This window comes from Tardiphaga robiniae (genome assembly GCF_001618955.1).
Taxonomy (GTDB): Bacteria; Pseudomonadota; Alphaproteobacteria; order Rhizobiales; family Xanthobacteraceae; genus Tardiphaga; species Tardiphaga robiniae_A.
On sequence record NZ_LVYV01000001.1, the window covers coordinates 317501 to 374095 of the forward strand.

At 62.5% G+C, this 56595-nt stretch carries 56 protein-coding genes, 1 rRNA gene and 1 riboswitch (2 of these 58 only partly in view); of the genes, 25 read left to right on the forward strand and 32 right to left on the reverse strand.

Annotated elements, in window-relative coordinates:
• A 16S ribosomal RNA gene (locus tag A4A58_RS01520) occupies positions 1-1318 on the reverse strand; it reaches 169 nt to the left of the window's first position.
• Positions 1319-2157: 839 nt separating this feature from the next.
• Here A4A58_RS01520 and A4A58_RS01530 point away from each other — a divergent pair.
• Complete coding sequence (locus A4A58_RS01530) at positions 2158-4221, forward strand: M23 family metallopeptidase (protein WP_068729153.1); 2064 nt, start codon at positions 2158-2160, stop codon at positions 4219-4221.
• A gap of 94 nt (positions 4222-4315) precedes the next feature.
• On the opposite strand, the gene A4A58_RS01535 is transcribed toward A4A58_RS01530, so the two are convergent.
• Positions 4316-4954: an NAD(P)H-binding protein gene (locus A4A58_RS01535; protein WP_068729155.1), complete on the reverse strand. Its 639-nt coding sequence runs from the start codon at positions 4952-4954 to the stop codon at positions 4316-4318.
• Positions 4955-5026: 72 nt separating this feature from the next.
• On the reverse strand, positions 5027-7663 hold the full coding sequence (gene clpB, locus A4A58_RS01540; protein WP_068729157.1) for an ATP-dependent chaperone ClpB: 2637 nt from the start codon (positions 7661-7663) through the stop codon (positions 5027-5029).
• Between the two features lie 231 nt (positions 7664-7894).
• On the opposite strand from clpB, the gene A4A58_RS01545 reads away from it, so the two are divergent.
• Complete coding sequence (locus A4A58_RS01545) at positions 7895-8668, forward strand: MOSC domain-containing protein (RefSeq protein WP_068729159.1); 774 nt, start codon at positions 7895-7897, stop codon at positions 8666-8668.
• 6 nt (positions 8669-8674) lie between these two features.
• Here A4A58_RS01545 and A4A58_RS01550 read toward each other — a convergent pair whose 3' ends face one another.
• The 3 genes from A4A58_RS01550 to metX form a co-directional block, all read right to left on the reverse strand.
• The gene (locus A4A58_RS01550) at positions 8675-9319 is read right to left on the reverse strand and encodes a TIGR02594 family protein (RefSeq protein WP_068729161.1); all 645 of its coding nucleotides are present in this window, start codon (positions 9317-9319) and stop codon (positions 8675-8677) included.
• 341 nt (positions 9320-9660) lie between these two features.
• Positions 9661-10347: a methionine biosynthesis protein MetW gene (metW, locus tag A4A58_RS01555; RefSeq protein WP_244499621.1), complete on the reverse strand. Its 687-nt coding sequence runs from the start codon at positions 10345-10347 to the stop codon at positions 9661-9663.
• A 2-nt stretch (positions 10348-10349) separates the two neighbouring features.
• The gene (gene metX, locus A4A58_RS01560) at positions 10350-11552 is read right to left on the reverse strand and encodes a homoserine O-acetyltransferase MetX (protein ID WP_068729163.1); all 1203 of its coding nucleotides are present in this window, start codon (positions 11550-11552) and stop codon (positions 10350-10352) included.
• Positions 11553-11639: 87 nt separating this feature from the next.
• Positions 11640-11719: riboswitch (SAM riboswitch) on the reverse strand.
• 214 nt (positions 11720-11933) lie between these two features.
• Here metX and A4A58_RS01565 point away from each other — a divergent pair.
• Genes A4A58_RS01565 through A4A58_RS01575 form a run of 3 tightly spaced genes read left to right on the forward strand, consistent with a single transcriptional unit; the run spans position 11934 to position 14858 of the window.
• Complete coding sequence (locus A4A58_RS01565) at positions 11934-12785, forward strand: chorismate mutase (RefSeq protein WP_068729165.1); 852 nt, start codon at positions 11934-11936, stop codon at positions 12783-12785.
• Positions 12786-12811: 26 nt separating this feature from the next.
• On the forward strand, positions 12812-13915 hold the full coding sequence (hisC, locus tag A4A58_RS01570) for a histidinol-phosphate transaminase (protein WP_068730371.1): 1104 nt from the start codon (positions 12812-12814) through the stop codon (positions 13913-13915).
• 1 nt (position 13916) lies between these two features.
• The gene (locus A4A58_RS01575; RefSeq protein WP_068729167.1) at positions 13917-14858 is read left to right on the forward strand and encodes a prephenate/arogenate dehydrogenase family protein; all 942 of its coding nucleotides are present in this window, start codon (positions 13917-13919) and stop codon (positions 14856-14858) included.
• Between the two features lie 65 nt (positions 14859-14923).
• Here A4A58_RS01575 and A4A58_RS01580 read toward each other — a convergent pair whose 3' ends face one another.
• Positions 14924-16114, reverse strand: coding sequence for a DUF2125 domain-containing protein (locus A4A58_RS01580; RefSeq protein ID WP_068729169.1), 1191 nt, complete (start codon positions 16112-16114; stop codon positions 14924-14926).
• A 127-nt stretch (positions 16115-16241) separates the two neighbouring features.
• Here A4A58_RS01580 and A4A58_RS01585 point away from each other — a divergent pair, with 127 nt between their 5' ends.
• Positions 16242-16799 (forward strand): gamma-glutamylcyclotransferase, encoded by a 558-nt coding sequence (locus A4A58_RS01585; protein WP_068729171.1) that lies wholly within the window; start codon positions 16242-16244, stop codon positions 16797-16799.
• A 7-nt stretch (positions 16800-16806) separates the two neighbouring features.
• Here the strand turns inward: A4A58_RS01585 and A4A58_RS01590 are convergent, their stop codons facing one another.
• The 4 genes from A4A58_RS01590 to ftsE form a co-directional block, all read right to left on the reverse strand.
• On the reverse strand, positions 16807-17580 hold the full coding sequence (locus A4A58_RS01590; protein WP_068729173.1) for a lysophospholipid acyltransferase family protein: 774 nt from the start codon (positions 17578-17580) through the stop codon (positions 16807-16809).
• A 28-nt stretch (positions 17581-17608) separates the two neighbouring features.
• A complete protein-coding gene (locus tag A4A58_RS01595; protein ID WP_068729175.1) occupies positions 17609-18334 on the reverse strand; it encodes a YdcF family protein in 726 nt (241 codons plus the stop codon).
• An 80-nt stretch (positions 18335-18414) separates the two neighbouring features.
• Entirely contained in the window at positions 18415-19386 is a 972-nt protein-coding gene (locus tag A4A58_RS01600; protein WP_068729178.1) for a cell division protein FtsX, read from the reverse strand.
• Positions 19379-20038, reverse strand: coding sequence for a cell division ATP-binding protein FtsE (gene ftsE, locus A4A58_RS01605; protein WP_068729180.1), 660 nt, complete (start codon positions 20036-20038; stop codon positions 19379-19381). Before ftsE ends, A4A58_RS01600 begins: the two co-directional genes overlap by 8 nt.
• 128 nt (positions 20039-20166) lie before the next feature.
• Here ftsE and A4A58_RS01610 point away from each other — a divergent pair, with 128 nt between their 5' ends.
• Together A4A58_RS01610 and A4A58_RS01615 are read left to right on the forward strand one after the other, a co-directional pair.
• A complete protein-coding gene (locus tag A4A58_RS01610) occupies positions 20167-21030 on the forward strand; it encodes an MJ0042-type zinc finger domain-containing protein (protein ID WP_068730372.1) in 864 nt (287 codons plus the stop codon).
• 15 nt (positions 21031-21045) lie between these two features.
• Positions 21046-21423, forward strand: coding sequence for a response regulator (locus tag A4A58_RS01615; protein ID WP_068729183.1), 378 nt, complete (start codon positions 21046-21048; stop codon positions 21421-21423).
• 57 nt (positions 21424-21480) lie between these two features.
• Here A4A58_RS01615 and A4A58_RS01620 read toward each other — a convergent pair whose 3' ends face one another.
• From A4A58_RS01620 to argH, 4 genes are all read right to left on the reverse strand, one after another.
• The gene (locus A4A58_RS01620; protein WP_068729185.1) at positions 21481-24102 is read right to left on the reverse strand and encodes a TIGR02302 family protein; all 2622 of its coding nucleotides are present in this window, start codon (positions 24100-24102) and stop codon (positions 21481-21483) included.
• Positions 24103-24417: 315 nt separating this feature from the next.
• A complete protein-coding gene (lysA, locus tag A4A58_RS01625; RefSeq protein WP_068729188.1) occupies positions 24418-25683 on the reverse strand; it encodes a diaminopimelate decarboxylase in 1266 nt (421 codons plus the stop codon).
• Positions 25684-25689: 6 nt separating this feature from the next.
• The gene (gene lptM, locus A4A58_RS01630; RefSeq protein ID WP_068730373.1) at positions 25690-25974 is read right to left on the reverse strand and encodes an LPS translocon maturation chaperone LptM; all 285 of its coding nucleotides are present in this window, start codon (positions 25972-25974) and stop codon (positions 25690-25692) included.
• 91 nt (positions 25975-26065) lie between these two features.
• Positions 26066-27463: an argininosuccinate lyase gene (gene argH / locus A4A58_RS01635; RefSeq protein WP_068730374.1), complete on the reverse strand. Its 1398-nt coding sequence runs from the start codon at positions 27461-27463 to the stop codon at positions 26066-26068.
• Positions 27464-27622: 159 nt separating this feature from the next.
• On the opposite strand from argH, the gene tlpA reads away from it, so the two are divergent.
• The 3 genes from tlpA (at position 27623) to A4A58_RS01650 (ending at position 29206) form a co-directional block, all read left to right on the forward strand.
• Positions 27623-28297 (forward strand): thiol:disulfide interchange protein TlpA, encoded by a 675-nt coding sequence (tlpA, locus tag A4A58_RS01640; RefSeq protein ID WP_244499623.1) that lies wholly within the window; start codon positions 27623-27625, stop codon positions 28295-28297.
• Between the two features lie 152 nt (positions 28298-28449).
• On the forward strand, positions 28450-28809 hold the full coding sequence (locus A4A58_RS01645; RefSeq protein ID WP_068729192.1) for a DUF1428 domain-containing protein: 360 nt from the start codon (positions 28450-28452) through the stop codon (positions 28807-28809).
• Between the two features lie 19 nt (positions 28810-28828).
• Positions 28829-29206 (forward strand): VOC family protein, encoded by a 378-nt coding sequence (locus A4A58_RS01650; RefSeq protein WP_068729194.1) that lies wholly within the window; start codon positions 28829-28831, stop codon positions 29204-29206.
• Between the two features lie 40 nt (positions 29207-29246).
• Here the strand turns inward: A4A58_RS01650 and A4A58_RS01655 are convergent, their stop codons facing one another.
• Complete coding sequence (locus A4A58_RS01655) at positions 29247-30461, reverse strand: MFS transporter (RefSeq protein ID WP_068729196.1); 1215 nt, start codon at positions 30459-30461, stop codon at positions 29247-29249.
• A 68-nt stretch (positions 30462-30529) separates the two neighbouring features.
• On the opposite strand from A4A58_RS01655, the gene A4A58_RS01660 reads away from it, so the two are divergent.
• Complete coding sequence (locus tag A4A58_RS01660; RefSeq protein WP_068729198.1) at positions 30530-31519, forward strand: AraC family transcriptional regulator; 990 nt, start codon at positions 30530-30532, stop codon at positions 31517-31519.
• Here the strand turns inward: A4A58_RS01660 and A4A58_RS01665 are convergent.
• Positions 31516-31710 (reverse strand): putative motility protein, encoded by a 195-nt coding sequence (locus A4A58_RS01665; protein ID WP_068729200.1) that lies wholly within the window; start codon positions 31708-31710, stop codon positions 31516-31518. The genes A4A58_RS01660 and A4A58_RS01665 overlap by 4 nt on opposite strands.
• Before the next feature lie 70 nt (positions 31711-31780).
• The gene (locus A4A58_RS01670; RefSeq protein ID WP_068729202.1) at positions 31781-32632 is read right to left on the reverse strand and encodes a LysR family transcriptional regulator; all 852 of its coding nucleotides are present in this window, start codon (positions 32630-32632) and stop codon (positions 31781-31783) included.
• 109 nt (positions 32633-32741) lie between these two features.
• Between A4A58_RS01670 and A4A58_RS01675 the strand changes: the two genes are divergently transcribed.
• The gene (locus tag A4A58_RS01675; protein WP_068729204.1) at positions 32742-33125 is read left to right on the forward strand and encodes a tautomerase family protein; all 384 of its coding nucleotides are present in this window, start codon (positions 32742-32744) and stop codon (positions 33123-33125) included.
• A gap of 280 nt (positions 33126-33405) precedes the next feature.
• Here A4A58_RS01675 and A4A58_RS01680 read toward each other — a convergent pair whose 3' ends face one another.
• The 5 genes from A4A58_RS01680 to A4A58_RS01700 all read right to left on the reverse strand — a co-directional run bounded on the left by A4A58_RS01680 (position 33406) and on the right by A4A58_RS01700 (position 37078).
• Positions 33406-34287, reverse strand: coding sequence for a 3-hydroxybutyryl-CoA dehydrogenase (locus tag A4A58_RS01680; RefSeq protein WP_068730375.1), 882 nt, complete (start codon positions 34285-34287; stop codon positions 33406-33408).
• Positions 34288-34454: 167 nt separating this feature from the next.
• Positions 34455-35390 carry an electron transfer flavoprotein subunit alpha/FixB family protein gene (locus tag A4A58_RS01685; RefSeq protein ID WP_068729206.1) on the reverse strand — a complete coding sequence of 312 codons (936 nt, stop codon included), beginning with the start codon at positions 35388-35390 and terminating at the stop codon, positions 34455-34457.
• Positions 35390-36139: an electron transfer flavoprotein subunit beta/FixA family protein gene (locus A4A58_RS01690; protein ID WP_068729208.1), complete on the reverse strand. Its 750-nt coding sequence runs from the start codon at positions 36137-36139 to the stop codon at positions 35390-35392. Before A4A58_RS01690 ends, A4A58_RS01685 begins: the two co-directional genes overlap by 1 nt.
• A 138-nt stretch (positions 36140-36277) precedes the next feature.
• Entirely contained in the window at positions 36278-36850 is a 573-nt protein-coding gene (locus A4A58_RS01695; protein ID WP_068729209.1) for a cob(I)yrinic acid a,c-diamide adenosyltransferase, read from the reverse strand.
• A 33-nt stretch (positions 36851-36883) separates the two neighbouring features.
• On the reverse strand, positions 36884-37078 hold the full coding sequence (locus A4A58_RS01700; protein WP_068730376.1) for a twin transmembrane helix small protein: 195 nt from the start codon (positions 37076-37078) through the stop codon (positions 36884-36886).
• Between the two features lie 199 nt (positions 37079-37277).
• Between A4A58_RS01700 and A4A58_RS01705 the strand changes: the two genes are divergently transcribed.
• Complete coding sequence (locus A4A58_RS01705) at positions 37278-38138, forward strand: YihY/virulence factor BrkB family protein (protein ID WP_433993608.1); 861 nt, start codon at positions 37278-37280, stop codon at positions 38136-38138.
• On the opposite strand, the gene A4A58_RS01710 is transcribed toward A4A58_RS01705, so the two are convergent.
• The 3 genes from A4A58_RS01710 to A4A58_RS01720 all read right to left on the reverse strand — a co-directional run bounded on the left by A4A58_RS01710 (position 38065) and on the right by A4A58_RS01720 (position 41221).
• The gene (locus A4A58_RS01710) at positions 38065-39327 is read right to left on the reverse strand and encodes an ATP-binding protein (RefSeq protein WP_068729213.1); all 1263 of its coding nucleotides are present in this window, start codon (positions 39325-39327) and stop codon (positions 38065-38067) included. The genes A4A58_RS01705 and A4A58_RS01710 overlap by 74 nt on opposite strands.
• A 101-nt stretch (positions 39328-39428) precedes the next feature.
• Positions 39429-40316 (reverse strand): tRNA glutamyl-Q(34) synthetase GluQRS, encoded by an 888-nt coding sequence (gene gluQRS, locus A4A58_RS01715; protein WP_068729215.1) that lies wholly within the window; start codon positions 40314-40316, stop codon positions 39429-39431.
• 11 nt (positions 40317-40327) lie between these two features.
• Positions 40328-41221: a LysR family transcriptional regulator gene (locus tag A4A58_RS01720; RefSeq protein WP_068729216.1), complete on the reverse strand. Its 894-nt coding sequence runs from the start codon at positions 41219-41221 to the stop codon at positions 40328-40330.
• Positions 41222-41346: 125 nt separating this feature from the next.
• Here A4A58_RS01720 and A4A58_RS01725 point away from each other — a divergent pair, with 125 nt between their 5' ends.
• The gene (locus A4A58_RS01725; protein ID WP_068729218.1) at positions 41347-42087 is read left to right on the forward strand and encodes an SDR family oxidoreductase; all 741 of its coding nucleotides are present in this window, start codon (positions 41347-41349) and stop codon (positions 42085-42087) included.
• Between the two features lie 21 nt (positions 42088-42108).
• Here the strand turns inward: A4A58_RS01725 and A4A58_RS01730 are convergent, their stop codons facing one another.
• Together A4A58_RS01730 and A4A58_RS01735 are read right to left on the reverse strand one after the other, a co-directional pair.
• On the reverse strand, positions 42109-43170 hold the full coding sequence (locus tag A4A58_RS01730) for a DUF2252 family protein (protein WP_068729220.1): 1062 nt from the start codon (positions 43168-43170) through the stop codon (positions 42109-42111).
• 165 nt (positions 43171-43335) lie between these two features.
• On the reverse strand, positions 43336-43920 hold the full coding sequence (locus tag A4A58_RS01735) for a L,D-transpeptidase (protein ID WP_244499624.1): 585 nt from the start codon (positions 43918-43920) through the stop codon (positions 43336-43338).
• Between the two features lie 314 nt (positions 43921-44234).
• Here A4A58_RS01735 and A4A58_RS01740 point away from each other — a divergent pair, with 314 nt between their 5' ends.
• The 5 genes from A4A58_RS01740 (at position 44235) to A4A58_RS01760 (ending at position 49227) form a co-directional block, all read left to right on the forward strand.
• Positions 44235-44513, forward strand: coding sequence for a hypothetical protein (locus A4A58_RS01740; protein WP_139069768.1), 279 nt, complete (start codon positions 44235-44237; stop codon positions 44511-44513).
• Between the two features lie 59 nt (positions 44514-44572).
• Complete coding sequence (locus A4A58_RS01745) at positions 44573-45460, forward strand: cation diffusion facilitator family transporter (protein ID WP_068729224.1); 888 nt, start codon at positions 44573-44575, stop codon at positions 45458-45460.
• A 107-nt stretch (positions 45461-45567) separates the two neighbouring features.
• The gene (locus A4A58_RS01750; protein WP_158005634.1) at positions 45568-45951 is read left to right on the forward strand and encodes a DUF2946 family protein; all 384 of its coding nucleotides are present in this window, start codon (positions 45568-45570) and stop codon (positions 45949-45951) included.
• Between the two features lie 70 nt (positions 45952-46021).
• Positions 46022-48220 (forward strand): TonB-dependent receptor family protein, encoded by a 2199-nt coding sequence (locus A4A58_RS01755; protein ID WP_068729228.1) that lies wholly within the window; start codon positions 46022-46024, stop codon positions 48218-48220.
• 44 nt (positions 48221-48264) lie between these two features.
• Positions 48265-49227, forward strand: a complete 963-nt coding sequence (locus tag A4A58_RS01760; RefSeq protein WP_244499625.1) for a DUF1775 domain-containing protein — start codon at positions 48265-48267, stop codon at positions 49225-49227.
• A gap of 47 nt (positions 49228-49274) precedes the next feature.
• Here A4A58_RS01760 and A4A58_RS01765 read toward each other — a convergent pair whose 3' ends face one another.
• The 3 genes from A4A58_RS01765 to A4A58_RS01775 all read right to left on the reverse strand — a co-directional run bounded on the left by A4A58_RS01765 (position 49275) and on the right by A4A58_RS01775 (position 51869).
• Positions 49275-49475 (reverse strand): hypothetical protein, encoded by a 201-nt coding sequence (locus tag A4A58_RS01765; protein WP_139069769.1) that lies wholly within the window; start codon positions 49473-49475, stop codon positions 49275-49277.
• 244 nt (positions 49476-49719) lie between these two features.
• On the reverse strand, positions 49720-50691 hold the full coding sequence (locus A4A58_RS01770; RefSeq protein ID WP_068729232.1) for a S1C family serine protease: 972 nt from the start codon (positions 50689-50691) through the stop codon (positions 49720-49722).
• A 101-nt stretch (positions 50692-50792) separates the two neighbouring features.
• Positions 50793-51869: a phospholipase gene (locus A4A58_RS01775; RefSeq protein ID WP_068729234.1), complete on the reverse strand. Its 1077-nt coding sequence runs from the start codon at positions 51867-51869 to the stop codon at positions 50793-50795.
• A gap of 218 nt (positions 51870-52087) precedes the next feature.
• Here A4A58_RS01775 and A4A58_RS01780 point away from each other — a divergent pair, with 218 nt between their 5' ends.
• Genes A4A58_RS01780 through A4A58_RS01795 form a run of 4 tightly spaced genes read left to right on the forward strand, consistent with a single transcriptional unit; the run spans position 52088 to position 55647 of the window.
• The gene (locus A4A58_RS01780) at positions 52088-52783 is read left to right on the forward strand and encodes a GntR family transcriptional regulator (RefSeq protein ID WP_081421656.1); all 696 of its coding nucleotides are present in this window, start codon (positions 52088-52090) and stop codon (positions 52781-52783) included.
• The gene (locus A4A58_RS01785) at positions 52780-53679 is read left to right on the forward strand and encodes a fumarylacetoacetate hydrolase family protein (protein WP_068729238.1); all 900 of its coding nucleotides are present in this window, start codon (positions 52780-52782) and stop codon (positions 53677-53679) included. Before A4A58_RS01780 ends, A4A58_RS01785 begins: the two co-directional genes overlap by 4 nt.
• A gap of 36 nt (positions 53680-53715) precedes the next feature.
• Positions 53716-54612, forward strand: a complete 897-nt coding sequence (locus A4A58_RS01790) for a polysaccharide deacetylase family protein (RefSeq protein WP_081421657.1) — start codon at positions 53716-53718, stop codon at positions 54610-54612.
• Between the two features lie 57 nt (positions 54613-54669).
• On the forward strand, positions 54670-55647 hold the full coding sequence (locus tag A4A58_RS01795) for a Bug family tripartite tricarboxylate transporter substrate binding protein (RefSeq protein ID WP_068729241.1): 978 nt from the start codon (positions 54670-54672) through the stop codon (positions 55645-55647).
• A 26-nt stretch (positions 55648-55673) separates the two neighbouring features.
• On the opposite strand, the gene A4A58_RS01800 is transcribed toward A4A58_RS01795, so the two are convergent.
• Positions 55674-56231 (reverse strand): HNH endonuclease, encoded by a 558-nt coding sequence (locus tag A4A58_RS01800; protein ID WP_068729244.1) that lies wholly within the window; start codon positions 56229-56231, stop codon positions 55674-55676.
• A 221-nt stretch (positions 56232-56452) separates the two neighbouring features.
• On the opposite strand from A4A58_RS01800, the gene A4A58_RS01805 reads away from it, so the two are divergent.
• Positions 56453-56595 carry the start of a chloride channel protein gene (locus A4A58_RS01805; protein WP_068729247.1) on the forward strand. It continues 1612 nt past the right edge of the window, so the window shows 143 of its 1755 coding nt (coding positions 1-143); the start codon lies at positions 56453-56455; its stop codon lies beyond the right edge, outside the window.

Below are 56595 nucleotides of genomic sequence, written 5' to 3' on the forward strand. Positions count from 1 at the left end.
CACCGTGGCATGCTGATCCACGATTACTAGCGATTCCAACTTCATGGGCTCGAGTTGCAGAGCCCAATCCGAACTGAGACGGCTTTTTGAGATTTGCGAGGGGTCGCCCCTTTGCCTCCCATTGTCACCGCCATTGTAGCACGTGTGTAGCCCAGCCCGTAAGGGCCATGAGGACTTGACGTCATCCCCACCTTCCTCGCGGCTTATCACCGGCAGTCTCCTTAGAGTGCTCAACTAAATGGTAGCAACTAAGGACGGGGGTTGCGCTCGTTGCGGGACTTAACCCAACATCTCACGACACGAGCTGACGACAGCCATGCAGCACCTGTGCTCTATGCCCCGAAGGGAAGGTTCCATCTCTGGTACCGGTCATAGACATGTCAAGGGCTGGTAAGGTTCTGCGCGTTGCGTCGAATTAAACCACATGCTCCACCGCTTGTGCGGGCCCCCGTCAATTCCTTTGAGTTTTAATCTTGCGACCGTACTCCCCAGGCGGAATGCTTAAAGCGTTAGCTGCGCCACTAGTGAGTAAACCCACTAACGGCTGGCATTCATCGTTTACGGCGTGGACTACCAGGGTATCTAATCCTGTTTGCTCCCCACGCTTTCGTGCCTCAGCGTCAGTTATGGGCCAGTGAGCCGCCTTCGCCACTGGTGTTCTTGCGAATATCTACGAATTTCACCTCTACACTCGCAGTTCCACTCACCTCTCCCATACTCAAGACTTTCAGTATCAAAGGCAGTTCTGGAGTTGAGCTCCAGGATTTCACCTCTGACTTAAAAACCCGCCTACGCACCCTTTACGCCCAGTGATTCCGAGCAACGCTAGCCCCCTTCGTATTACCGCGGCTGCTGGCACGAAGTTAGCCGGGGCTTATTCTTACGGTACCGTCATTATCTTCCCGTACAAAAGAGCTTTACAACCCTAGGGCCTTCATCACTCACGCGGCATGGCTGGATCAGGCTTGCGCCCATTGTCCAATATTCCCCACTGCTGCCTCCCGTAGGAGTTTGGGCCGTGTCTCAGTCCCAATGTGGCTGATCATCCTCTCAGACCAGCTACTGATCGTCGCCTTGGTAGGCCATTACCCTACCAACTAGCTAATCAGACGCGGGCCAATCTCTCGGCGATAAATCTTTCCCCGTAAGGGCTTATCCGGTATTAGCACAAGTTTCCCTGTGTTGTTCCGAACCAAGAGGTATGTTCCCACGCGTTACTCACCCGTCTGCCACTGACGTATTGCTACGCCCGTTCGACTTGCATGTGTTAAGCCTGCCGCCAGCGTTCGCTCTGAGCCAGGATCAAACTCTCAAGTTGGACTTGAAACTTTAAACCGGCTGATCACAACGTATTGACGAGGTCCCACCATACTAAGTCGTTCAAAACCTTGCGGCTTTGGCGACCTGCTGTCCGCGCTTCACAGCGCTAACAACGATGGTGTTAACCTTTGTTCAAAACGTGTACCGCCGAAGTCTTTCGTCCGGCCCCGCCTCAGGAAGCCGAAGCTCCCATCGAACGAGACCCGCAAGGACTCCGCCGTCCACGTTTCTCTTTCTTCATTTTAACTTGTCAAACAGCCCAACGCCGAAGCGTCACTCCCCCCGAGAGGGAGAAAATCTTGCTACTCAATCACCCGACAACAGATCAGCAGCCGACACCTATCGGCTACTAAAACACTCTTCGCGGTGATGAGCTTCCGAGACACGAACAACCGCCCGGGCTGGTAGGCCCCGGCGCCGCTGCGCTCAGTGGCCGGGTTATAGGCCCCCTCACCCGAAACTGTCAACGCCATTCGTCAGAAAATCGTCACGTACTGTGGAGGAGGCCCCAGGGCCCAAAAAGCGTAGGTTTTACAGGGGTGACGCCGTACAAGAGCCACATTCCTCCGACGTTCTGAGCATGCCTTGTGCAAAGATTCTGCGTCGCCCCTGAAACTTTTTGGGGGCGGTCGAACCGGATCTGGGCCCAACGGTCTCTCGAAAGAACGAGCTGCGTCATCGCAGTGCGCTTTTGGGCCAAAGAGAACACAGCGAAAGAGTTTGCAGCATTGACGTTCGTCCATTCGGCCAGCATTTTGGCGCGCACTGTTCGACCGTCGATGCGATGTGCTTGGGGAAGACTCTTCGCATGATGCTGGGAATTCGGGGGATGTCGGCTTGAATCACGGACTGTCACGCGGTGGCGCCTATAATCGTGAGACCGGGATGATTGATCTCGGCCACGAGCCGCCGCTATCCGTTGATGGCTCCGAAGCCGCAGTCATCGATCGTCGCCGCGTTTCGGTACAGTGGTTCAGTGGTACTATCCTCACAGGTCTCTGCGGCGCGGCTCTGATCGGCGGCGCCGTTTTTGCGTCGCTTGACGGCGAGATGACCTTTGCCAAGGTACCCGAACGCGTCGAAGGCGCGCTACGCGGCGCCTTCAGTGCCACCGACAAACAAGCCAGCCTGCATAAGTCCGACCGCCTGCCGCCGCCGAGCGACTCTTCCGCCGCGCGCCAGGTACTCAAAGTCTCCACCGTCACCCGCGTCGGCAATCGCGACGTCATGCGCGTGCGGCCCTTCATCCGGATTTCCGGCAATCTGGCCATGGCGACCAGCGATCTCAGCGCCAAGATCCCGCCCTTCAATGCCCAGCGCCTGCTGACCGATGTCGGCAGCCCCGCTCCGAACAGCGACGACGCCGCGGTCAATCCGAATGCCGTCGAGCCCGATGCCGAAGTCTCCTTCGTCACCCGCGATCTCGGTCAGGTACTGCCGAAAGCCAAGATCGGCGCCAGCGTTGCTATCGATGAAGTCTTGATGCGCGTGCGCGACGCCTCCAACTGGCGCGGCAATACTGGCGTTCGCTACACGACAGTCGCCAGCGCCACCGGCGATATCGGCGGACAGCCCGACATGAAGATGGCCTATGCCGCCGAAGGCACCACGGCCGATCCTTATGCCGGCTTCGAAACCCGTATCGTGCCGGAAAACGTCACGCTGCTGGCCAAGACCAAGGATCAGGCGACCGGCGGCAACCCGAATGGCGAGCGTATCCATATCGTCAAGAAGGGCGACACCATCCTGAACATCCTGCGCGACCAGGGCGCTATGCCCGAGGAAGCCAAGGCCATCGCCTATACGCTGGGTGCCCGCGGCCGCGACGGCGGACTGAAGGAAGGCCAGAAAGTTCGAATCCTCATGTCGCCGGCCGGACCGGGCCAGCGTTTGCAGCCCTACCGCGTCATCGTCGCCAACGATTCCACCATCGAGGCGGTCGCCGCCCTCTCCGATCTCGGCAAATACGTCGCCGTCGATGTCTCCAGCATGAATACCGTCGCCGAAGCGCCAAGCGCATCGGATGATGACGAGGAGGATGACGGCACCGGCGTGCGGCTCTATCAGAGCATTTACGAGACGGCGCTGCGCAACAAGGTCCCTGCCACCGTCATCGAGGACATGATCCGGATCTACTCCTACGACGTGGATTTCCAGCGCAAAGTACAGCCCGGCGACTCGTTCGACGTGTTCTTCGCCGGCGAAGACGAAGGCGCCACCATCACCGAAAAGACCGAAGTGCTGTTCGCTTCGCTTACAGTGGGCGGCGAAACCAAGAAATACTATCGCTTCCTGACCACCGACGACTCGGTCGTCGACTACTATGACGAGACCGGCAAGAGCGCGAAGAAGTTCCTGGTCCGCAAACCCGTCAATAACGCCATCATGCGTTCGGGCTTCGGCGGACGCCGCCACCCGATCCTCGGCTACACCAAGATGCATACCGGCGTGGACTGGTCGACGCCCTACGGCACCCCGATTTTCGCATCCGGCAACGGCGTGATTGAAAAAGCCGCCTGGGAAGGCGGCTACGGCAAATATATCCGCATCAAGCACAATAACGGCTACGAGACCGCCTACGGCCATATGTCGGCCTTCGCCAAGGGCATGGAGCCCGGCAAGCGCGTGCGGCAGGGCCAGGTCATCGGCTTCGTCGGCTCGACCGGCATGTCCACCGGCGCCCACGTTCACTACGAAATTCTGGTCAACGGCCGCTTCGTCGATCCTATGCGCGTGAAACTGCCACGCGGCCGCTCGCTCGAAGGGCCGATCATGGCCGGCTTCGAGAAGGAACGTGACCGGATCGACGCCCAGATGACCATGCGTGGCCCCGGCGCCCGCGTGTCCGATGCCGGCGTGACCGGCGCGGTGCCACCAGCACGGCCGACGACCAGCCGCTAAATTCGTATTTTTCGCCTTGTTCTGCGCATCAGACCGACGCCGCGTGGGCTAGGGGACGCTCGGGACAGTAGCAAAAAACGCTGAGGTCCGGCGATCAATCCGCAGCGAGCTCGCTTGATTCAATCAGGCAAACGCCAGGCGCGTCGGTCACGGCGGCCTCGATCAATGCGTCGGCGATCTTGTCTGCCGGACTGATCCGGTAGCTGCGCGGCAGAACCGGACCCAGCACACCGAGCACCGCCGCCGCGACGTGCTCGCCTAGCCGGAATTCGTCGCGATCACCACCGATCAGGCCCGGCCGCACAATCGTCAAAGACGGAAAGCCCATCGCCTTCAGCGCTTCCTCCACTTCGCCTTTGGTACGCGGATAGAGCAACTTTGAGCGCGCATTGGCACCCACCGACGAATTGAGCGCGAAACGGCTAGCGCCGTGCTTGCGCGCCAGCCGGGCGACTTCAAGCGGGTAATCATGATCCACAACGCGAAACGCCTGATCCGAGCCGGCCTTGGCGCGCGTCGTGCCGAGTGCACAGATCACACCATCGACGTCCCACCAGTCGGCCTCGGCTGGTAACCGGTCGAAATCGACCAGCGGGTTGTCGAGCTTCGCATGCGCCTCAAGCGGCCGCCGCGTCGGCGCAACGATGCGCGTAATCCGACTGTCGGCGAGCGCTTTGGCGATGACATGGCGGCCGACAAGGCCGGTGGCGCCGACCACGAGAATGCGGGTCATGATCTTTCTCCGACATGGAAACGGCCTGAACCGCGAGATTCAGGCCGTTTCGTTGCGTTTAAACCCGTGCCGTCAATTCAGCTGCCGCTTCGGCACCGGCGCCTCGAACTCGGCGATCTCCGCGGTCCGTGCCGGCTTGCCATTGAAGGTCAGGACGTTGCCGGCGGCGCTTATGTCGACATGGTCGCCGTCCCTGACGTCGCCGGCGAGGATCATCTCGGCCAGCGGATCCTGCACGTTGCGCTGGATCACGCGCTTGAGGGGACGGGCGCCGTAGGCGGGATCCCAGCCCTTGTCGGCGAGCCAGTCGCGGGCTTCGTCCTCGAGCACCAACGTGATCTTGCGATCTTCCAGCAGCTTGGTGAGCCGCGCGAACTGGATCTCGACGATCCGACCCATCTCGCTCTTCTGCAAGCGGTGGAACAGGATGATCTCGTCGACGCGATTCAGGAATTCCGGCCGGAAATGGGCGCGGACATTGCCCATCACCAGGTCGCGCACGGCTGACGTATCCTCGCCCTCGGGCTGATTGACCAGGAATTCGGAACCGAGATTCGACGTCATGATGATCAGCGTGTTGCGGAAATCGACAGTGCGGCCCTGGCCATCGGTCAGCCGGCCATCGTCGAGCACCTGCAGCAGCACGTTGAACACATCCGGATGCGCCTTCTCGACCTCGTCGAACAGCACGACCTGATAGGGCCGCCGCCGCACAGCTTCGGTGAGCGCGCCGCCCTCGTCATAACCGACATAGCCCGGAGGCGCGCCGATCAGACGCGAGACCGAGTGCTTCTCCATATATTCGGACATATCGAGACGAACCATCGCGGTGTCGTCGTCGAACAGATAGGACGCCAGCGCCTTGGTCAGTTCGGTCTTGCCGACACCGGTGGGACCGAGAAACATGAACGAGCCGATCGGCCGGTTCGGATCCTGCAGGCCTGCCCGTGAACGACGGACGGCAGTTGCCACCGCGCGCACGGCTTCGGCCTGGCCGACGACGCGCTCGCCGAGGCTGAGTTCCATGCGCAGCAGCTTGTCCTTCTCACCTTCGAGCATCTTGTCGACCGGCACGCCGGTCCAGCGCGAGACCACCTGCGCGATGTGATTGGCGGTGACCGCCTCTTCCATCATCTCGGAATTCTCGTTGGCTTCGATATCGGCCAGCCGCTTTTCAAGATCGGGAATCCGGCCATAGGCCAGTTCGCCAGCGCGTTGATATTCGCCGCGGCGCTGCGCCTCGGCCAATTCGAGGCGCAAGCCATCGAGCTCGCTCTTGAGCTTCTGCGCATTCGACAACTTGTTCTTCTCGGCCGACCAGCGCTGGGTGAGCGCTGCCGATTTCTCTTCGAGCTCGGCGAGTTCCTTCTTGAGCGTTTCGAGCCTGCTCTTCGAGCCGGCATCGGTTTCCTTGCCAAGCGCCTCCTGCTCGATCTTGAGCCGGATGATTTCGCGGTCCATCGAGTCGAGTTCTTCAGGTTTGGAATCGACCTGCATCTTCAGCCGCGCCGAAGCTTCGTCCATCAGGTCGATGGCCTTGTCCGGCAGGAAGCGATCGGTGATGTAACGGTTCGACAGGGTGACGGCAGCGACCAGCGCGCTATCCGTGATGCGGACGCCGTGATGCTGTTCGTATTTGTCCTTGAGGCCGCGCAGGATCGAGACCGTATCTTCGACGGTCGGTTCCGCCACGAAGATCGGCTGGAAGCGCCGCGCCAGCGCCGCGTCCTTCTCCACATGCTTGCGATATTCGTCGAGCGTGGTGGCGCCGATGCAATGCAATTCGCCGCGGGCGAGCGCAGGCTTCAGCAGGTTGGACGCATCCATTGCGCCATCGCCCTTGCCGGCGCCGATCAGCTGATGCATTTCGTCGATGAACAGGATGATGCCGCCCTCGGCCGAGGTCACCTCGCCGAGCACCGCCTTCAGCCGCTCCTCGAACTCGCCGCGATATTTCGCACCGGCGATCAGCGCACCGAGATCGAGCGACAGCAGGCTTTTGTCCTTCAGGCTCTCCGGCACGTCGCCATTGAGGATGCGCAGCGCGAGACCTTCGACAATGGCAGTCTTGCCGACGCCGGGTTCGCCGATCAGCACGGGATTATTCTTGGTTCGCCGCGACAATACCTGAATCGTGCGGCGGATTTCCTCGTCGCGGCCGATCACCGGGTCGAGCTTGCCGTCACGCGCCGCCTGGGTCAGGTCGCGGGCATATTTCTTCAACGCGTCATAGGCATTTTCGGCCGTGGCGGAATCCGCCGTGCGGCCCTTGCGCAGCGCATTGATCGCGGCGTTGAGATTCTGCGGGGTGACGCCGCCCTTGTTGAGCAGGCTGCCGGCTTCGGAGTCCTTGTCGAGCGCCAGCGCAAGCAGCAGCCGCTCCACGGTGACGAAACTGTCGCCGGCCTTTTCGGCGGCCTTTTCGGCTGCATCGAAAGCGCGCGCGGTCGCTGGCGCCAGATAGACCTGCCCGGCCCCTGCGCCCGAGACCTTGGGCATCTTGCCCAGCTCGGTTTCCGTCGCCTTCAGGATGGCGCGGGAGTTGCCGCCGGCGCGATCGATCAGGCCGCCGGCCAGACCTTCGCTGTCGTCCAGCAGAACTTTCAGAATGTGCAGCGGCGAGAATTGCTGATGGCCCTCGCGCACAGCCAGTGACTGCGCCGACTGGATGAAACCGCGCACCCGTTCGGTGTATTTCTCAATGTTCATCGTGTGTTGTCCCTCGGCCTGCCCTGTCCGCCTCGAAAGCACAGATGGGGCATCTTCATTGGGTTTCCGCAGGCCGCATTGATGGTGGTCAACCGGCTGCGGTCGTCGCTGGCGTCAAAACCAGCTTGATGCAAATGTGGGCAGCCAGTTCCCGAAACGGAAGGGGTCCGCATAAAATTCCAATCGACCAGGCGATGGCGCCGCGGGCCCAAATCTCTTAAGACCGGAACCATGCCAGAACAGTCTTACGCCAGCGTTGCCAGCATCTACCGCTATCCCGTGAAGGGCCTGACGCCCGAGCCTCTGGAACAAGTCACGCTGAAGCCCGGCCAGCCCCTGCCCGCGGACCGGCGCTATGCCATCGAGAACGGCCCGATCGGGTTCGACCCGGCAGCACCGCAATATTTTCCCAAGACCCAGTTTCTGATGCTGATGCGCAACGAGCGCCTGGCGACGCTCCGCAGCCACTACGACGACGCCAGCCATACACTGACGATCCGGCAGGACAATGTGGAGGCAGCGCGAGCCGATCTGCAGACGGCCGAAGGACGTGCGGAGATCGAAGCGTTCTTCGCTGCAAATTTTGCCGATGAATTGCGCGGACCACCCAAGGTGCTGTTCGCGGACGGCCATAGCTTTTCGGACGTGCCGCGCAAGGTGGTGTCGATCATCAACCTTGCCAGCGTCAAAGATCTCGAAAAGGCCGTCGGGCAGACGGTGCATCCGCTGCGCTTTCGCGGCAACTTACATGTAGCGGGCTGGCCGGCCTGGCATGAATTCGAATTGATCGACCGGACGCTCGCCATCGGCAGCACCCGGCTCAAGGTGGTGAAGCGCATCGTCCGCTGTGCAGCGACCAATGTCGATCCGGATACGGCCGCGCGGGATCTGATGATTCCGAAAACGCTGCTGCAGACCTACGGTCATGCCGATTGCGGAATTTACGCTGAGGTCATCACCGGCGGCATGATCACCGCCGGCGATAAGATCGTCGTCGAAGAATAGACGAACTCAGCTCGTCGGCATCACGTAGGCGTAAACGCGGCCACGCGAATACACCGACTCGGCGACGCGGTTGCCGTGATTGCCGGAGACGATGATCGGGTTGCCCTTGGCATCGACGCCCGAGACGACACCGACATGACCGCCGCGACGACCGCGCGACATCACGGCGATGGCGCCGACCTGCGGACCGGAGATGCGCTGGCCATAGCTCGAGAACGAGCGCGCCATGTCCGAGCCCGTGCCCTGATGGCCGGTGCGCTTCAATACGAGGTTCATGAACGCTGCGCACCACAAGCGACCGCGCGCGGTCGGATTGCCGCGGCCGATGAAGCTGCGTGCAGCGTCAACGATACCCGAACCGCCGAAGCCACCGGAGGGCTGGTTCATGCTTGCATTGGCGTTATTGAAATTTGTGGAGTCGCCGAACGAAGGCGCCTGCTGTTCGACTCGGGCACTGCGTCGCGCATACCGCGCGCGATGCCGGACGTGATGACGCGTGCTGTGTGTGTACTTGCCGACGTGGTGCGAATGACGCGAAGCGCCGTGATGAGGACGTGCCGACGCAGGAGAGACTGACGCGAGAACTGCCGCCGAACACACCGCAAGAGCCGAGATGCGAAGTGCACGGCGATACGCAAAGAACTGAACCATACCGAATTTTTCCTCTTAACACCCCCGAACCCCATCGGCCCAAATACGCGGGCCAACAATCGGGACGGGCGTGGTAACGAAGTTGGTATGGCGATAACAAGACCTAGAACGGTTCAAGTGACGATTTTTTAACGGCGACATCGGAGTGAATCGCTTCAACTTCAACGGACGCCATACGTATAGACATACCAGCCACCCATTCGACAGAATGTGCGCTTATATTACCTATTCGAATTAGCTTTTAAGCACATCTTTGGCGTGCATCGCGGACCGACACACGGCGTGAAAAGCCGCATAGAATGCGGTATTTCTGCTTCCATCAGGCAGAAATCTACACGCGATCAGGGTTGCGCCGATTTACTCGCGCGGCTCAGCAGGAAAACGCCCTGCTCCCCGAACATGTTCCAGAACCACCAAGGCGCATTGAGGCGCAGCGGACGGCCATAGAGATCGAGTGCAACGGCACGCTCCATCTTCACGTTGATCTCGTCGCACAAGACAACGAAATCCTTGATGGTACAGAAGTGAATGTTCGGCGTGTCGTACCACGTCGCCGGCAGATTCTCCGTACGTGGCATGCGACCGCCGACAAGCAACTGCACGCGCATTTTCCAGAAGCCAAAATTCGGAAACGACACGATGGCGCTGCGACCGATGCGCAGTAGATTTTCCAGCACCACCCGCGGCTGCCGTGTCGCCTGCAGCGTCTGCGACAGGATCACGTAGTCGAACGCATCGTCGGGATAGTTGATCAAGTCCGTATCGGCGTCGCCCTGCACCACTGCGAGGCCTTTGCCGACGCAGCGGTTGACGCCCTCGCGCGACAGTTCGATGCCGCGGCCGTCGATACCGCGGCTTTCCAGCAATTGCAGCAGATCGCCGTCACCACAGCCGACGTCGAGCACCTTCGAGCCCGGCTTGATCATCTCCGCAACCAGGAGGTGATCGCCGCGATAGTCCTGCGTGCCGCGCGGCGCCGGCGTCGCCACCGCAGAATTCAGCGGCAAGGTCTGTTGTTGAAACGCCATCTCTATGCCCCCGTAACCGGCAGGCCGCGTACGGAGGCTGCGGAATTCAGGAACGCACCGGCGATATCGAGAAACTCGGGCACGTCGAGCAGGAAGGCATCATGGCCCTTGTCGGTCTCGATCTCCGCAAAGGACACGCGGACGCCGCCGGCATTCAGCGCATGCACGACGTCGCGTGATTCCGCCGTCGGAAACAGCCAGTCTGATGTGAACGACATCAGACAGAAGCGCGTCTGCGTATCGCGAAACGCTTCCGCAAGCTTGCCGTTGTGGTCGGCCGCAATATCGAAATAGTCCATGGCGCGCGTCAGATAGAGATAGGAGTTCGCGTCGAAGCGCTCGACAAAGGACGAACCCTGGTAGCGCAGATAGCTCTCGACCTGGAAATCAGCGTCGAACGAGAATGTCGGCAATTCCCTGTCCTGCATGCGCCGACCGAACTTGCGGTGCAAAGCGGCATCCGAGAGATAAGTAATATGCGCGGCCATGCGCGCGACGCCAAGGCCGCGATGCGGATGTGTGCCTTCCTCGAAATAGCGCCCGCCGCGCCAGTCGGGATCGGCCATCACGGCCTGACGCCCCAATTCGTGGAAAGCAATATTCTGCGCCGAGTGCCGCGTGCTGCAGGCGACCGCCAGCGCGGAGAACACCCGCTCCGGATAAGCCGCGGTCCATTGCAGCGTCTGCATGCCGCCCATGGAGCCGCCGACGACGCAGAACAGCTGGCCAATACCGAGACTGTCGATCAGCATCGCCTGCGCACGCACCATGTCGGGAATGGTGATGACCGGGAAATCCAGCCCCCAGATCTTGCCGGTAGCGGGATTGGTCGACGCCGGGCCGGTCGAGCCCATGCAGCCGCCAAGCACATTGGAGGAAATGATGAAGTAGCGTTCGGTATCGAGTGCCTTGCCCGGGCCGACCAGTGTCTGCCACCAACCGGGCTTGCCGGTGATCGGATTGATATTGGCGACGTGCTGGTCGCCGGTCAAAGCGTGGCAGACCAGGATAGCATTGGATTTGTCGGCGTTGAGAGTTCCGTAGGTCTGATAGGCGATTTGGAACGGGGCGAGGTCGATGCCGCAATCGAGCCGCAACGGCTGATCCATGCCGAAGGCCGCGACCAGCGAGGTCGGATGATCGGCTTCATGTCCACGCTCATCGGGGCGGACAACCGGACTCTTCACCAGTTCGACATTTACCATCTTGATACCGGCCTCCTCAGGAGGTTCTCAAACCAAAACCGGAATCAGGCCATAAAAAACCCGGCCTGAACAAATAGTTCGGCCGGGATCAAACTGTCCCCGGCCTGTTTAGCGAGTTGTTTAACGTGGCTGCAAGCCGGCCGGCTCAAATGACCACGGGAGTGAGAAGATATTAGTCCCACGCTCGCCTGCCGTCAATATGGGCAAACAGGCGTATGGCCCGGTCAAATTGACCAACTGCCCTGCGGCCAAATCCGCCATGTTTTCTTTGCTTTCCGGCACCGTCTTACCTAATCAATGGCCGTGCCCGCCGGCTCCCTGGAGCCGGCCCGGCCAAGCTTGACGGGACCTATCACGCCTCCCGTCCCGAAGGTTTTGAACATGTCGAAATTACCACCCGCCCCGCCCTCGCTGGACGAACTGCGCAAAGAGATCGACAGCATCGACGCACAGGTTCACGCCCTGTTGATGCAGCGCGGCGACATCATCGACCGGCTGATTTCGGTGAAGCAGACCCAGGAGGTCGGTTCTGCCTTCCGGCCGGCGCGCGAGGCCGACATGATGCGCCGTCTGGTGCAGCGCCATCGCGGCATCCTGCCGATCGACACCGTCGAGAGCATCTGGCGGGTGATCATCTCGACTTTCACTTACGTTCAGGCGCCGTTCTCGGTGCATGCGGATCTGTCGCTCGGCGAGAGCGCAATGCGGGATTCCGCGCGCTTTCACTTCGGCTTCACGGTGCCTTACATCGCGCATTTCAGCGCGGCCGCAGCGGTCGAGGCCGTGGCCAAGTCCAAGGGCGATCTCGCGCTGGTCTCGGCGACATCCAGCCGCACGCCGTGGTGGATCCCGCTGGAAGCCCAGGGCGCGCCGAAGATCATCGCGCGCCTGCCGTTCATCGAACGCGCCGACCATCCGGCCGCATTGCCGGTGTTTGTGGTGTCGCGCGTCGCCGACAGCGCCATGGTGACCGAAGTCGAGATGTGGAGCGTGCGAGTGTCAGGCTGGAATGCCGAGACCGCGCGCGCGCTGTCGCCACTGGCCGAAATCGTCGCCGTGCCGGATACCGCCTTTGACGGCGCGGCGCTGCTGATCTCGATCACGAGAGCCTCGAGCCTCGACAAGATCAAGTCGGCGCTGATCGAAGCCGGCGCGTCGGTGCGCTCCACGGCTCTCGTCGGCAGCCACGCAACCCGCTATACCGTGGCCGCCAACGACGCACCGCGTTCGTAAGCCAATCTGACGTTCTGGAGTTGAAGATGTCCCGTCCTGTGCCGAAGCCCGGCATTCTCGATATCGCGCCCTACACCCCTGGCAAGAGCCCGGTGGTGGAGCCGGGCCGCAAGACCTACAAGCTGTCGGCCAATGAGACGCCGTTCGGCCCATCGTCGCGCGCCAAGGACGCCTTTGCCACTACTGTCGCGCATCTCGAGGATTATCCGGAAGGCACGTCGAAGGTGCTGCGCGAGGCGCTCGGCCACCGCTTCGGCCTCGACCCCGCGCAGATCATCTGCGGCGCCGGCTCCGACGAAATTCTCAACCTGATTGCGCATGTCTATCTCGGCCCCGGCGACGAGGCTATTTCGACCGCACACGGCTTCCTGGTCTACCCGATCGCTACCCAGGCGAACGGCGCCACCAATGTGGTCGCTCCGGAAACCAACTTCACCTGCAACGTCGACGCGATCCTGAACTGCGTCACGCCGCGCACCAAGCTGGTGTGGCTGGCGAACCCGAACAACCCGACTGGCACCTATCTGCCGTCCTCCGAGATCAAACGCCTGCGCGCCGGCCTGCCGGAGCATGTGCTGCTGGTGCTCGACGCCGCATACTGGGACTACGTGACCAAGGGCGACTACGACAACGGCCTGGAGCTAGCGAAGACCACCGAGAATACCGTCGCCACCTACACCTTCTCGAAGGTGCACGGCCTGGCCGCCTTGCGGATCGGCTGGATGTTCGGCCCTGCGCACATCGTCGATGCGATGAACCGGATTCGTGGGCCGTTCAACGTCTCGGCGCCGGCGATGATGGCCGCGGTGGGGGCGATCGAGGACACCGGCCATGTCGAGATGTCGCGCACGTACACCGCCAAGTGGATCGGCATCCTGACCGAGGAAATCACCAAGCTCGGCATCGAGGTGACGCCAAGCGTGGCCAATTTCTTGCTGATGCATTTTCCGGCGACCGGCAAGACCGCAGCGGATGCCGATGCGTTCCTGACCAGGCGCGGGCTGGTGCTGCGCGCCGTGACCAATTACGGCCTGCCGAACTCGCTGCGCATGACCATCGGCACCGAGGAAGCCAACAGGCTGGTGATCGAGACGCTGCGTGAATTCATGGCATCGAATTCGGGGCAATGACGTGAGCGCCACGCCGCCCTTCAAACGTATCGCGCTGATCGGGCTTGGCCTGATCGGCTCGTCGCTGGCGCGCGGCATTCAGCAGCTTGGCCTTGCCGGTGAATTGGTTGCCACCGACAATTCGGCGGCCGTGCGTGCACGCGCCGTGGAAATCAAGCTCGCCGACCGCATCGCCGACGACAATGCCAGCGCCGTCAAGGATGCCGATCTGGTCATCGCCTGCGTGCCCGTTGGCGTGGCGGGCGACGTGGCGAAAAGCATCGCGGCACATCTCGCGCCCGGCGCAATCGTCTCCGACGTCGGTTCGGTGAAGGCCTCCGTGCTGCACGCGATGTCGGAATATCTGCCGGACAACATCCACTTCATTCCCGCGCATCCGGTCGCCGGCACGGAAAACTCCGGTCCGGATTCCGGCTTCGCAGAACTGTTCAGCAATCGCTGGTGCATTCTGACGCCGCCCGACGGCGCGGATCCCGCGGCCGTCGAGAAGCTCACCGGCTTCTGGGCTGCATTGGGCGCCAATGTCGAGATCATGCAGGCCGCGCATCACGATCTGGTGCTCGCGGTCACCAGCCATCTGCCGCATCTGATCGCTTATACAATCGTAGGCACGGCCGACGAGCTCGAAGACGTTACGAGGTCGGAAGTGCTGAAGTTCTCCGCGGGCGGTTTCCGCGATTTCACCCGTATCGCAGCATCAGACCCGACCATGTGGCGCGACGTGTTCCTCGCCAACAAGGACGCGGTGCTGGAAATGCTCGGTACCTTCCAGGAAGACCTGTCGAAGCTGACGCGTGCCATCCGCCGCGACGATGGCGATGCGCTGTTCGAGCACTTCACCCGCACCCGCGCGATCCGCCGCGGCATCGTGAGTATCGGTCAGGATGAAGCGGCGCCGGACTTCGGGCGCAAGCATCAGGCGCTGACGAAGAAGGCGGATTAAAAGACGCTCTCTCGTCATTCCGGGGCGCACCGAAGCCGCCAACCCGGAATGACGGGCATATAGGCTCAGAACAGGGGCGGGATCTGCGCCACGCGCAGCGGCCCGAGGAACACCGCGCCATCGACAAATTTCAGCGGGAACGACCGCGCCGCTTTGCCTTCCAAGACAGCCGCAGTCCCGATCGAATTGACGCCGGCGGCAAGGCCGCTGCCGGCATTCTTGCGCACGACATTGCCGAGACCGGGGATCGCGCGATCCAGCGCACCGAGGATGTTATTGACGTCCTGCGATTTCACGCCGGGCGCAATGCGGTCCAGCGCCTCCTGAGGCACGCCCATCTCCAGCAACTTGTCGATCCCGAGGGCGGCGATAGCCTTGTCCAGCCCCGCTACCGTCATCTGCAATTCGCCGTCGAGATTGCCCGCGGCGGTCAGACCGAGCGAGCCCGTCGCCAGCGAGATGATCTCGCCCTGCTGGATGCGCGACTGCACGATCTCGACGCGTCCACCTGCAGCTTGAAGCTCGCGGAAACGCTGCGGCCAGGGCTTGGGCGAGACATCCTTGAGGCCGCTGAGCAATGCGCGGATATCGGCGTCGAACGGCGCTGCGAGGATCGGATGAACATCGGCAATGCTGCCGCTCCTGATCTGCAGGGCCGTCTCGATCACCGGCTTGTCCGGCGTCGAATTCGCTGCCGTGCGGCCATGCAATTCGACCTGCTTGGCACGTGCGGTCGGCGCCTGCACCGAGCCGGCGAAGCGGTCGAGCGACACGTCGTCGAACACGATGTCCGCGCTGTCGGGCGTACCCGGGAGACCGGTGATGCTGCTGCGCGCGGAGCCCCAGTTCATCACCATCGCCGGTTGGCCGCGATCGGACAGGACGGCCGGCGCGGTGAACTCGGCGACCAGGAGCCGCGGCGTGTAAATCTGCGCGACCACGACGATCTCGCCAAGCTTCGCGGTGATCGGAATCTGTGTCGCATTCTGGGTGGCGGTCTGCGACGTCAGCGAAACGCTGACGCCGCTGCAGCGGACTTCGAGCCGGAACGGGAAGCCGGAGACCGAACGGTTGGCGCAATCATAGACGCGGCCAGCCGCGGCCTCTCGGGCGCGCCAGATATCGACGTTTTCGTCGACCTTGGACGCGGCATAGAACCAGAAGCCGCTCCACGCCGCCGCAAGGACGACGATGATGACGGGCAGGATGAAAATCGGCCAGAGGCGGCGCTGGGTGGGCTGTGCATATTCGGACATGGCGGGACGTAGATCGCATGATTTTGTCAAATCGGCGATCCCTTTCATGGGGTTATCCTGTCGTCGCAGGGCCACATTGCAGGAAATCAAGATCGCCCGGGCCCAAGGTTTCTGCTAGGTCGGCACCATGACCGCGAAAATCACCGCCGAGCCCGATTCCGACAGCGATCTCTGGGTGTTCGGCTATGGCTCGCTGATGTGGCGGCCAGGCTTCGAGTTCATCGAACAGGTCCCAGCCCGGCTGATCGGCGAACATCGGGCGCTCTGCGTCTATTCCTTCGACCACCGCGGCACGCCGGAAAAGCCCGGCCTCGTGCTCGGCCTGGACCGCGGCGGCGCCTGCCGCGGCATTGCCTTTCGCGTGGCGGCCAAGCTGCGCCATGACACCATCGCCTATCTCAGGGAGCGCGAGCAGACCACCCATGTTTATCGCGAGGTCATGCGCTCCGTCTGGCTGGATGACGTGGAGCGCACCCGTGTCAGCGCGCTGGCCTATGTGGTCGACCGCGGCCACGTGCAATATGCCGGGCGACTCAGCCTCGGCGAACAATTGCATTTCGTGCGGCAGGGCCACGGGCGTTCCGGGCTGAACCGCGATTACGTGCTGTCGACCGTGAAGGCCATCGAGGCCGAAGGCTTCCGCGACGCGCAGCTCCATCAGCTCGCAGCGATGCTGCACGAGTGAATAAGCGCTAGCTCTCTTTCACCGCCACATTCGGCACACGCCCGAAGATCGTCGCCTGTTCAGCCCGTGCTTCAGCAACGATGCGATCGGTGGCTGCCTCGATCGATGTGCTGATCGCCGCGATGAATTCCTTGCGTGGCAGGCCGGGCGGCAACGGATCGAGAAACTCCACCACCAGCGTGCCGGGATAGCGCAGAAAGGTGCGGCGCGGCCAGAACAGGCCGGAATTCAGCGCTACGGGCAAACAAGGCGCGCCGCATTTGGCGTAGATCTGCGCGACACCTGGTTTGTAATCCGGTGGCGCGTCAACGGGACGGCGCGTGCCTTCAGGAAAGATAATGAGCTGGCGGCCGAGCTGGACTTCTTCGGTCGCGCGCTTGGCCATATCGATGAGCGAACGCGCACCGCCATCGCGATCGACGCCGACCATTTTCGATTTCTTCAGGTACCAGCCGAAAAAGGGGATCTGGCCGAGCTCGCGCTTGTAGATGAACAGCGGCCGGTCGAAGAACGGCATCAGCGCGAAAGTCTCCCACATCGATTGATGTTTCGAGGCGACGATGAGTGGCCCCGCCGGAATTTTCTCGAGACCGCGATAATCAACCTTCGTGTTGCAGACAACGCGCATTAGCCAGATGCTGCTGGTCGCCCACGCCTTCGCGATCGCCATGAAGGCGCGCGGCGGCAGCACGAAGGTCGGGATAGCCACCAGGATCCAGAACACCAGCAGCACATAGAACAGCACGTTGTAGATCAACGAACGCACGAATATCGAAGTCATGGTGATCCGATCAGGTCAGTTGGCCAATTTAGCTGGCGGAGGCCGTCGCCGGCCTGCGCAGCGGCGCGACACTCTGCTGGTCGCTGCTGGAATCCGGCATCAGATCGATCCCGATATGCGCCAGCCGCACCCGCGCTTCGGCCGCGAGATATTTCACATATTCCGATAGCAGCAACCGCAGCGTCGGGCCACTGGTCCACCACGGCTCGTCTCGCCATTTCTCGCCGATCACCGAGAACGGGATCAGCTCGATATCCGGCATCTCATGCGACATTTCGACGATGGCACGCGGCATGTGATAATTCGACGTCACCACGATCAGCGACTTGAAACCGCGCTCATGAACCCAGCGCTTGGTCTCAACCGCATTGCTGCGTGTGTTGACGGCGGAGCGATCGAGATCGACGCAGCAATCCAGCAGCCGCTGGCTGTCCGGCAGCGTGCGCGAAATATTGGCCGCGCCATTGGTCGGATGCACGCCGGAGATCAGCAGCCGTTTGCCGAAGCCATTGGCGAGCAGCTCGAGCGCATCCGCAACGCGCGACGAACCGCCGGTCAGGACCACGATGCCATCGGCATTGGCCGAGGGCTTCAGCTCGCCGCTGCGCAATTGCGCAAGAAACGCAACGAAGCCGATGGCGCCGACCATGAAGGACAGTGCAAATGCGACCACGAGTGCCGCACGGATGACGCGCCGCCGCGGTGGCGCGGCAACGGGCATCTCCGTGGTGTTCTGGTCGTCGAGCAAGATCATCGGTCTGGCGTTTGGTCCTTTGGCAGCAATCTTAGGTATTTTTCGGCGCCTTGGCGATGCCACCGCCTGTGCCTGACGCGTTACTCGATATCGTTCAGCGTCGAAAACAATGTGCGGCGCGATGCCCAGGCGGTAATTCCTGCTATCAACAGCGCCTGCCCTGCCACCGCGAGATAGCCCGACGACCGCAGTGAGAACGTTCCCAGCAATGCGGCGAACTGGTCGCCCACCGGCGTGCCGGAAAACCAGCTCGCGATCGACTCGGAAAACCCGAACATCAGCATCGCGGCACCACCGCCAATGATACCGCCCTGCAGGCCAAGCCGCAGAAAGTGGCGGAAGAAGCGATTGGCGATATAGCGGTCGCCCGCGCCGACGAAATGCAGCACCTCGACGATCGGCCGGTTCGCCGCCATAGCGCCGCGCGTCGCAAAGGACACAGAGATAATGGTGGCGATAATAACGAGCGCAAGGATGCCGAGCCCGGCCAGCACCGTTGCCGATGTCATCGAGCGCATCCGCTCGACCCAGGCGCGATGATCGTCAACGCTGGCCGAGGGCACGGCCTGCGTCACCCGTTTGCGCAAGCCGATAATGTCCAGCGCGGTCCCCGGCGCGACACGTGCAATGATGACGCGCGGCACCGGCAGCTCGTCGAGCGACAGTCCCGTGCCGAGCCACGGCTCCAGCAACTGCGCCGATTGCTCCCGGCTATAGGGCTGCACCTCGACAATCCCCGGCTGGCCGCGAATGGCGTCCGTCACCGCCTGCGTATCCCGGTCGAGATCGCGGCCGCCCTGCGGCTTCACCTGGATGGTGATTTCGCTAGCGACTTCCGATTGCCACTCCGACGCCGACGCGCTGATCAACAGCACCGCGCCCGTCGTGATGGAGGCGAGGAAGGTCATGATGGCGACGACGGCGACCAGCGCGCGGCCGGCGATCGAGCCGCGCGGCACGATCGGGGATGCGTTGCGCGCCTTCGCCGGGACCTGCGGGCGATCGGTGCCGAGGTCCATCAGCGGGCCGTGTTCTTCGCCGATTCTACTCATAGATATGCAGCCGGCCTTGATGCAGCACCATGCGCCGCGCGTCGTATTGATCCATCAATGTAATATCGTGGGTCGCGATAATCACCGCGGTGCCGGACTTGTTGAGTTCGATGAACAGCCGCAGCAGACGCCGGCCCAGCGTCGGATCGACGTTGCCCGTCGGCTCGTCGGCCAGCAGCAGCATGGGCCGCGCGATCACCGCGCGCGCAATCGCGGCGCGCTGCTTCTCGCCGCCCGACAGGATCGGCGGCAGCGCATCCATGCGATCGCCCAGACCCACCCATTTAAGAAGATCGATGACCTCGCGCCGATAGCTGGACTCCTCACGACCCATCACCCGGAACGGCAGCGCGACATTCTCATAGGTCGTCATATGGTCGAGCAAGCGGAAATCCTGCAGCACGATACCGATGCGCTTGCGCAGGTCGGCGATCTCGTCCTTGCCGAGCAGCGAGATATCCTGGCCGAACAGATTGACCAACCCGCGGGTCGGCCGCAGCGACAGGAACAACAGACGCAGCAGCGAGGTCTTGCCGGCGCCAGAGGGACCGGTCAGGAACTGGAACGAATGCGCAGGGATCTGGAAATTGAGGTCGCGCAGAATCTCCGGGCCAAGCCCGTAGCGCAAACCAACATTTTCGAACCGGACCACATTCAGCTCCGTTCGATGGGTTCAAAAAGCCTCAAAAAGACGGTCAAATGCTTGTGCGGCCGTTATGGTTTCCGATTCGTTAACGGTCGTCTTGTAGCCTGCCGGCCATGTCATCGGCTATCGGCTCCATGCATATCGTTTGCCCCAATTGCACGACGTCCTACGCCGTGAACCCGGCCACGTTCGGCGATGCCGGACGGACGGTTCGCTGTGCCCGCTGCAAGGAAGTCTGGCTGGCGCGGCCGGAAGACCTCTCCCGCGCCGAGGCCCGTGTTCCCGCCATGGCGGCGAAGGCCAGCGAGCCCGATCTGAACGAGGACATGAGCGCCTGGGGCGTGACCGAGGACGACGACGCCTCGGCGCCGAACGTTCCGGTGGTAGAAAGCCCGTCGATTTCGGCCGACTGGCCGACCGACGCCAATGATCGCACCGAAGCCGCCGACTGGGCCACGCTGGCCCAGCACGACGTGGTGGCCGCGATGCGGGCCACCCCGCCGTCACGCTTTGCGGCGCTCCGCCGTTTCATGCCGTCGCTGCCGCGCCTGTTCGTCATGCCGCGCCACAGCCTGCCGATCGCCACCGCTGCCATGGCGTCGTTGTTGCTGGCGCTGGTGATCTGGCGCGTCGACCTGGTCAAGCTGATGCCGCAGACCGCGACTTTCTATCAGGCGGTCGGCCTCGACGTGAATATACGGGGGCTTGCCTTCAAGGACGTCAAGGTCACCACCGAGACCGTCGATGGCAAGTCGGTCTTGCTCATCGAGGGCCTGATCGTGTCCGAAACCCGCACGCCCACCGCATTGCCGCGCCTGCGTTTCGTGGTACGCGACGAGAAGGGGACTGAAATATATGGCTGGAACGCCGTGCTCGAACAGCCCGGCCTCAATCCCGGCGACAAGACATGGTTTCGATCGCGGCTGGCCTCGCCGCCGGTCGAAGGCCGTAGTATCGATGTGCGCTTCTTCACCAAGCGCGACGTCGCCGGCGCGTAAGTCCAAGGAGTTGTCGTGGCGCGTATCCTGATTGCAGATGACGAAGAATCGATGCGGCTGCTGGTCGGCCGCGCCATCGCCATGGATGGCCACGAGATCGTCACGGCCGAGGACGGCGCCGAAGCGCTTGAAATCATCAACGAGCAAGGCGGCGCATTCGACCTGCTGCTGACCGACATCAAGATGCCTGTCATGGACGGCATCGCGCTGGCGCTGGCCGTCGCGCGCGATTTTCCCGAACTGACAATCCTGCTGATGACCGGTTACGCCGACCAGCGCGAACGCGCGACGGGCCTGAATGCGATCGTGCACGATGTGGTGACGAAGCCGTTTTCCGTGGCGGATATCCGCACTGCGGTGGCGGACGCACTGGCGGTAAAGAACGAGGGATAGCGCCCTCGTCATTCCGGGGCGCCGGCGCGAACCCGGAATGACGAAACGAACGCTTCCTCAATAATCCTTCAGCAGCCGCTCGATGTAATCGAGTTCAAGCTGCGGTCGCGTGGTGTCACCGAGACGACGACGCAATTCTTCCAGGATTCTCCGCACGCGCTGCACGTCGATCTCGCCGGGAATCTTCACCGTGAGGTCGTCGCCGAGTTCGCGGCCACGCAGCGGACGCCCGAGCGGATCGCTTTGCCGGCCACCGCTCTGCTGGCGGCCGGGATTGTTGCCGGGGCCGTCGTTCTGGCCTTCACCCTCGCCCTGCTGCATGGCCTGCGCGAGCTTCTGTGCGCCCTTGCGGAGCGCATCGAGCGCCTTGCCCTGCGAACCCACCGCGCCGTCGGCATTGCCCTCGCCAAGCTGGCCGCCGGCATCGCCCATGGCGCTGTCGGCATCGCCGAGACCATCACCGTCGCCGTCACCATCGGCGTCCGCCTGATCGTCACCGCCTTGACCTTGGCCCTGCCCTTGCTGGCCCTGCTGTCCTTTTTGCCCTTGCTGTCCTTTTTGACCCTTCTGACCCTGGCCCATGCCCTGCTTGGCAAGTTGATCCTGCAGCTGCTTGAGGCGGTCGCGCAGGTTTTGCTGATCCTGCTGCAGATCGCCCATACCCTGCTCGCCCTGCTTGCCGCGGCGGCGCTCGTTGCGCTGGTCCTGGCCCTGCTTGAAGGTCTTGTCGCGCAACTGCTGCTGCTTGCGGATCATGTCCCCAAGCTCGTTCATCGCCTGATCCATCTCGCTGTCACCGGACTGGCCGGGCTGCGCCATCTGCAGGTTTTCCAGCATCTGCTGCATCTGTTCGAGCAACTGCTTGGCGGCGTCCTTGTCGCCGGAGCGCGACAGCCGCTCCATGCGCTCGATCATGTTGTTGAGGTCCTGCTGCCGCATCACCTTGGTGTTCTTGTCGAGCGGACGCGCCAGCTGCTGCGGATTCTGCTTCATCTGCTCGGCGAGCTGTTTCAGGAAATTGTCCAGCGCCGCACGCAGGTTCTCGGTGAGCTTCTTGATCTCCTCATCACTGGCGCCGCGCTCCAGTGCCTGCTTTAGCGCGTCCTGTGCCGCCTTCAGCGCCTTGTCGACATCGGTGATGTCGCCGTCCTCGATGGTGACGGCGAGCGCCCACAGACTGGCGACGACTTCTTTCAGGGCCGCGTCGGTGCGGGCGCGTTCGATCTGGGTGGCAACACTGCGCAGCCCGAGATACTGACCGGCTTCCGGCGTGAAAGCTTCCGGCGCGATCATCAGGGCCTGCAGCGCGAAGGAGACCTGGCCGCGCTGATTGGCGTCGAGTGCCAGGATACGGCGCTGTTCGATCAGCGCGCGTGGCAGCGGCTTGGTGAACAGCCGCTCCGGCAGTCGCATGCTGAACGGCTCGCTCTTGCCCTCGTTGCCAGCTTCATCCTTGGCGGTCAGCGTCAGCGTGACATCGGCGCCGGCATAGGGATCCTCGCTGAGATCCTTGACGGTCTGGCCAACACCGTTGCGCGTGCGCGCATTTGGCAGCACCAGCGCAAATGATGGCGCATCGAACAGCGGCCGCGCCTTGGCGGCTTCCTTGATGCCATCCTTGGTCTCGGCGGGACGCGCCGCGAATAGTGCATGGGCTTCGGTAACGCCGTAGTCGTCCTCGAGCTTGTAGGACATCTGCAGCGAACCGCGCGCCTGACGCTCCGGGTCCTTGGCGAGCACGATGGTCGGCGGACGATCACCCGTTGCCGTGAACTTCCACTGCGGCTGGCCGGACGGCGCACGGACATGTGCTGTCCCGTCAGACGTGATGGTGAAATGCTTTTCGTTGGTGCCCTTCGGGGCTTCCGCCGTCGGCGCCACGTCAGCGACACCGCCGGTGAGAACGACATCAAGCGCACCACCGCTGGAGCGCACGATCAGCGTCGAACCCGACGGCACCGGTAATGCAGCGGCATCAGCCGTGGACGCGTCCTTGTTGGCAGCAGACAGGATGATCGGCGGCTTGCCGGTGTAAGGCGGCGGCGTGATCCAGGCATCGACGCGCACATTCGCCGGCGCCAGCACGCCGTTCCAGTCGAACGCCGCCATGATCCGCGCACCGCGCTCACCGCTGGCGGCAAACCAGGTGGCGAACAACAGCACGACCACGATGGCGCGCAGCGCCCAGGGGTCATGGATCGCGAGGCGCGGCGATGGCAGGCCAGCGCGGATTTTCTTGAGCGAGGCCAGCGTACGCTCGCGCTGAACCAGCCACAGCGCCCGGGCCATCGGGTCCTGCGACGACAGCGTGTCGGTCAGCGCCGTTGCGGGGCGATGTGCAATGCCGGTGCCGTGATCGAGGCGCGACAGGCCCTCTTCACGCGACGGCCAGCGAAACTTCAGGAGAGGAACGAGCGTCGCCAGCGCGGCGATGACGAACAACGCAAGACCGATAGCGCGTGCAGTGAAGGGAAGCGTCAGCCACAGGCCGGCCCAGGACGCCACCAGAAACAACCCGACGACACTGAGCAGCCGGGCCAGATGCGGCCATCCCCGCTCCCAGGCAATCGCCACCCGGGCACGCTGCAGCGCCTGCGCGAGCTGAAGCTGTGCCGCCGCCTGACGATCGGCATGTACGTCGCGTTGGGGGTCTGGTCGGTCGGGGGGCGCAGCGCTCAACGACGATCTCCGATGTTACCGCACGACACACTAGCACGGCGGCGGCAATGAGGCATGGCACGAGGGCCATCCGTGCACATGCAAAGCCTGAGCCTAAGTCGATTCGGGGCGATTGGGGTCACGAAGGCGTGAGGGGTCTTTGTAAGGGAGCGCCGGCCGTGCGCTCCCTCGCCCCGCTCTTGCGGGGAGAGGGTCGGGTGAGGGGCTCTTCGAGATCCGCCTACCTGCGCTTGAGCTTGAAGAGAGCCCCGTGCCCCGCCCCTCACCCGCCGCGACCTCTCCCCGCGCAGAGCGGGGAGAGGTAAAATCACAGCCTCACAGCCAGGGCGCGGCCTTGTCCATGGCGATCAACTGCTCGACCTCGATCCGCGGGCGGACCACCGCATACTGATCGTCCTTCACCAGCACTTCCGGGACCAGCGCGCGGGTGTTGTAGGTTCCCGCCTGCACGGCGCCATAGGCACCGGCGGTCATGATCGCGAGCAAATCGCCGGACTTCAACTCCGGCAGCTTGCGGTCCAGTGCCAGATAATCACCGGTTTCACAGACCGGACCGACGACGTCGACGGCCGACAGCTTTGCACCGGGTGCGGGCGCCGCTACCGGCAGGATCTCGTGATAGGCCTCGTACAGAGTCGGCCGGATCAGATCGTTCATGGCAGCATCGATGATGACGAAGGTCTTGCCGTCGCCATGCTTCACATGGATCACGCGCGCGACAAGAATGCCGGCATTGCCGACGATCATGCGGCCGGGCTCGAACATCAGCGTGCAGCCGAGATTATGCGTCACGCGCTTGACCATGGCCGCGTAGGCCATCGGCTCCGGCGGCGCGGCGCGGTCCTCGTAATAGGGAATGCCGAGACCGCCGCCGAAATCGACATGCGAAATCGTGTGGCCGTCGTTGCGCAGCACGGTGACGAAATCGGCCAGGATGCGAAATGCCTGCTCCATCGGGGCGAGATCGGTGATCTGGCTGCCGATATGCATGTCGACGCCGGTGACCTCAATCCCCGGCAGCTTCGCAGCGCGGGCATAGACCTCGCGTGCCTTGCTGATGGGGATGCCGAACTTGTTTTCGGACTTGCCGGTGGAGATCTTGGCATGCGTGCCGGAATCCACGTCCGGATTCACGCGGATCGAAATCCGTGCCGTACGGCCGGTCTCGCTGGCGATCTCCGACAGCAATGCGAGTTCAGGCTCCGACTCGATATTGAGGCAGAGAATGTCCTCATCGAGCGCCAGCCGCAGCTCGTCCGCAGTCTTGCCGACGCCGGAAAACACGATCTTCTTCGGCGGGATGCCGGCGGCCAGCGCGCGCTTCAACTCACCACCGGAGACCACGTCAGCGCCCGCGCCGAGCTTGGCCAGCGTGCGCAGCACCGACTGGTTGGAATTCGCCTTCATGGCGTAACAGACGAGGGCCTTGGTATCGGCAAAGGCCTCGGTAAAGACGCGGTAGTGCCGCTCCAGCGTGGCGGTCGAATAGCAATAGAATGGCGTGCCGACGGCATCCGCCATTTCGGCAATATCAACGCCTTCGGCGTGCAGCACGCCGTTGCGATAGTCGAAATGGCGCATGGCGAGTTAGTCCAGGATCGGATCGAGCAGGAACGGCTTCTTGCGGCCACGGGTCGCTGCCGGCGGGCCCTCATCGACACCGTTCGAGGGCGCGAACACGTCCCTGCCCTTGCTGGCGGCCGACTGTGCATCGGGATCGGCCGCCGGAGCGCCGGTACCCATCGGCTGCGCGGACGCCTGTGGCGGCAGATCGAGGCCGCCTTTACGGCCGCAGCCAGCCAGCGCCAAAGCAGAAGCGGTCAGAACGAGAATGGCCCATCGCGCGGACGCAGGGCGGGTCGGACAAGTCACAGCGAAATCCCCAAATGCGGGCGCACCATACAAAGATTGCTGCGCTCTGGCGAGACCCCGAAATCCATTGAATTTCGCACGCCAGGCTCGCTCAGCCCAATTTCCGCTCTTTTTCCAGTCGCTTGAGCCAGGCCTTCGCCTGCGACGTCACATTCTTCGGCGCCGTGCCGCCATAGCTGACCCGGCTCTTCACCGACGATTCCACCGACAGCACCTTCATCACCTCTGCGGTGATCTTCGGTTCCACCGCCTGCATCTCCTTCAGGTCGAGCTCGTGCAACGCCACACCTTTCTTGGTGGCGGTGCCGACGATCCGGCCGGTGACGTGATGCGCCTCGCGGAAGGGCATTTTCAGCGTCCGCACCAGCCAGTCCGCCAGATCGGTGGCGGTGGCATAGCCCTCGCCGGCAGCAAGCTTCATGCGCTCCTCATTGGGCACGAGATCACGAACCATGCCGGCAATGGCGCGGATCGCCAGCGACAGCGCCGAATAGGCTTCCATCGCACCCGCTTTGTCTTCCTGCATGTCCTTCTGATAGGCCAGCGGCAGACCCTTCATGACAATCAACAATCCAGTGAGCGAACCGATCACGCGACCGGTCTTGGCGCGCACCAGTTCGGCGGCGTCCGGATTGCGCTTTTGCGGCATGATCGAGGAGCCGGTGGTGAACTTGTCGGAGAGTCTGACGAGACCGACCAGCGGCGAGGTCCAGATCACGATCTCCTCGGCGAAGCGCGACAGATGCACGGCCGCGATGGACGCAGCCGACAACGTCTCCAGCACAAAGTCGCGATCCGACACCGCATCGAGCGAATTGGCCATCGGGCGATCGAAGCCCAGCGCCTTGGCCGTGGCATGGCGATCGATCGGGAACGAGGTGCCGGCCAGCGCGGCCGCGCCGAGCGGACTTTCATTGAGGCGCTTGCGCGCATCGGCAAAACGGCCGCGATCGCGCGACACCATTTCCACATAGGCCAGCAGATGATGGCCGAAGGTCACCGGCTGCGCGGTCTGCAGATGGGTGAAGCCGGGCATCACCGTGTCGGCATGTTCCAGCGCGCGATCGACCAGTGCCCGCTGCAATGACGCGAAGGCCGCGTCGATCTCGTCGATCGTATCGCGCACGAACAGGCGGAAATCTGTCGCCACCTGATCATTGCGCGAACGCGCGGTGTGCAGGCGACCGGAGGCCGGGCCGATCAGCTCGCCGAGCCGGCTCTCCACATTCATGTGAATGTCTTCGAGCGCACGCTTGAATGTGAACGACCCCTTGGTGATCTCTGACAGGATCGTGTCTAGACCGCCTGCAATATTTTTCGCATCTTTGGCGGTAATAATCCCTTGCTTGGCAAGCATCGCAGCATGGGCCTTGGACGCGGTAATGTCCTGGGCATAAAGGTGGCGATCGACGTCGATGGAGACATTGATTTCCTCCATGATGGCGTCGGGGCTTTCATCGAACAGCCCGCCCCACATCTTGTTGCTCACATTGGAGCCCTTACCGTCATTGGAGCCCTTACCGTCATTGCTGGACTTGCCGTTGCCCTTGCGCGAAGCCATGAATTGTCACTCATCTTTAACCGCTGCCGACGGATCGTCCGTCGCCAAACGTTGCATAGCCCTAACTGAGACCGAATGACAAACCCTATGCCCGACCAGCCTGCCCCCCGTCCGGTCAAACGCCGCCTGATCGTGCTCGGCGCGGTGCTCGTAGGCGCCGTGATCGGCTTTGCCGCAGTATCCAATATGGATCGGCTGCGGCAGCAAGCTGCGCCGGGCGATCCGACCTGTGCACCGGCCATAGCGCTGTCGAAGAAGATCGAACCGCTGGCGCGCGGCGAAGTCGCCGGCCTGACCATGGCCAAAACGCCGCTGAAATTGCCGGACCTCGCTTTCAGGGATGCCGACGGCCAAGAGAAGAAGCTGTCCGACTGGCGCGGCCGGACGGTGCTGGTGAACCTGTGGGCCACCTGGTGCGTGCCCTGCCGCAAGGAAATGCCGGCGCTGAACAACCTCGAGACCAAGCTCGGCGGCCCGGATTTCCAGGTCGTTGCGATCAATATCGACACCCGCGACGCCGAGAAGCCGAAGGCCTTTCTGAAAGACGGCGGCCTCAACCGGCTGGATTATTTCACCGACACCTCGGCCAAGGTGTTCCAGGACCTCAAGGGCATCGGCCGTGCACTGGGTATGCCGACCTCGGTGCTGATCGACGGCAAGGGCTGCGAGATCGCGACCATCGCCGGCCCCGCCGAATGGGACAGCGAAGATGCCATCAAGCTGCTGAAAGCGGCGGTGAAGCCCGCCGCGGCGAGTTTCTGAGACCACGGCGCAAACGACTGCGACATACGGCCGCCTGCGCGGATCGCAAAATTCTCCAGAATGCTGTCGGACGAACGCAATTGCGTTCGTCTTAAAAACGACCGGGCTGTCCACACCCGGCGCTTGTGCATGACAGCAGGGAGAAACAACCGATGGCCTATATCGACGGATTCCTCGTTCCGGTGCCGAAGAAGAAGCTGAAAGCCTATGCCGCCATTGCACGCAAGGCCGGCAAGATCTGGCGCGAATACGGCGCACTCGACTATCAGGAATGTGTTGCCGATGACGTCAGCGTCGGCAAATGGACCTCGTTCCCGCGCAGCGTGAAGCTGAAACCCGACGAGACCGTCGTGTTTTCCTATATCATCTACAAGACACGCAAGGATCGCGACCGCATCAACGCCAAGGTCATGAAGGATCCGCGCCTCGCCAAGATGATGGATCCGAAGGCGATGCCGTTCGATATGAAGCGTATGATCTATGGTGGCTTCAAGACGCTGGTTTCGGTCTGACGCACGAAGGGAGGACGCCATGACGCCACACGGTCACTTCAACTGGAATGAATTCGTGACGCGCGATCCGGAGCGCGCGAAAGCCTTCTATCAGGAGACCGTCGGCTGGACCTATCAGGCCAAGAAGCTGGCGGGCGGTGGCATCTACTGGATCGCAATGATGGACAATGTGCCGGTCGGCGGCATCTTCCACGCGGAAGGTCCGGGCTACGAGAATGTCCCCGATGGCTGGATGCCGTATCTCGCGGTCGACGATGTCGATATCAGAGTGAAGAAAGCCGTCGCGGCCGGCGCGACGCTGATGCGGCCGGTATTCGACATTCCCGATGTCGGCCGGCTCGCAATCCTGCTGCAGCCCGGCGGTGCCGGGATCGGCTGGATCACGCCGTTCGCGTAAGAGCAGCGGGAGGCAGCAAGCTGCTGCCTCCCTTCGCGCTTCAGGCCGGCACTTCGCCGCCGCTGCGCGACAGCAACACGAGCAGCGCGCCCGCCAGTGTCGCCGCTGCGAGATAACCAACGGCACCGAACGGGCCGAAACCGTCGACCAGAATGCCGCCAACGACTGCGCCAACCGTGATCGCGACCTGAAACGCCGAGACGAGCAGGCCGCCCGCAGATTCGGCTTCGTCTGATGCGACCCGCACCATCCATGTCTGGAAGCCAACCGGCAGCACACCGAACGCAAAACCCCAGAGGCCAACCGCGATGCCCGCGACAAGGCCCGAAGCGCCAAAGACAAACAGCACCAGCGCGAGCACGGCGATCGCCGCAGATCCCGTGACGATCGCAAGTTTCGCACTACGGGCGACAAGCACCCCGCCCGCGAAATTGCCGAAGAAGCCGCCAACGCCATAAGCAAGCAGGACGAGCGAAATCGCCGTGACCGGAAGCTTCGGCACTTGTTCGAGGAAATGGCGGACGTAAGTGAAACCGGCGAAATGGCCCGAGATGCTGACGGCGATGGCGATCATCACAAGCCGGACACTGGGCCGACGCATCAGGACAAACAGCGTGCGCACATCCGGTGATGTGAGCGGCGGCAAGCGCGGCAGCGTGAGTATCTGAAAGACGAGCACGACGGCGCCGACAACGGCCGCCAGCAAGAACACGTTCCGCCAGCCCCAGAGATCGCCAAGATACGCACCGATCGGCGCTGCGCTGACCGTGGCGATCGAAACGCCGCTGAAAATCAGCGAGATCGCGCGCGGCAGCGCCTCCGCCGGAACAAGCCGCATCGCGGTGGCGGTTGCCATCGCCCAAAACCCGCTGAGACTGATGCCGAGCAGCACGCGGGCAAGCAACAGGATCGGCAGGTTGCTTGCGGTAGCTGACAGCAGATTGGACACGATCAGCAGCACTGTGAGCGACCACAGGACGACGCGGCGATCCATGGCGCGTGTCACGATGGCCGTCGCAAGTCCGGCGATGATCCCGACAAGGGAGGTCGCCGTCACCACCTGCCCGGCAGCGCCCACTGAGACGCCGAGATCGGTGGCAATCGGCGTGAGCAGGCTGGCCGGCAGGAATTCAGCGGTGACCTGGCTGAACGCGCCAAGCATCAAGGAGACAACAGCCGCCCAGGCCGCGTCCGTCCGCTCATTGGCTATTGGAGAAACATCGGCATCAAGTGCAGCAGTGGCGGAATCAGTCATGGCAGTCTCCAGGAGGGACCCCGGAGATGGAGGTGACCTCCTGGAGTTTCCATGCTAGAAAACCCACGATGCTTGATCATTCGTCCAGACCTGTCGCCACTCACCCCCTGACTGAAATGCTCAGGGGCTTGAAGATTGAGGGCGTCGATTACGTCCGCTGCCGCATGACCGAGCCATGGGGGCTGGTGTTCCCGGCACGGCCGAAGGCGCAATTCCACTTCGTCGCCGAACGCGGCTGCTGGCTGCGAACTCTGGATAACGCGTGGGTCCGCCTTGAACCAGGTGATGCGGTCTTGCTGCCGCGCGGCGCGGAACACGCACTGGCGAGTTCACCCGACGCCTTCCCGGCACCGGTCGAGAATTGCCAGTTCGAGCCGGTGTGCTGCGGCATCCTCGACACCTGCAGCGGCGGCAACAGCAATGGCGAAGAAACCGTGCTGTTCGGTGCCGGCATGACCTTCAACCTCGACAGCCAGCATCCCTTGCTTCTGATGATGCCTGAGCTGATGCAGATGCACGAACTTGCTACTGACGAGCCCGCCATCCCGCATCTGCTCGAGGCCATGACATCCGAACTGGCGCTGGATCGCGTCGGTGCCGGCGGCATGCTGACGCGGCTGGCCGATGTTGTCGCTGCTGCACTGATCCGCAACTGGGTGGAGAAGGGCTGCGGCTCTGCCGGTTGGGTCGCAGCGGCGCGCGACCCCGGTATCGGCCGGGTTCTCGCCGCGATCCATCGCGATCCGACCAAGGATTGGACCGTCGAGGCGCTGGCGAACGTCATGCATGCGTCACGCTCGGCATTTGCATTGCGCTTCGCCAATGTCGTCGGCCAGACACCGGCCCGTTACGTCGCGCAATTGCGGATGCAGGAAGCAAAGCAGTGGCTCGTTCGCGACCGCTTGAAGATCGCGGTCGTCGCACGTCGGCTTGGCTATGAATCGGAAGCAGCGTTCAGCCGTGCCTTCAAGCGCATCATCGGCGCGCCGCCGAGCCATTTTCGCGCGACACTGACTGCTGCGTCCAGTGGCGAACAGCCAGGTTCGACAGCGCCTTAGGCGGCGATATCGACGTTGCCGCCGACGCCTGCACCGAGATTGGCCTGCGATGCCTGCTGTGCACCGCCGAGCAGCGTCAACACGGTGTTCTTTTCCATGTCGGCATTCGATTTCATAATCGAGGTCGCGATCTGCGACTGCGTTCCTGCCGCCTTCATGGCAAGCGCGCTGGCAACCAAGGCCATGTCCATAGAAATACTCCGTAACGTCGTACCGCCGGTATAGCGATGCGGGGTTAACGAATATTGACCTTGTGCATCATCAGTCTGCATTGGCCCGAAATGCCGCACCCAGCGTACGCAACGCGCCGCGCGCCCGTGCATCGGTGAGGCTGGAATGCAGCATCGTCTCGGCATCCTGCAATTTCGGCAGACCGAGGCGCGGGCCGAGATCGATGCTGCCGGCAGGAGCAACACGGCGGACTAGCGCACCAACGGCGAGACCGGCGGAAATCGCCGCGCCGATGGTCGCAACACCGCCGCCAACGAAGGCTTCGGTCCACGGAATACCAGCCCCATCGAGCGCCGCAATCGCCGCCGAACGGACCGTACATGGCGCGGACTGCGCCGCGAGTCGCAGCGGCTCACCGGGCGCGTGCCGAAAATCCAGCGTGCCCATCCAGCCAAATGGTTCTTCCATCAAGACCTCGCCGTCACCACGTCGCCTGTCGATCCGCAACACGATCGCCGCGTCGAGATCGCCAGCGTCATAGGCCGACAGCAGGACCCGCGATGACTCGATCCGCAATTCGATCACCAGGGACGGATCGGTCGCGCTCATGCGTTTCAATACATCGGCAAGATCGGCGCCGACGAGATGATGGCTGATCCCCACCACGAGACGCCGCCGCTCCGCAGCGAATGAGCCAATGGCCGACTGATGCGCCGCGACGAGATTTCGCGCGGAGGCTAGAAACGCCGCCCCCTCCGCCGACAGGCGCACCAGCCGCGGCGTTCTCTCCAGCAGGCGCTTGCCCAGCCCGCTTTCCAGCCGCTTGATCTTCAGGCTGATCGCCGACTGCGTGCTTCCCATCGCCTCGGCGGCGCGGGTGAAGCTGGTGAGATCGGCCACCAGCACGAAGGCCTGCACGGCCTCGATATCGAGCGCTTTCATCAGTCAATCATTTCAATATGACATCATTGAAATATTATTTCATACGATTTTCCAATGATCAATATGGGATTAGGTTTGCTGCATCGGATTTGAACGACAGGAGACCACCATGCCGCTGGTTCGCATTTCACTGAAGAAGGGCAAGCCCTCCGCCTATCGGGAGGCGATCGCCGAAGGCGTCTATCAGGCGCTGCGCGAGACCTTCAACGTCCCGGAGGGCGACCGATTCGTCACCATCTCGGAGCACGAGGATGGCACTTTCATCTATGATCCGAGTTATCTCGGCATTCGCCGGACCGATGACCTCGTCATCATCCAGCTGACGGTCAGCAACACCCGTCCGCGTGAGCAGAAGCAGGCTCTCTACAAACGGATTGTCGAGAAGCTGACTGACAGACCGGGCCTGCGGCCCGAAGACGTCTTCATCAACCTCGTCGAGGTGCTGCCGGAGAACTGGTCATTCGGCAACGGCGTGGCGCAGTACGTGACATGATCAAACCGCGTGAAACATTGATGGCGCATCTGTGCGGAGTCGGCATGGGAATGGCGATGATCGTCGGGATGGTGCCGGCGACGGTGAGCTTGATGCGGATGTTGGTTTAACTTGGCCGCGAGGCCAATCACACACACCGTCGTCATCCGCGGGCAGCGCGAAGCAAGCTTCGCTGGATGACCCGCGGATCCATCCTTCTTCCTTGCATACGTAAAGGTGGATTGCCGGGTCAAGCCCGGCAATGACAGCGTTCTATCTTAAAAAAGACGAGCGCTTCGTCTTAGCGCGTCGGAATCGGCTTCTCGCCGCGGTAGTCGTAAAAACCGCGCTGGGTCTTGCGACCGAGCCAGCCGGCTTCGACATATTTCACCAGCAGCGGGCACGGCCGATACTTGGAGTCGGCAAGGCCTTCATGCAGCACCTGCATGATCGACAGGCACGTATCGAGGCCGATGAAGTCGGCGAGTTCGAGCGGGCCCATCGGGTGATGCGCACCGAGCTTCATCGCCGCATCGATGGCTTCGACATTGCCGACGCCTTCATACAGCGTGTAGATCGCCTCGTTGATCATCGGCAAAAGAATACGATTGACGATGAAGGCCGGGAAATCTTCCGAGACGGCGATCTGCTTGCCGAGCCTCGTGACGAAGTCCTTGGAGGCGTCGAAGGTCGCGTCATCGGTGGCAATGCCGCGGATCAGTTCGACCAGCTCCATCAACGGCACCGGATTCATGAAGTGAATGCCGATGAACTTCTCGGGACGGTCGGTCGATGCGGCGAGGCGCGTGATCGAGATCGACGATGTGTTGGAGGCGATGATCGCCTCCGGCTTCAGCACGGCGCAGAGATCGTGGAAGATCTTGCGCTTGATCTCTTCCTTCTCGACGGCGGATTCGATCACGAGATCGCAATCGGCGAGACCGTCCATCGTGTCCGACGAGGTGATGCGATCCAGCGCGGCCTTGCGTGCATCCTCGGTGATGACCTTCTTCGACACCTGACGCGACAGGTTGCCGTTGATCGTCGCCATGGCAGACTTCAGGCGGTCGGCGGAGACATCGTTCAGTACAACATCGAGGCCACCCAATGCAGCCACATGCGCAATGCCATTGCCCATCTGGCCCGAGCCGATCACGCCGACTTTCTTGATCATAACCGCCATCTTGCTTGTCATCTCTGGGAACACGCCGCCCGCGCATGCCGCGTTCGGAAAGCTATCTTTACATAAAATATCGGCCGGAGTCAGTCACTCCGGCCGATGTCGTTAATTGAGGCGCAAAGCCATAATTCAGCAAGGCCTTATTTGCCAAATCCTTGCCTGCCGGGCCTCTACTTGCCGAGTGCTTCTGTCAGCTCCGGCACGGCTTGGTAGAGGTCGGCGACCAGGCCGTAATCGGCGACCTGGAAGATCGGCGCGTCTTCGTCCTTGTTGATCGCGACGATCACCTTGGAGTCCTTCATACCGGCGAGATGCTGGATCGCGCCGGAAATGCCGATGGCGATATACAGCTCCGGAGCCACGACCTTGCCAGTCTGGCCGACCTGCCAGTCGTTCGGCGCATAGCCGGCATCCACCGCGGCGCGCGAGGCGCCGACACCGGCGCCGAGTTTGTCGGCGAGCGGTTCGATGTATTTGGCGAAGTTCTCGCGGCTCTGCATGGCACGGCCACCGGAGACGATGATCTTCGCCGAGGTCAGTTCCGGACGATCGCTCTTGGCCATGTCCTCGCCGACGAAGGTCGACAGACCGGGATTCTCGGCCGTCTTGACGTCTTCCACCGCCGCGCTGCCGCCTTCACCAGCTGCACCGAAGGTCGAGGTACGCACCGTAATGACCTTCTTGGCATCTTTGGACTTTACGGTCTGGATCGCGTTACCGGCATAGATCGGACGCTCATAGGTGTCGGGCGCAATTACCTTGGTGATTTCCGACACCTGCATCACGTCGAGCAAGGCGGCGACGCGCGGCATCACGTTCTTCGAGCGCGTGGTCGCAGCGGCGATCAGCACGTCATAGGCGGGCGCCAGCGACACGATCAGCGCGGCCAGCGGCTCGGCGAGGTCGTGGGCATAGGAGTCATCGTCGGCGAGCAGCACCTTGGTGACGCCCTGCAGCTTGGCGGCAGCTTCCGCGGCCGGCTTCGCATTCTGGCCCGCAACGAGGATATGCACCTCGCCGCCGATCTGGGTGGCAGCGGTGAGCGCCTTGTTGGTGGAATCCTTCAGGGTGGCGTTGTCGTGATCGGCAAGCAGCAATGTCGGCATTAGAGCACCCCGGCTTCAGTCTTGAGTTTCGATACCAGTTCGGCGACGTCCTTGACCTTGACGCCGGCCTTGCGGCCGCCCGGTTCGCTGGTCTTGATGATCTCAAGACGCGGAGAGATATCGACGCCGTAACCATCGGCGGTCTTCTCGTCGATCGGCTTCTTCTTCGCCTTCATGATGTTCGGCAGCGATGCGTAGCGCGGCTCGTTCAGACGAAGATCGGTGGTGACAATTGCCGGTCCCTTGAGCTTGACGGTCTGCAGACCGCCGTCGACTTCACGGGTCACCGTAACGTCGTCGCCCTCGAGAACCAACTTGTTGGCGAAGGTCGCCTGCGGCCAGCCGAGCAGCGCGGCTAGCATCTGGCCAGTCTGGTTGGCGTCGTCGTCGATCGCCTGTTTGCCGAGGATCACGAGACCCGGCTTTTCCTCATCGGCGACGGCCTTGAGAATCTTCGCCACAGCGAGCGGCTCGACGGTGCCTTCAACCTTGACGAGGATGCCACGGTCGGCACCCATCGCGAGGCCGGTGCGGAGGGTTTCGGACGCCTGTGCGGGACCGATCGAGACCACGACCACCTCGGTTGCCTTGCCGGCCTCTTTCAGGCGCAGGGCTTCCTCGACGGCGATTTCGTCGAACGGATTCATCGACATCTTGACGTTGGACAGTTCGACGCCCGATCCGTCGCTCTTGACGCGAACCTTGACGTTGTAATCGACCACCCGTTTAACCGCGACCAGAACCTTCATCGATCCTCTTTCGTGTGAGTTTTATTGTTCCAGAGCTTGCTCGGAAGCTTGGGCGCGGAACCTAAAGCCCCTGCCACACGGGGTCAACGCGCGAAACCCGAAAATCGAGTATCTCTAGGCCAGCCGATTTAGCCGAAATTACCGGTTCTGGCCGGGCACCCAGAGCACATCGCCGGCACCATTGTCGTTCTGCGAGCGGCTGGCGACGAACAGGAAGTCCGACAGCCGGTTCATATACTGGATACCAGCATCCGAGACCGGCTCATCGGGCTGGGCGGCGAGTTCCACCATGATCCGTTCCGCACGGCGGCAGATCGTGCGGGCAACATGAAGGTGAGCGGCGGCAGGAGTTCCGCCAGGCAAAACAAACGAGGTCAGATCGGCCAGCGGCGCGTTGAGCATGTCAATATCGTTCTCCAACCGCTCGACCTGACTCGCCAGCAGGCGCAGCCGCTCGGCCTTGCCCTCGCGCTGCGGAACCGCGAGATCGGCCCCGAGATCGAACAGATCGTTCTGGATCAGCCCGAGCATCGCATCCAAGGACCGCGCATGGGCGAGATGCAGCCGCACCACGCCGATCGCGGCATTGGTCTCATCCACGGTTCCATAGGCGCTGACGCGGAGATCGTATTTCGGCCGACGCTCGCCGGTGCCAAGAGCTGTCGTGCCGTCATCGCCAGTGCGGGTGTAGATGCGGTTGAGAACGACCATCGAATTGATCCAGCGCCAGTTAAGGAATTTGCGTCAGCGGCCCATCGCCCAGACGGTGGCCATGGTGAGGATAATGGCGACGAATTGTAGCACCACGCGCCACCGCATCAGCTTCTGCGAGCGATCCGGCGAGCCGCCGCGCATCATGTTGAACAGGCCGAGCAGCAGGACCAGTGCAACGGCGCCGACCGCGATGGGGAGGATAATGTTGCTGAGCGTTGATGTCATATCGGCTACATAACACTGCGTCACAGGCTGCGCTATCGTCGGTCGTCAAAATGGCACAGCGGTCACGCACGCGCCGCAATGCAACGATCTGGCTTTTTCGCGTTAGATATCAGAAGCTAACATGAGGGCCGGTGATTTGCCGGGCCGATCCCGAACCAGGTGGCACGTGGGGCAGATACGCACCGTCTACGATGTCGTGATGGACGCCTTCTATACGTTTCTTGCCGATGACGGCTGGGCGATCGCCAGCCATATCGCCCTCTCCACCCTGATGGCGCTGTTTCCGTTCCTGATCGTGCTGGCCTCACTGGCCGGCTTTTTCGGTTCCAAGGATCTCGCCGATCAGGCCGTCGGCCTGCTGCTGGAGGTCTGGCCCGATCAGGTGGCCGGCGCGCTGTCCTCGCAGATCCACGACGTGCTGACCACCACCCGCGGCGATGCGCTGACCATCGGTCTCGTGCTCGCGGTGTATTTCGCCTCCAACGGCGTCGAGAGCCTGCGCGTCGCGCTAAACCGCGCATACTCGGTGATCGAGCTGCGGCGCTGGTATTGGCTGCGGCTGGAGTCGATCGGCTACACGCTGGTCGCTGCCGTCACCGCGCTCGCCATGGCGTTCCTGATCGTGCTCGGCCCGCTGATGCTGGAAATCGTGAGGCGCTATGTCCCGCTGATGGTCGAGAACAACGAGCGGCTGCTGACGGTGGCGCGTTACGGCATCACCATCGTCGCCATGGTGATCGCATTATTCATCCTGCATGTGTGGCTGCCGGCAGGTCGCCGCACCTTCAGTCAGATCCTGCCGGGCATCATCTTCACGATGCTGGCGTCGCTGGCTTCCGGTATCGGCTTCGGTCTTTATCTGGCGCGCTTCGCCAACAACTACGTGACCATGTATGCCGGCCTGGCATCGGTGATCATCGCGCTGGTGTTTCTGTACTTTATTGCGGCGATCTTCGTGTTCGGCGGCGAACTCAATGCCGCCATCATCAAGTCGCGGCTGCCCCACGGCGTCTCGCTTCAAGCAGCGCAGTCGCTAGCGCCCGCGGAGACACCGGTTTGATCAGGAACGCGTCGGCGCCCGCCTGACGCGACGCGGCTTCGTCCTCGCCGCGTCCAGACACCCCGATGATCGCAACGCCGCCATGCGGCGCCTTCAACGCGCGGATCTGCCGAATTGCCTCGATGCCGTCGATGCCCGGCAGCACCATGTCCATGAGCACCGCATCGAACGTTCCCTGCGCGACGCGCTCCGCCGCCGCCTCGCCGCGGCCGATGAATTCGGCCTGATGGCCGAGTTCGGTGAGAATGGCATTGAGTACGACACGACCGAACGGATTGTCCTCGACGCTCAAGACCCGCAGCGCCTGTCCCGGCGCAAAAGAAGCATCACCGGCGCTCGACATGATGGTGATCGGACCGCTGGTCTTGTCGAGGCCGACCGTCAGCGTGAACACTGTCCCACCACCGCGGCGCTGCGCCACCGTGATATCGCCGCCCATGGCGCGCGCGAGTTGCTTCACCGACGACAGGCCGAGGCCGGCACCGCCGAAGCGCGAGGCGATCGACACATTGGCCTGCGAGAACGGTTTGAACAGCCGCTTGATCTCGGCGAGCGTGAGCCCGATGCCGCTATCGGAGACGGTGAAGGATACGCCCACCTTGCCCGCCATGCGCACAGGCGAGACCTTCAGCGTCACATTGCCCTGCTCGGTAAATTTCACCGCATTGTCGATCAGGTTTTCCAGCGCCGCGCGCAGCCGCACGGGATCGCCGACCACGAACACCGGCAGATTGTCGGAGATCACGACCCGCGACAGCAACCCCTTGGCAGCCGCGCGGCCCGCGAGCGAGTCGCCGATGTTGCGGGCAAGCGCACGCAGATCGAAGAAATCCTGCCGCAGTTCGAACCTGGATTTGCTGCTGCGCGCCGCATCGACGAACAATGTCGCGAGACCCGCCAGATGTTCGGCGCCAGCCTTGATCGTCTCGACCCAACGCCGCTCACGCTCGTCGAGATCGGAGGTGGCCAGCAGATCGCTGACCGCAAGAATGCCGGTCAGCGGCGTGCGCACCTCATGGGCAAACACCGCCAGCGCGGTTTCCACCATCGTATCGGCACGCGGGGACCTGCGCTTGGCGCGCGGCTTCGATGCAGGCTTCTTTGCCGCACGCTTCTTGGCCACGCGTTTTTTCAGCGTTTGCTTGGTGCGCGTCCGCGTCTTGCGCGGAGAGCGCGATGTCAGCGCCATATGTTGCCCACCCGTCCCGGCGGCACCATGCCACGGCGGGGCGCGCGGAGTCACGCCGCGGGCCTGGTCCAGCTTGCGAATTTCTTGCGGCGCGCTTGCGGCTAACTTGCGGCGGCCGGGTCAGACAACCCGACCATGCGGCGGATATCCGCTGGTGTAGTGCCCCCGGCCCGCAACTCACGCAGGCTGGTCGAACCGGTCGATTTGGACAGTTTGGCGCCGGTGCCATCGCGCACGAGCAAATGATGCCGATAGACCGGTTGCGGCAGGCCGAGCAGTTGCTGCAACAGCCGGTGCACGCTGGTCGACCAAAACAGATCCTGGCCGCGCACCACATGGGTCACCCCCTGCAGCGCATCGTCGATGACCACCGAGAGATGATAACTGGTCGGTGTTTCCTTGCGGGCAAGGATCACATCGCCCCAAGCACCTGGCTGCGCGGCGACGGTACCCGTCTCGCCGCCCGGACCCGTGCCCTGTTCGGTCCATGTGAGCGGACCGCTGGCCGCAATGGCTCTGGCCATATCGAGCCGCAACGCCATCGGGGCATCTGCCTGTTTAAGTTCGGCGACAGCCTGCGGCGACAACGATCTGGCAATGCCTGGATAGAGAGGCGCACCATCGGGGTCGCGCGGCCATGAGCCTTTCGCTTCTTCGGCCGCGATCGTGCGCGCGATCTCAGCGCGGCTCTCGAAGCTCGGATAGAGCAGTCCCAAGGCTGCAAGCCGTTCGGTCGCTGCGCGGTAGTCGGTGAAATGCTGCGACTGTCGCCGTACCGGCATCTCCCAGGCGATGCCGAGCCAGGCGAGATCCTCGTAGATCGCCGCCTCGAATTCCGGCCGGCACCGCGTGGCATCGATATCCTCGATCCGCAGCAACAACCGGCCACCGACCTCACGCGCCAGATCGAAATTCAGCAGCGCCGAATAGGCATGGCCGAGATGCAGATAGCCGTTGGGGCTGGGCGCGAAGCGAAAAACAGGGGCCATCACAGGTTTGCCTAGATCAGGTCGCGCGCGAAAGCACGCGTCAGCCAGTCCATGAACACACGCACCCGCGGCGAGAGCTGGCGGTTGCGCGGATAGAGCAATGACACTGGCGACGGTGTCGGCGGATATTGCGGCAGCACCTCGACCAGCGTGCCATCGGCGAGTTCGCCCTTGATCCGATAGTGCGGCACCTGCACCAGACCGAAGCCGAGTTTCGCCATCGCCGCGTAGTTATCGGCGCTGTTCACCGTGATCGCCACCGGCAATGTGACATGGCGCAACGCGCCGCTGTCCTGAAATTCCAGCGGCAGCACCGCGCCTGTTGCCGAAGAGTGATAGCCGACCATGCGATGGCCTTCGAGCGCATCAATGGACAAAGGCATGCCCATGCGCGCGAGATAGGACGGCGCGGCGCAGGTGACTTCGTCCATCATCGTCAACCGGCGCGCCACCATATCGCTGTCGCGGAGCTCGCCGACACGCACCACGCAGTCGATGCCCTCGCGGATCAGATCGACGAGCCGGTCGCCCTCGCTGAGATAGAGCTGGATGTCAGGATATTCGGCGAGAAAGTCCGGCAGATGGGGCAGCACGAAATTGCGCGCCAGCGTGCCGTTCATATCCACCCGCAACGGCCCTTTCGGCTTGGCCCCGCAGAACGCGCTCTCGGCGTCTTCGAGATCGGCGATCAACGTCAGGCAACGCCGGTGATAGGCCTCGCCGTCCAGCGTCGGCCGCACCAGCCGCGTGGTGCGCTCGAGTAGCCGCACGCCGAGCCGCGCCTCGATCTGCTTCACGGCGTCAGTGACGGTCGACCGCGGCAGGCCGAGATCTTCCGCTGCCGCCGTAAAACTGCGCCGCTCCACCACCCGGGTAAACACCCGCATCGTCTCGAAACGGTCCATCGGTTTGTTCGCTAAATCCGGATTGTGATGCCAGATAGTGCATCATTATCCGGCAAATGAAACTGTCTAGATTTCTCCCATCAGGACGGCTCGGTCAGTCGGCCGCCCCATCGAGGAGAAGCGAAATGACCAACCAATCCAACAAGGTAGCCATCGTGACGGGCGCATCCCGCGGCATCGGCGCAGCCATCGCCGAGCGGCTGGGTCGTGACGGCTTTACAGTCATCGTCAATTATTCCGGCAATGCCGCGCTGGCCGAGGCCGTCGCACAAAAGATCGAAGCTGCGGGTGGCCGCGCGCTTACCGCCAAGGCCGATGTCAGCGATCCCGCCGCTGTGCGCGGCATGTTCGATGCAGCGGAGACCGCCTTTGGCGGCGTCGACGTACTGATCAACAATGCCGGCATCATGAAGCTCGCGAAATTCGCCGACGCCGACGATGCGTCGTTCGACCAACAAATCGCGGTCAATCTGAAGGGCACGTTCAACACCATGCGCGAGGCCGCCAAGCGGCTGCGCGACGGGGGCAGGGTCGTGAACTTCTCCACGGGTGTCGTTGGCACCAAGCTTGAGAGCTACGGCATCTATGCCGCCACCAAGGCTGCGGTCGAAACCATGACGGGCATCATGGCCAAGGAGATGCGTGGCCGCTCGATTACCGTGAACGCCATCGCACCCGGCCCGACCGCAACCGACCTGTTCCTCAATGGCAAGTCACCGGAACTGATCGAGCGTTTCGCCAAGGCGACGCCAATGGAGCGTCTCGGCACCCCCGAAGACATCGCCAATGCCGTTGCCTTCCTGGTCGGCCCCGAAGGCGGCTGGATCAACGCCCAGGTGCTGCGCGCCAATGGCGGACTTGTGTGAGATCGGAGCGACTGCCGCGCGTCATTTCTTCTTCCAGGCGCGGTAGTCGCTCTCCACCAGTTCCGACATGGTCTTGGCCGCGTTGCCGAGCCATCCCGGAGGGCGCTTCCGGAGATCGGCGCGCAAAGCCTTTGCGCCGATCTTGCCCGCGACATGAATGGCAGCGAGATCCTGCCCCATCGCGTTCAATAGCTGCGTGGTCAGCTTGGCCAGCTCGGCGCCCGGGCTCTTGCCGAGTTCGATCTTCCGGGAGTCCGGCGCAAGCCGGCGGATCACAAACTTGCCATCAATGGTCAAAAACGGATCCGGCGCGCGATAGCGTCCAAAGGCCAGAGCGTGAAGATGCGAGACTCCGGATTTTGACCCATGCGCCCACAGCCAGGCCGAAGGGACCAGCGCCTTTGCCTCCCTCAGGCAGAAACCGCCTTCCGCAGTGGCGACGGCCACGTATCGTGGCCGGCCGAGGCCGCCGGTGCCCGCGACGCGGCTGCCAAATCTCTCGATCGTTGCGCCCTTCAGCGACTTTTTCAGTGCCTGGACGACCTTTGCAGGCGGCCTGGCGGTCGGATACTCCTTCACCTCGTTCCAGAACTTCGCCGGCTTCTTGCGTGCACGAACGGCATAGGGCCGCATCCAGAATTCGCGTTGATCCAATAATGCCGGATGGGGATCGGCCAGACCCTTGCGGTAGCCGGCGAGAATGGCACGCGAGATCGCCGCTCTCCCAAGCCTCATGCCCGGCGCGAGCAGCGCGCTGGTCGCAAGACGAACGAGATCGAACAGATACGGCATCTTCGCCGCCTCATCGAAATCGTTGATGCCCCATACGAGACGCCCTTCGGCATCGCGCCAGGTCCCGTAATTCTCGAGATGCACGTCTCCAACGCAGAGGACATGCGGCGCGTCACATAAAGTCGGGCAGAGGTCTTCGACCTTCCTTGCCCACCGAAAATACGTGCCACGCAAAAAGACGAAGGAATCCTCGCGCATCAGTCTGTGCTTGAGCCTGAGGTCCTTTTCCACGACGTCGCACTGGTCACGCAGCCAGTCCTCATACGCGCTGTTATCTTCGCGAAAAGACATCCGGGCCTCGCGGTCGTTCAAAAAACAATCAAAAGATGTATTTAATTCAGGGTGCACCATAAAACGGTGCAGCGAAACCGGCTACGGCAAATTTCGCGGCGTCGAACGCAAAACGCCGGGTATCCGATACACCCGGCGTTTTGAATTCTCGGTCGAAGGCGCGCCTTAGGACTCGGCGCGGCCGCTCTGGATCACCACCACGCGACTGCCGATCTTCACGCGATTGTAGAGATCGACGATGTCCTGATTCATCAGCCGAATGCAGCCGCTTGAGACGGCATGGCCGATGGTCTCGGGCTCGGTGGTGCCATGAATGCGGAACATGGTGTCGCGGTCGCCCTGATAGAGATACATCGCGCGCGGCCCGAGCGGATTGTCGATGCCGCCCTCCATGCCACCCGCCATCTTGCGGTAGCGCGCCGGTTCGCGGTTCATCATGTTTTCCGTCGGGCTCCAGTGCGGCCACTCGGCCTTGCGCTTGATCACAGCAGCACCGGCGAAAGCGAGGCCGGCCTTGCCGACGCCGATGCCATACCGCATCGCCTTGCCATCGCCTTCCACGAGATAGAGATGCCGTGCGGCTGTATCGACCACGATGGTGCCGATGGGCTCCTTGGTGCGGTAGGTGACGCGCTGACGCAGCATCGCCGAATCGATTGCGGAGACGTCGATGGCCGGCAGCGTGTGCCCGCCGTCATTCAACTCGGCATAGCTGGCGGACGGACCGCCAAAGCCGGTGGACGACATCATCCCACCGCTGCTTGCACATCCTGCCAGCACAGCGGGCAACATCAAAAGCGCCAGAAGGCGCAGCCCGCGTGATCCACCGAAACCTGTCATTCCCAACCCTTGCTGCAACGCGTCCAATCCGGACGACCCGCACCTCATACAGGGCTGAGCGATCAAATCAGGCTCAACAGCGTGTCATTTCGCTCATGGAACAGCTCTGTGCTGCACTTTGCGTCCCGCTGTGGTGATCGCGCCACAGCCGAGCAGGGTCACGAATAACCTTAGGTTGATCGATCGCCCTTGAGGGTCGGCGAGCGGGCAGCGCGAGCCTGCCCATGGAACCGCCGCAGCTATGCCCGCCGATGCGTGCCGAAGCGCTCCACATGGGTCTCGCCTGCCTTGTTGAGATCGACGACATTGAGGACCGCGCCATGACGACACGATTCAGCACGATGTCGTCCCACAACTATCAATACGCGGACGACCGCTACAAACCCCACGCGCATGACGAGATCGATATCATGTTCGTTGGGAGGACGACGCGCGCGATGAAGTCCACGCGCATTGTAATGCGAAGCACTTGCAGCTGGATTTCACGGCTTGCATCGTTGTGATCGGCATATTAGAGCACACAGCCGCGTGAGACTTCGCGTTACCCCAACGAGATTTTCAGATGACAAGCGTTCGCAGTCTTGCGCAAGGCAGCATTGCCGTTGGCCTTGTGGTCCTCGGCTTGAAATATGCCGCCTATCATCTGACCGGCAGCGTCGCGCTGCTGTCCGATGCGATTGAAAGCATTGTCAATGTGGTGACAGCGATCGTGGCACTGCTCGCGATCACGCTGAGCGCGAAGCCGGCTGACGACGAACATCCCTATGGTCACCATAAGGCCGAGTATTTCTCCGCGGTGCTCGAAGGCGTGCTGATCGTGCTCGCCGCGATCCTGATCCTGCGCGAGGCCTATGCCGGCTATCTCGAACCGCGCAAGCTCGACGCCCCCTGGCTCGGACTGGCCATGAACGGCGCTGCCACCCTCATCAATGCGGGCTGGGCCTGGCTGTTGATCCGACAGGGCCGCGAACGGCGTTCGCCGGCGCTGACGGCCGACGGCCGCCATCTTCTCACCGACGTCATCTCGTCGATCGGCGTGCTCGGCGGCGTCGGCGTCGCCGCACTGTCGGGGATCGCGATCCTCGACCCGATTCTGGCGGCGCTTGTCGCGCTCAACATCCTGTGGGCGGGCTGGGGCCTGATGAAGGAGTCGCTGAGCGGGCTGATGGACGAAGCGATCGCGCCGGCGACATTGGTCAGCATCAAGCAGATCATCTCGTCCCATGCCGACGGCGCGATCGAGGCGCATGACCTGCGCACCCGCCGCGCCGGCAGCATGACCTTTATCGATTTCCATCTGGTGGTGGCAGGATCGACCACCGTGAGCGCCGCGCATGACATTTGCGACAAGCTCGAGACCGCGATCCGACAGGAGATCGGCGAAGCGCTGATCACTATCCATGTCGAACCCGACGACAAGGCCAAGCATTCCGGCATCGTGGTTCTCTAGATCAAATCCAGATGATCCTTCAGGATGACCAGCATCAACGAATTTGGTCATCGAACGGCTTTCACAGGTTCCGCCTCCGTGCTAATCGGAGGGGGAGGATCGATCCTGTGAGACATTTTTCGCGCAAACGCTGGTTTGGAGGCGTGGCATCTTTGGCCGCGGCCTATGCGCTTGTGCTCAACGTCATCCTGTCCAGCATGTTGCTGGCGGCGATCTCACCCGCGGACGCTGCGGCCGGTTATCAGATCTGCCACAACAATCCGGATAGCGCCGCCACACAGGATGATGTCGGCAAGACCACCGGCAAGCCGGCAGCGCATTGCCCGCTTTGCACCGGCAGCCACGCGCCGGGCGCACCACCTGCGCAGACCGCTTTCGTTACGTCGCGCATCGCCATCGCGATCGCTCCCGTTGCCGCCCCCGACGATCGCATCGTCGCGACCGTCGCAACCTCTGACCACCGGGCCCGCGCGCCACCGCGCCTGAGCTGACGTTCCACGCCGTCAGACGCCGCGCATCAGCGCGCGCGTTACTCAGTTCAATCCCGGTGGAGTTTTCCCCATGCTATCCGTTTCCATGCGGCTGCGCAGCGCCCTGCTCGCATCCGCTGCCATGCTCATTCCAAGCGTGGTGTCGGCCCAATCGGCCCCCTTCACATCGTTGCCGGCGGTGACCGTCGATGCACCCGCGCAGCAGCGCGCCGCTGCTGCGCGCAAGCCACGCAACGCCGCGCCGAACGCCCGCGCGGCCCGCGCCACCCCTGCGGCGACGACAGCGCACGTCGGCGCCCAGGCGCCGAGCGTGCCGGGCGCACTCACGGTGCTCACCGCCCAGCAGGCACTCCGCGAGATCCAGCAGACGCCCGGCGGCGTCGCGCTGGTGACGGCGGATGCGTGGCGGAATTCGACGCCGTCCAACACCATCAAGGACATCCTCGATTATGTGCCGGGCGTATTCGCGCAGCCGAAATGGGGCGACGACACACGGCTGTCGATCCGCGGCTCAAGCCTGTCGCGCAACTTCCATCTGCGCGGCGTGCAGCTCTATATGGACGGCATCCCGATCAACACCGCCGACGGCTATGGCGATTTCCAGGAGATCGACCCGACCGCCTATAAATATGTCGAGGTGTTCAAGGGCGGCAACGCGTTGCGCTTCGGCGCCAATTCGCTCGGCGGCGCGATCAATTTCGTGACGCCGACCGGCCGCGATCCGTTCGTGAACGGTGCGTCGGTCGACATGGGTGCTTTCGGCTTCCGCCGCCTGCAGGCCAACACCGGCGGCGCCAATGGTCCGTGGGACGGCTTCATCACAGCCTCGACGCAATCCGCCGATGGTTTTCGCGATCACAGCAATGGCGAGGCCACGCGCGTCAGCGGCAATGTCGGCTACCAGTTCTCACCGGATTTCGAGACGCGCTTCTATCTCAATGCCAACAGCGTACGTCAGCGCATTCCAGGCTCGGTCAGCAAAGACAGCGCGCTGAACTCACCGACCACCGCGGCGGCCAGCAACCTCACCGGCGACCAGCAGCGCAATATCGACACGGTGCGCCTCGCCAACAAGACCACGATCCGGCTCGACAATACCACCATCGACTTCGGCGCCTTCGCCGTCGACCGGCACCTGATGCATCCGATCTTCCAGTATCTGGACTACAGCTATCAGGACTATGGCGGCTTCGCGAAAGTGACCGACGACCGCAATATCGGCGGTTATCGCAATGTCTTCGTCGCCGGCGTCAACGTGATCAACGGCCGGATCGACAACAACCAGTATGTCAATATCGCTGGCCAGAAGGGCGCGCTGGCGTCGTCATCGATCGACCGCTCGAAGAACACGTCGGTCTATGCTGAGAATTCGTTCTATTTCCTGCCGACTGTCGCGGTGATCGGCGGCACGCAATTCCTCTATGCCACACGCAATCGGCAGGACCGTTTCCTGAGCGATGGCGACCAGTCCGGCGCCACCGAATTCAACCTGTGGAGTCCAAAAGGCGGATTGCTCTGGAATATCGATCCGACATGGCAGGCCTACGCGAACATCTCGCGCAGTGCCGAAGTCCCGAGCTTCGGCGAGAGTTCGAACGGCCCGGGCATCCCGACGATTCCCTTCACCAGCATCCGGCCACAGCGTGCGACCACCTATGAAATCGGCACGCGTGGACGGCGGCCGGACCTGACATGGGAGCTGACGGGCTACCGCGCCAATATCACCGACGAACTGCAGTGCCTCTACAGCGCGTTCGGCAATTGCAACGTCACCAATGCCGACCGCACCATCCATCAGGGCATCGAGGCCGGTCTCGGCGTCGCCGTGTTCAAGGGCATGTTCGATGCGGGACCGCTACCGGACAAGCTCTGGCTCAACATGGCCTATACGTTCAACGACTTCCGCTTCGACAATGACGCGACTTTCGGCAACAACCTGCTGCCGGGCGCGCCGCGGCACTATCTGCGCGCAGAATTGCTCTACAAACATGCCAACGGGTTCTATCTCGGCCCCAATCTCGAATGGGTGCCGGAAGCTTACTATGTCGACAGCGCCAATACGCTGAAGACCGAACCCTATGCGCTGCTCGGCCTGAAAGCCGGCGTCGACAATGGCGGCACATATTCGGGCTATATCGAAGCACGCAACGTGCTCGACACCCGTTACATCGCCTCCGCCAGCATTCTCAATCAGGCCACGGCGACATCGCCGCTGTTCGAACCCGGCACCGGTCGCGCCATCTATGCCGGCGTCAAGGCGAGGTGGTGAAGATGACGAATTCCGCTATGCTTCAATCCACGAAAGGACGTTCCATGACCAACCGCTCCATGCTGTTGCTTCTCACTGCGCTGGGCGCAGTGGCATCGCCCGCTTATGCCCACGTCTTCGTGCAGAGCGGTCCGGCCACGGTCGGCGGCTCCTATCGCGCGGTGCTCGCCGTACCGCATGGCTGCGGCGCCTCGCCGACGACGAAGATCACCGTGCAGATTCCGGAAGGGATGATCGCAGTGAAGCCGATGCCGAAGCCGGGCTGGACCGTCGCTGTAAAGAAAGGCGCCTATGCGCAGTCCTACGATTTCATGCACGGCATGAAGGCGTCGGAGGGCGTGAAGGAAATCACCTGGACCGGCAAGCTCGACAACGACTTCTATGACGAGTTCGTATTCTCGGCCTATCTGCCTGCCACATTGAAGGCCGATGTGCCGCTGTATCTGCCCACACTGCAGAGCTGCGAGCAGGGCTCGGAAGACTGGGCGCAAATCCCGGCTGCGGGGCAGGATCCGCACAGCCTGAAATCACCGGCGCCGATCGTGCGCCTTGCCGCGGCATCACCACACGATGCAATGGCGCAGATGGCCGGCATGGTCCATGCGGGCGACCTGATGATCATGACGCCCTGGACGCGTGCCACACCGCCCGCGGCCAAGGTGGCCGGCGGCTATCTCACCATCACCAACAACGGCAAGACCAGCGACAAGCTACTCGGTGGCACATTCACCGGCGGCAGCCGCATCGAGGTGCATGAGATGAGCGTGACTGATGGCGTGATGAAGATGCGTCCGCTCAATGACGGGCTCGAGATCAAGCCCGGCGCCACCGTGAAGCTCGAGCCCGGCGGCTATCACCTGATGCTGATGGATCTCGCCAAGCCGTTCGCCAAGGGCGACAAGGTGAAAGCGCAGCTGCAGTTCGAGAAGGCCGGCAAGGTGGACATCGAACTCGACGTCAACGCGGTCGGCGCTTCGGCACCTGCCGGTGGCGGACACGCGCACTGATCACGTCGAGATGCTGCGCACCGCACATGTTGCGGTGCGCCTGATGTCTAGGACGAGGCCGCGATTGCGTCGGGTGTATCGATCCGGATTGTTTTGACCGCACCGCAATGCACGCAGCCGAACAGCCTGGTCTCGAAACCCTGCGATCGTTCGATCCCTTGCAGGAACGTGCGCGTCCTGCACTGATCGCATTTCAGATGGCTGGTACGGATATTGTCATTGCCGAACGGCATTGCACGGTTCGACATGTCAGGACTTTTGACGACAGGCAGCTCGCTGCGAGCTGTCGAATGATGCGCGTGACAATGAGACCGACCTGCAATTGCTGTGAAATCAGACGCAGTACGAATCGGACGACGCTTCGCTCCTAATATTTAGCTAATTCTGATAGCTTGCAATTCTGGACTATCTCAATTTTTCGTCAGCGCACCCTGGCGCAACGGCCTTACATGCAATCCAGACCATCGGTGCAGGCCGCGATTCTACCTGGCGTCAGTGCAGCCGGGGAGCTTTCAGCATCTTGGAGCGGTCCGTCGATACCAACTCGACATCGAATGTATCGCCACCGCGATAGAGCGTCAGCGGCACGTCGACACCGGCCGGACCTAGCGCCCAGAGTGCGCGATAGAATTCGACGGAATCGGATACCTCCTCACCGTTTACGGCAAGAACCACGTCGCCGGTCTTGAGCTCGGCCCGGGCCGCGGGCCCCTTCCTGGCGATCCCAACCACGACGACCTTGTCCTCGACCTCGGCGGCATACAGCCCGAGCCACGGCCGCGGCGGCTTGTTGGCACGACCATAAGTCTTGAGATCGTCGAGGATCGGCTTCAGCAGATCGATCGGCACGATCATGTTGAGATGTTCGTTCTTGCCGCCGTGCTCGCGCTCGATCTGCAGCGAGCCGATGCCGATCAACTCGCCCTTGGCGTTGATCAGGGCGGCACCACCCCAGTTCGGATGGGCCGGATGGGTGAAAATCGCGTCGTCGAGCAGGTATTCCCAATAGCCGGCGAATTCCTGTGTCGCGGCGATCTTGCCGGCCACGGACCGCGTGCGTCCACCGACGCCGCCGACCACCACGCGATCGCCGATCTTCGCGCTCGCCGATTCACCAAGCGGCAGCGGCGCAATGTCGATCTCGCCGAGCGCCTGCACGAGTCCGAAACCGCTTTCCTGATCGACGCCCAGCGCCGTGCCCTGCACCACGCGGCCGTCGCCGAGATGCACCCAGATCGTTTCAGCCTCGGTGATGAGATAGCCGATGGTGAGAATGAGACCGTCACCGATCAGCACGCCATTGCCGGCGCGCTCGGTGCCGAGCGTATCTGCCGTGAAAGCATCTTCCGGGATGATACAATGCAGCCCAACCACCGCCTCCAGCGCCTGTTCGAGGTCGAATCCGTAATCCTCAGCACGCGGCTGCACGCCCGGGGGCACTTTCCACTCGGTCAGTGAAGGCATGCAAAATCTCCTTTGTCCGGAATGGGTAGCCCCCGCCATATAAGAACCGATCGCGGACGTGGAAGTCCAGCCTGTGAACTTAGCGACCCTGCGGCGTTTGGTTACGCACCGGGACGTTGTGCGAGCCACGCCAGCAGCACCGCATTGACCTCGCGCGGATAGCAGTGGCTGAGATCGTCGATCTCGCGATAGGTGACATCGGCGCCGGCGATCGTGAGCGCCTGCTGTGCCTCGCGCGCGGTCTGCACCGGAAACATCCAGTCGAGACGGCCATGGACGAGATGGATCGGTAAGCCGCGCAGGCGATCTGCATCGGCAAACTGCGCCATCAGCGGATGAAAGGTCGAGGCCACCGGTGCCAGATGGGTGAAGGGGGACTCGGCGCGAAGGCCGCTGACATAGCAGAAGGTGCCGCCATCGCTCATCCCGGTCAGCAGGAGCTGCGCGGGATCGATATGCCAGCGCGACTGCACCAGATCGAGAATGCGCGAAAGATTTGGCGTATCGGCATCGTCGCCCATCAGCGACCAGGTACTGCCGATCGCCGTCGGCGCGATGAGTATCGCGCCAGAGCTGCGCGCATCGGCGAGCCAGCTCCACAAGAAAGCGCGGCCGTTGCCGCTCCCGCCGTGCAGGGCCATCACCAGCGGCCAGGCACGATCCGGCGTGTAGGTTTCCGGCACATACATCGAGAAACCGCCGCGACGTCCGGGCTCGCCATCATGAATGACGCCGGTGTTCTCTGCCGAAGGCAATGCCAATCGTTCAAGCAGTGCCGTGTTCTCGCGCATGTCAGGCGGAAGAAAGAACGTACTCACAGGCGGCAGGCGCACCACCGTGGCATAGAGCGCCTCCTGCGCGCGCGTGGCGTGGCGCAATGCACGAAACACCATCGGCAGATCGCCACCGGGCTGCTGGGCGGCGCGCAGGCCGGTAAAGGCTGTCAGCGCCGCGTCGCTCGCCGCATCGAGATGCGCCCGCAGATCGCAAAAATCATCCGGCCATGCGTTGAGCTCTGCACGCACCGCCTTGAGCGCCTGATCGGGCTCACCCACCGCTTCCATGACGGCACCGAAAGTCGGCGGATGCAGATTGCGCGCAACAAATTGCAGCGCCTCGAGCGATTGCAGCAGGGGCGGCAGCAGAACAACGATATCGTCGACGACTATGTCGCTCATCGGAAGCTCCGGGCAGATCGTTTGGCCCCATCAACCCAGGACCGAGCGAGAGGCCAGAGACCATACTGATACGACGGCAAAGCGGCCATCTCCGCGCCCGGCGAAGATCTGTCAGCCCCAGTTACCGATCATCCAGATCACTCACATCCGGCAAAATCGCTGCGATGCAACATTGAAATACCATAGACTTCTCTATTTTGTATACATATACAAAATTCATGAGCATCAGCCCGATCGCCGCCAGACCCTATTTGAGAGACGAAGTCTATACGGCCTTGAAAGTTCGGCTGGGGGTGCGCGCGGCCGGCCTCACGGCCCCCTTGCGACTTCGAGAAGAGGAGCTTGCGGCAGAGCTCGGGGTCAGCCGGACTCCCGTACGCGAGGCCATGCGCAGGCTCGAACAGGAAGGGCTGATCACGTTTCGCCCGCGCCGCGGCGCACGGCTGATGCCGACATCGCTGCCGGAATATCTCGAATGGCTGTCGATCCGAGAAATGCTGGAAGGTCTGGCAGCGCGCGAAGTGGCCCTCAATGGTGCGGCTGATATCGTGCCCCGCCTGCGGGCCGTGTTTGCCGATTTCGATGAAGCCGGCGCGCTGGCCCGCCCCGCCGAATATGCCGCTGCCAACACCGCCTTTCATGCGCTGATGATCAAGGAGAGCGGCAACGCCTTGCTCGGCAAAACATGGGACTCATTCGGCCATCTGAAAATGGCGGGACTGCGCTTCATCGAGCGTCTCAATCGCGGCTCGCAATCGTTTCATGAGCACCACGACATCATCGACGCGATCGCCGAGCGCGATCCCGACCGCGCGGAAACACTCGCGCGACGGCATGTCCGTTTGCTGCGCGACCAGGCAGCGGCATCGCTGAAAGAATTCGACCTCCACGAAAAGAATGAGACCACACCATGATCTTCCTCACTTTTGCAGCCGCTGACGGATCGCATCTGGGCCTCTTGATCGATGACAATGTTCTCGATCTGACGAAGGTGTGGCCGGGTGCAGGCCAGGCCTCCGCGCCGCGCCATGTCGGCGATCTCGCCGAAGCCGGCGAAGCGGGGCTCGCCATCGTGCGTGATCTCGCATCCACCGCGAATGCCGCGAACCTTGTTGCACTGGCATCGCTGACGCTGATGGCACCGATCCCGCGGCCGAAGAAGAACGTTTTCTGCGTTGGCCGCAATTACAAGGATCATATCGACGAAGGCATGCGCGCGCAGGGCAAGGCGCCCGCCCCGCTGCCAAGCGTGCCGGAATTCTTCACCAAACCGCCGACCGCCGTGATCGCTTCAGGTGAAACGATTCCGCAGCATGCCAATGTCACCGAACAGCTCGATTACGAAGTCGAGCTCGCCGTCATCATCGGCAAGCCGGGCAGCAACATTTCCGCGCAGAACGCCTTCGATCATGTGTTCGGCTATTCGATCATCAACGATATCACCAGTCGCGACATGCAACGCCGTTACGGCCAGTGGTTCAAAGGCAAGGGCCTCGATCGCTCCTGCCCGTTCGGGCCGGTTGTGGTCCATGCGTCGGCGCTGCCGAATGTTGCCGACCTTCGGATCGTCAGCACCGTCAATGGCGAGGTACGCCAGGACAGCCGCACCAGCCGCATGATCTTCGATATCCCAGCCATCATCGAACATCTGACGCGCGGTCTCACGCTGGAGCCCGGAGACGTGATCGCCACCGGAACTCCGTCCGGGGTTGGCTATGCGATGACGCCGCCGCACTTCCTGCTCAAGGGGGATCGCGTCACAGCCGAGATCGAAGGCATCGGCATCCTGTCCAACAGCATCGTGGCCTGACACGGCAACGCACTCGCCAAAAACAAGGAAAACAACATGAGTGACTCCCCGACATTCCGCGTGCAGCGTGCAACATCGGACTTTCGCTGGCCAAATAACGCGCGCATCGGCATCGTCTTCAATCTGGCCTACGAAGCCTGGTCGCCCGGCAAGGCACCGGGCATCGGGCCGATGGGCAACGTGTTGCAGCCCGGCTTCTTCGATACCAACGCACATTCCTGGGCAAGCTACGGCGCCGTGCGCGGCATCCAGCGCCTCACGCGCATCGCTGCCGCAAACGATGTGAAGACCAGCATCATGGTCAACGGCGTGCTGGCCGAGACCCACCCGACCGTGCTGAAGGAGCTTCATGCCGCTGGTCACGAGATCGTGGCGCATTCCTATGGCATGGATGTCATCCCGGTCTATTTCGACGAGGCCGGTGAGCGCGCCAATATCCGCCGCACTGGTGACCTCATCGCCGCCGTCACCGGCGAACGTCCGAAAGGATGGATCAGCCCACGTGGCACCGGAAGCCTGATTTCGCCAAAGCTGCTCGCTGAGGAAGGCTATGTCTGGTTCGGCGACTGCAATGACGACGACCTGCCCTCGATTATCACGCAGAAAGATGCGCCGGAGCAACGCATCGTCGGCATTCCGCTGACGATGGACGTGAACGATCTGCCGCACAGCATCCGCTACGGCAACGCGCCGGCGACGCTGATCGACCAGTTCCGCGCCATCCTCGACAATGCAAGCCAGGCCGACGCGGCACCGTTCATGCTCGATGTCACCGCGCACACCCATGTGTTCGGTCGGCCGGCAGGCGCGTGGGTTTACGACGCCATGATCAAGCTGGCGCGCAAGCGCGACGATGTCTGGATCGGCACGCGTATGGAGATTGCCGAATACGCGCTAGCGCAGGGCCGGTGGTTCAAGGACGAGGTGTTCTGAACCACACCCGTTGAGGAGGCGCAAAAGCCTCCCGAAAAAACATCCAGGAGGAATATCATGACGCACTTCTTCAGGCGCGCATCCCGCGCGGTCGTCATCACCGCAGCGCTGCTGACGGCGATCGGTCCCGCCGTCGCCCAGCAGCCCTACCCGGCGCAGCCGGTGCGCCTGCTCGTCGCTTTCGCGCCGGGCGGCCCCGCCGATATCATCGCGCGCATTGTCGGACAGAAACTGAACGACCTGTGGCGCGAACCCGTCGTTATCGAGAATCGCGGTGGTGCCGGTGGCAATATCGCGGCTGCCGCGGCTGCAAGCGCCGAACCCAACGGCTATACCGTGCTGGTGACAACAAGCGCATTCGCCGTCAATCCGAGCCTGTCGGCAAAGGCCGGCTATTCGCCGGATGAATTCAAGACCGTGGTGGTCGCAGCGACCACGCCCAATCTGATCGTCGGCGCGCCGAATCTCACAGCATCGACCCTGCGCGAGGTGATCGCCTCTGCCGCCAAGGAAAACTTCACCTATGGCACCGCCGGTGTCGGCACCACGCCGCATCTGTCGGCCGAAAAAATATTCAAGCTCAGCGCCAAGGCCAACATCGTGCATGCGCCATTCACGGGTGCAGGTCCCGCGCTAAACGCCGTGATGGGCGGTCACACGCCTCTGGCCAGTGTCGCCTTGCCCGCGGCGATGGAGCTGGTGAAGGGCAAACAGGTCAAGGCGCTGGCCGTGACAAGCCGCGAGCGTATGCCATCGCTTCCGGATGTCCCGACCGCGCGCGAGCTCGGACTGAGTGACGACGAGGATGCAACCTGGGTGGCATTCCTGGTGCCGGCCAAGACGCCGCAGGCAGTCATCGACAAGCTCAACGCCGACGTGAACAAGACGCTTGCAGATGCAGGTGTTCGCGAACAATTCGACCGCATCGGCTTCGCGGCCGTTGGCGGTTCGGTGACCGACTCCCAGAACTACGTGCGCGGAGAGATCACCAAATGGGGCGATATCATCCGCAAGCTCGAGCTGAAGCAGGAATAGCGATCTTGGCGTAGCGCCCGACGCCCCTACGGATCCAGTTCCGTATCCCAGTAGAGATAGTCCAGCCAGCTGCCGTGCAGATAGTTCGGCGGAAACAGCCGGCCGTTGCGATGCAGCTGGTGCACCGTCGGCGCGAACGCCGTCTGGCGCGGGAACATGCGCGCCTGCTGCGTGGTCATGTTGCCCTTGCGCAGATTGCAGGGCGAACAGGCCGCAACAACGTTCTCCCAGGTGGTCTGGCCACCCTTGGAGCGTGGGATGATATGATCGAAGGTCAGATCGTCATGCGAGCTGCAATACTGGCAGGAGAAGCGATCGCGCAGGAAAACGTTGAACCGGGTGAAGGCGGGATGCGTCGTCGGCTTCACGAACGACTTCAGCGACACCACGCTGGGCAGCTGAAATTCGAACGAAGGACTCCGCACCGCGTGATCGTAGTGCTCTACGATATTCACACGGTCGAGAAACACTGCCTTGATCGCGTCTTGCCACGACCACAGGGACAGTGGGTAGTAACTCAGCGGCCGGAAGTCCGCATTGAGGACCAGAACCGGCCAACCGCCTTGCGAGACATGTGCGTTCAAGTAACGCTCCTGACCCCCACATATGGCTGCGAAGCAACCTGTCTCCACATACTACAGGCAGCGTGACAGGGTTGTGAAGGGCATAGGGCAGACCTTATCCCCTCACAAAAGCGCCGTGTTGGGACGCTTTTCTGGGGACTGCGGGTGGTCTGCCGCAGCGCCTGCCGCTAAACACCGTGGCGCGCGCCCGGTTCGCGGCCGCAGATACCGGACGCTGCCCGATGGTCCCTTCCTCCCGCTATCTCGAGGCCCCGCAACGGCTGCGCGCCTTTGTCCGTGCGCATGAAACCAGCCTTGCGATTCTGGCAGCGCTGATCGGCGTGATCGGCGGTCTCGTGGTGGCCGCCATGAGCGCTGCGGTCAG

Bases quoted from the DNA above. Each gene is read 5' to 3' on its own strand.
- A4A58_RS01535 (WP_068729155.1), bottom strand. From the start codon at position 4,954: ATGACCCGCATTCTCGTGGTCGGCGCCACCGGCCTTGTCGGCCGCCAT.
- clpB (WP_068729157.1), bottom strand. From the start codon at position 7,663: ATGAACATTGAGAAATACACCGAACGGGTGCGCGGTTTCATCCAGTCG.
- A4A58_RS01545 (WP_068729159.1), top strand. From the start codon at position 7,895: ATGCCAGAACAGTCTTACGCCAGCGTTGCCAGCATCTACCGCTATCCC.
- A4A58_RS01550 (WP_068729161.1), bottom strand. From the start codon at position 9,319: ATGGTTCAGTTCTTTGCGTATCGCCGTGCACTTCGCATCTCGGCTCTT.
- metW (WP_244499621.1), bottom strand. From the start codon at position 10,347: ATGGCGTTTCAACAACAGACCTTGCCGCTGAATTCTGCGGTGGCGACG.
- metX (WP_068729163.1), bottom strand. From the start codon at position 11,552: ATGGTAAATGTCGAACTGGTGAAGAGTCCGGTTGTCCGCCCCGATGAG.
- A4A58_RS01565 (WP_068729165.1), top strand. From the start codon at position 11,934: ATGTCGAAATTACCACCCGCCCCGCCCTCGCTGGACGAACTGCGCAAA.
- hisC (WP_068730371.1), top strand. From the start codon at position 12,812: ATGTCCCGTCCTGTGCCGAAGCCCGGCATTCTCGATATCGCGCCCTAC.
- A4A58_RS01580 (WP_068729169.1), bottom strand. From the start codon at position 16,114: ATGTCCGAATATGCACAGCCCACCCAGCGCCGCCTCTGGCCGATTTTC.
- A4A58_RS01585 (WP_068729171.1), top strand. From the start codon at position 16,242: ATGACCGCGAAAATCACCGCCGAGCCCGATTCCGACAGCGATCTCTGG.
- A4A58_RS01590 (WP_068729173.1), bottom strand. From the start codon at position 17,580: ATGACTTCGATATTCGTGCGTTCGTTGATCTACAACGTGCTGTTCTAT.
- A4A58_RS01595 (WP_068729175.1), bottom strand. From the start codon at position 18,334: ATGATCTTGCTCGACGACCAGAACACCACGGAGATGCCCGTTGCCGCG.
- A4A58_RS01600 (WP_068729178.1), bottom strand. From the start codon at position 19,386: ATGAGTAGAATCGGCGAAGAACACGGCCCGCTGATGGACCTCGGCACC.
- A4A58_RS01610 (WP_068730372.1), top strand. From the start codon at position 20,167: ATGCATATCGTTTGCCCCAATTGCACGACGTCCTACGCCGTGAACCCG.
- lysA (WP_068729188.1), bottom strand. From the start codon at position 25,683: ATGCGCCATTTCGACTATCGCAACGGCGTGCTGCACGCCGAAGGCGTT.
- tlpA (WP_244499623.1), top strand. From the start codon at position 27,623: ATGCCCGACCAGCCTGCCCCCCGTCCGGTCAAACGCCGCCTGATCGTG.
- A4A58_RS01645 (WP_068729192.1), top strand. From the start codon at position 28,450: ATGGCCTATATCGACGGATTCCTCGTTCCGGTGCCGAAGAAGAAGCTG.
- A4A58_RS01650 (WP_068729194.1), top strand. From the start codon at position 28,829: ATGACGCCACACGGTCACTTCAACTGGAATGAATTCGTGACGCGCGAT.
- A4A58_RS01655 (WP_068729196.1), bottom strand. From the start codon at position 30,461: ATGACTGATTCCGCCACTGCTGCACTTGATGCCGATGTTTCTCCAATA.
- A4A58_RS01660 (WP_068729198.1), top strand. From the start codon at position 30,530: ATGCTTGATCATTCGTCCAGACCTGTCGCCACTCACCCCCTGACTGAA.
- A4A58_RS01665 (WP_068729200.1), bottom strand. From the start codon at position 31,710: ATGGACATGGCCTTGGTTGCCAGCGCGCTTGCCATGAAGGCGGCAGGA.
- A4A58_RS01670 (WP_068729202.1), bottom strand. From the start codon at position 32,632: ATGAAAGCGCTCGATATCGAGGCCGTGCAGGCCTTCGTGCTGGTGGCC.
- A4A58_RS01675 (WP_068729204.1), top strand. From the start codon at position 32,742: ATGCCGCTGGTTCGCATTTCACTGAAGAAGGGCAAGCCCTCCGCCTAT.
- A4A58_RS01680 (WP_068730375.1), bottom strand. From the start codon at position 34,287: ATGGCGGTTATGATCAAGAAAGTCGGCGTGATCGGCTCGGGCCAGATG.
- A4A58_RS01685 (WP_068729206.1), bottom strand. From the start codon at position 35,390: ATGCCGACATTGCTGCTTGCCGATCACGACAACGCCACCCTGAAGGAT.
- A4A58_RS01690 (WP_068729208.1), bottom strand. From the start codon at position 36,139: ATGAAGGTTCTGGTCGCGGTTAAACGGGTGGTCGATTACAACGTCAAG.
- A4A58_RS01695 (WP_068729209.1), bottom strand. From the start codon at position 36,850: ATGGTCGTTCTCAACCGCATCTACACCCGCACTGGCGATGACGGCACG.
- A4A58_RS01700 (WP_068730376.1), bottom strand. From the start codon at position 37,078: ATGACATCAACGCTCAGCAACATTATCCTCCCCATCGCGGTCGGCGCC.
- A4A58_RS01705 (WP_433993608.1), top strand. From the start codon at position 37,278: ATGGACGCCTTCTATACGTTTCTTGCCGATGACGGCTGGGCGATCGCC.
- A4A58_RS01710 (WP_068729213.1), bottom strand. From the start codon at position 39,327: ATGGCGCTGACATCGCGCTCTCCGCGCAAGACGCGGACGCGCACCAAG.
- gluQRS (WP_068729215.1), bottom strand. From the start codon at position 40,316: ATGGCCCCTGTTTTTCGCTTCGCGCCCAGCCCCAACGGCTATCTGCAT.
- A4A58_RS01720 (WP_068729216.1), bottom strand. From the start codon at position 41,221: ATGGACCGTTTCGAGACGATGCGGGTGTTTACCCGGGTGGTGGAGCGG.
- A4A58_RS01725 (WP_068729218.1), top strand. From the start codon at position 41,347: ATGACCAACCAATCCAACAAGGTAGCCATCGTGACGGGCGCATCCCGC.
- A4A58_RS01730 (WP_068729220.1), bottom strand. From the start codon at position 43,170: ATGTCTTTTCGCGAAGATAACAGCGCGTATGAGGACTGGCTGCGTGAC.
- A4A58_RS01735 (WP_244499624.1), bottom strand. From the start codon at position 43,920: ATGATGTCGTCCACCGGCTTTGGCGGTCCGTCCGCCAGCTATGCCGAG.
- A4A58_RS01740 (WP_139069768.1), top strand. From the start codon at position 44,235: ATGGAACCGCCGCAGCTATGCCCGCCGATGCGTGCCGAAGCGCTCCAC.
- A4A58_RS01745 (WP_068729224.1), top strand. From the start codon at position 44,573: ATGACAAGCGTTCGCAGTCTTGCGCAAGGCAGCATTGCCGTTGGCCTT.
- A4A58_RS01755 (WP_068729228.1), top strand. From the start codon at position 46,022: ATGCTATCCGTTTCCATGCGGCTGCGCAGCGCCCTGCTCGCATCCGCT.
- A4A58_RS01760 (WP_244499625.1), top strand. From the start codon at position 48,265: ATGACCAACCGCTCCATGCTGTTGCTTCTCACTGCGCTGGGCGCAGTG.
- A4A58_RS01765 (WP_139069769.1), bottom strand. From the start codon at position 49,475: ATGTCGAACCGTGCAATGCCGTTCGGCAATGACAATATCCGTACCAGC.
- A4A58_RS01770 (WP_068729232.1), bottom strand. From the start codon at position 50,691: ATGCCTTCACTGACCGAGTGGAAAGTGCCCCCGGGCGTGCAGCCGCGT.
- A4A58_RS01775 (WP_068729234.1), bottom strand. From the start codon at position 51,869: ATGAGCGACATAGTCGTCGACGATATCGTTGTTCTGCTGCCGCCCCTG.
- A4A58_RS01780 (WP_081421656.1), top strand. From the start codon at position 52,088: ATGAGCATCAGCCCGATCGCCGCCAGACCCTATTTGAGAGACGAAGTC.
- A4A58_RS01785 (WP_068729238.1), top strand. From the start codon at position 52,780: ATGATCTTCCTCACTTTTGCAGCCGCTGACGGATCGCATCTGGGCCTC.
- A4A58_RS01790 (WP_081421657.1), top strand. From the start codon at position 53,716: ATGAGTGACTCCCCGACATTCCGCGTGCAGCGTGCAACATCGGACTTT.
- A4A58_RS01795 (WP_068729241.1), top strand. From the start codon at position 54,670: ATGACGCACTTCTTCAGGCGCGCATCCCGCGCGGTCGTCATCACCGCA.